We start from the raw sequence: 47438 nt of genomic DNA, 5'->3' as shown, positions 1-47438 counted from the left end.
GGTCCCCCGGCGGGCCGGGGCTGGGCTTTCTTGTGGGCGCGGCCCGCGGCGGGCCGGGGGGGGACCTTCCCGGCGCGCCCGGGCGGTGGCGGGGCCCGCGCGGGGCCCCGCCCTCCTCCGTGCGGTACGTCAGCCCTTCAGGCCCGCCATCCACGCCTCGACCTCGTCCGACCGCCGGGGCAGCCCTTCGGACAGGTTCCGGTTGCCGTCCGCGGTGACGAGGATGTCGTCCTCGATGCGGACGCCGATGCCCCGGTACTCCTCGGGCACGGTCAGGTCGTCGGCCTGGAAGTACAGACCAGGCTCGACGGTGAGCACCATGCCGGGCTCCAGCGTGCCGTCGACGTACGTCTCGGTCCGCGCGGCGGCGCAGTCGTGGACGTCCATGCCGAGCATGTGACCGGTGCCGTGCAGCGTCCAGCGGCGCTGCAGGCCCAGCTCCAGCACCCGCTCCACCGGGCCCTCGACCAGGCCCCACTCGACGAGCCGCTCGGCCAGCACGCGCTGGGCGGCGTCGTGGAAGTCCCGGTACTTGGCGCCGGGCTTCACCGCCGCGATACCGGCCTCCTGGGCGTCGTACACGGCGTCGTAGATCTTCTTCTGCAGCTCGCTGTACGTCCCGTTGACCGGCAGTGTGCGCGTGACGTCGGCCGTGTAGTACGTGTGCGTCTCCACGCCCGCGTCGAGCAGCAGCAGGTCGCCGGAGCGGACCGGGCCGTCGTTGCGCACCCAGTGCAGCGTGCAGGCGTGCGGCCCGGCGGCGCAGATGGAGCCGTAGCCGACGTCGTTGCCCTCCACGCGGGCGCGCAGGAAGAACGTTCCCTCGATGTAGCGTTCGGAGGTCGCCTCGGCCTTGTCGAGGACCTTCACGACGTCCTCGAAGCCGCGCACGGTGGAGTCGACGGCCTTCTGCAGCTCGCCGATCTCGAAGTCGTCCTTGACCAGCCGCATCTCGGAGAGGAAGACGCGCAGCTCCTCGTCGCGCTCGGCGGTGACCTTGTCGGTCAGTGCCGCCTCGATCCCGGCGTCGTACCCGCGCACCACCCGTACCGGGCCGGTGGCCTCGCGCAGCGCGCCGGCCAGCTCGCGGACGTCGGAGGCGGGGATGCCGTACAGCTTCTCGGCCTCGGTGAGGGAGTGCCGGCGGCCGACCCACAGCTCGCCCTGCCCGTCCAGCCAGAACTCGCCGTTCTCACGGTCGGAACGGGGCAGGAGGTAGATCGTCTCCTTGTGGCCGTCGGCCGTGGGCTCCAGGACGAGGACGCCGTCCTCCGTCTGGTTGCCGGTGAGGTACGCGTACTCGACCGACGCGCGGAAGGAGTACTCCGTGTCGTTCGACCGCGTCTTCAGGTTGCCCGCGGGGACGACCAGACGCTCACCCGGGAAACGGGCGGAGAGCGCCGCGCGGCGGGCCGCCGCCTCGGCGGCCTGGGGGATCGGCCGCAGATCGTGCAGCTCGGTGTCGGCCCAGCCGTTCTTCATGTTCTCGGCCAGCTCGTCGGACACACCCGGGTACAGGCCGTTCTTGCGCTGCTTGACGGGCTCTTCCTCGGCGGTCTCCGGGGTCTCCGGCAGCTCCTCGGCCACGGTCATCCTCCTTGATACGGCACTGGACCACCCCCCATCGTACGGTCGGGCGGAAACGGCCGAACGGGACGCGGACCTGTGACGGAGCGGGGCCGGGGGACTACTCGAACCGCACCGCCAGCAGCACCACGTCCTCCCCGGAGTCCGCCGCGTCCGCGCTCTCCGGCAGCACCGCGCGCAGGACGTGGTCGGCGACGGCGCCGGGGTCGTGGCGCAGGGCCCTCGGCACTCCCGCCGCCGCCGCGTGCAGCCGCGCGAAGGCACGGTCGGCCGGGTCGCGGGTGCGGTGCAGCAGCCCGTCGGTGTAGAGCAGCACCGTCTCCCCCGGCTCCGCCTGGACCTCCACGCTCGGCGCCTCCCAGCAGGCGAGCATGCCCAGGGGGGCGGAGACCGACGTCTCGACGAACTCCGTGCGGCGCTCGCCGAGCAGCAGCGGCGGACTGTGCCCGGCGCCGGCCAGCGTGATCCGGCGCAGCGCGGGTTCGCAGTAGCCGAACAGGGCGGTGGCCGACCGGGCCGGTTCGGTGAGCCGGAGCAGCAGCTCCAGGTCGGACAGGACGGCGACCGGATCCTCGCCCTCCATCACGGCGTACGCGCGCAGCGACGCCCGCAGCCGGCCCATCGCCGCGACCGCGCCGGCCCCCGACCCGGTGACGGACCCGACGGCGAGGCCGAGGGCCGCGTCCGGGAGCGGCAGCGCGTCGTACCAGTCGCCGCCCCCGCGCGGGGAGGTGCGGTGCCGCGCGGCGAGCCGGACGCCGGCGACCCGGGGGAGACGGGAGGGCAGCAGTTCCTCGGCGATCGTGGCCATGTACGCGCGTGTGCGCTCGACCTCGAGGAGCCGGGCCAGGTGCTCGGTGGCGTGGCGGGCGTACAGGCCGATGAGGTGGCGCTGCCGCTCCGACGGCTCGGCGGGCTCGTCGTAGAGCCACACCGCGGCGCCCAGGCGTCCGGCGGCCCCGGTGGCGAGAGGGAGGGCGAAGCTGGCGGCGTAGCCGAGGCGGGCGGCGACCTCGCGGTGCCGGGGGTCGAGTCCCTTCTCGGCGAACAGGTCGGGCTCGGCGATGCCGTCGTCGGCGTCGGACAGTCCGTCGAGGATCCTGCCGTACGGCAGTGAGCCACGCGGCACCGTCTCCATGTGGCCGAGATCCGCGCGGCCCAGTCCCAGGCCGACGGTGGTGGCCGTACCGGATCCGTCGGCGGGCTCCAGGGCGACGAGCCCGCGCCGCGCGCCCACCAGGGCGGCTCCCGCGCGCAGCAGCTCCTGGAGCGCTTCGTCGAGCGTGTTCGCGCGGACCAGTCGTTCGGTGAGTTCGTGCAGGGTCGTGAGGTCGGAGACCCAGCCGGCGAGGCGGTCCTGGAGCAGCGCGCCCGGCGCGTTCCGGGGGTTTGCCGGGGACGGCGGGGAGGTACCCGCGGTGACGGACGCGACAGTGTGTGCGGGTGGGGGAACCGGTGAATTGATTCCGGCCACTTTCGGAGGGTGCGGGGCGTTCATGGTGTCCGGCTTTCCGACCGGTACGTACTGCTCAAAAGCATCGCAAACCCCCATGTCATTCTGCGCCGCCGGCAGTGTCTCCACATGTACACGTACTCGTGAGGAGATGTCCAGCATTGTCCTGCTGGGATTGCTGGTGTCCGTGGGGCCGGTGAGAACTTTCCGCAGACCCCTTGCCGAAATGTGAAGTTGGCTTGAAACTGCCTTAGGGGGAGGCTTATTGCGGTCGACTGGCCTTGCTCGACGGAGCGTCACGACGGTCGTGATGGGTACGTACTCGGTGAAGGCCAGGAGCGGTGGGCAACCGCTCGGGAACCTGGCGACGGACCCGGGCGTCTTAACCACCGACGACCGTGCCCCATCCTCCCGTGGCGGAGGCGGAGAGAACCACGCGCGACGGTAAACGCCAGACTTCGCCACCCTCACGCCACGCCCGTACTTCTGGTAGACGCAGTGCGGGTGGAACGGCCGCGGAGGCAGCCCGTGCTCGGCCCATAGGGGTTCCCCCTGCCCGGCGCGGGGGTGTGATGCGCCCATAGGTACGCACAGTGAAGTGATCGACACATGACGTGATCTGGACCACGGTGTTGCCAGGCGTGCAACGGAAAGGAACGAGCGCTCATGCGCGAGATCCTCGGAAGGCGACGCAGGCTCCTGTCCCGGCGCGGCGACGGAGGGCCCGACCTGATCGGCGCGGCCCTGACCTTCGCCGCGGACTGGCAGTGGCCCGTACTCCCGGGCGTGGCGGCGGACCCGCAGAACGGGTCCCGCTGCGCATGCCCCGACCCCGAGTGCACGGTGCCGGGTGCCCACCCGTTCGACCCCGGCCTCCTCGCCGCCACCACGGACGCGCGCATGGTGCGCTGGTGGTGGGGGAACCGGCCGACGGCTCCGGTCATCCTCGCCACCGGGACGGGCAAGGCCCCCTGCGCGGTCTCCCTGCCCGCCCTGCCGGCCGCCCGCGCCCTCGCCGCGCTCGACCGCCGGGGCATGCGGCTCGGCCCGGTCGTCGCCTCACCGGCCCGCTGGTCGATCCTGGTGAAGCCGTACTCCATGGAGCAGCTGGGCGAGCTGCTGTACGCCAAGGACTTCATCCCCGGCTCCCTCCGCTTCCACGGCGGGGGCGGCTACATCGCGCTGCCCCCGTCCGGGACCGCGCAGGGCGAGATCCGCTGGGAGCGCGCGCCGCTGCCCGGCTCGGCCTCGCCGTGGGTGCCCGATGTCGAGGCGGTGGTGGACGCCGTGGTCGACGCCCTCACCCGTACGGGGGTGAACGCGCCCGAGATGTAGTCGGGTGCGCGCACGGCACCCCGGCCGGGGCGCGGTCCTTCCCGCCGAGCCGGGGTGTCCCCCTGTCCCGTGGGCTTGTTCGGTGGGCACGGACCCGCTGCCGTCGTGCCGCCGGTGAGACCTGGAGCCGTGCACGGCCGCATGCGTCCGGCTGCGGACGCGCCGCGCCGGGACCGGGCTGTCACCGGGACCGGGCTGTCACCGAGCGGGACTCCGGGCCGGCGCGGGCGCGACCGGCGCCGCAGGAGGACCGCGGCCGCTGAATTCCGAAAGCAACTCCCCCTCGACGACTTGCCGTTGACGGGTGACCGCGTTCCGTGAGCGGTGACCGACACGCAAAGACCCGGTTGCTGGCGACGGGGGATGCACCAGCAACCGGGCTATGGGAACGGTAACAAGAGATCGGCGGTTCGCAAATTCGATCTCGGCTTTCCAGTCACCGACTGGCTTGTCCGTGCCGGGAGTTGCGCACGCGGCCAAGGGGACGCGACCGGGCGGTTCCGCCGGCCGGACGGCCGACGGAACCGGGGTGCGGCCGCGTCTCAGCTCAGCGTGACCTGCCGGTTCGTCAGACCGCCGCGCGCGCGGCGCTCGTCGGCGGTCAGCGGCGCGTCCGTGGCCAGCGCGGCGGCGAGCCGTTCGGCGAACTCGGCCGCAGGCTTCTCCACGTCCTCGGCGCCGACCCCGCTGGGCAGGTCCCAGACCGGCACGGTGAGCCCGTGAGCGCGGAAGGAGCCCACGAGGCGGGTGCCCTCACCGAGGGAGGAGCCGCCCGCCGCGTGCAGCCGTGCGAGAGCGTCCAGAAGTCGCTCCTCGGGGTGCGGCATGACCCACCGCAGATGGTTCTTCTCGGGCGTCTCGCACCAGTACGCGGCGTCCACGCCCGACAGCTTGACCGTCGGGACGGCCGCGGCGTTGGCCCGCTCGAGGGAGGCGGTGACGTCCGGCGTGGCGTTCTCCGGGTCCGGGACCCAGAACTCGAATCCGCTGTGCACGACCGGCTCGAAGGCGCCCTCGGGGGCGAGCAGATCCTGCAGCCGGGGGCCGTCGGCGGGGGCGCGCCGGGCCTGCACCGGCGTGCCCGGGTCGGCGGTGAGCGCGCGCTGCAGGGTGTCGGCGAGGTCACGGCTGATGTCGCCAGAGGAGGTGTCGTTCTGCAGGCCGAGCAGGACCGAGCCGTCGTCGCGGCGCAGGGCGGGCCAGGCCATCGGCAGCACCGTGGCCAGGGTGACCGACGGGACGCCCTCGGGCAGGCCGTCCTTGAGCGTCAGTTCGACGGTGGCGGCCGGCACCAGCTCACGCAGCGCCACCCAGTCGCATTCGCCCGGCAGGCCCTCGAACGGGCGGTGCACCAGCTCGGTCACCGCGTGCGCGGCGGCACGGCCGTGGCAGGCCTTGTAACGGCGTCCGCTGCCGCACGGGCAGGGCTCGCGGGCGCCGACGACCGGGATCTGCCCGTCCGTGAGCTGCGGGCGCTTGGCCTTCGTCTGGGGTCGCTTCTTGGCCATCGTGGGTGTCTCCCGGTTACGACTCGTCTCGTACGGGCGCGAGCCTAGCCTTTCACGCCACGGCCGACGGGAACCTGTGGACAACGTGCCGCCCCGTGGACGCCGCGGGCGGACACGGGACAGGAGCGGTGCCGCTCCCGCCGTCCCCGTCCGGGACCGCCCCTCACCCGGAGCCGTCCCCCGGCAGGGACCGCCCCTCACCCGGCACCGTCATCCGTCCGGGACCGCTCTCAGTCCAGGTCGTCGAAGACGTCCGCGAAGTCCAGCCCGGGTATGCGGGAGACCGCGGGAGCCGCCACCCGCGCGGCGAAGTCCTCGCGCCGGTGCCTGGTTCCGGCGTCCGGGTCGTACACGTCGTCGTGGACGACGACCCACACCGTGACCTCGCCCGGCACCTCGTCGCGTACGCCCCAGTCGTCGGCCAGCGCGGTGATGATGTTCAGCCCCCGGCCGCCGTGCGCCGTGACCGACGGGGTGGCCGGAGCCGGACGGGTCGGGCCGCCGCCGTCCGTGACCTCCAGGACGAGCCGTCCGCACGGGTCCACCCGCCAGGCGGCGCGTACGTTCCCGTCCCCGGCCAGGGCGTCGCCGAGCGGCCGGCCGTGCTTGCACGCATTGCTCAGCAGTTCGGAAAGGATCAGTACGGCATCGTCGATGACCGGGTCCGCCACCCCGCCGTCGCGCAGCTGCGCGCGCATCCGGCGCCTCGCCTCCCCCACGCCCGCAGGGCCATGGGGCACGGCCATGCTCGACGACGTGGGCACCTCCTGTGCCACCACCAACGCCACCCCCGAGACCTCCTTCGCCCCACGCCACGGTGTGGATGCCCCATGGGCCCGAGCCGGAAACCGGCCGATCCGTGAGCGGTGACGCACTCCAAGCGTTCGGACACGCATCGAACGCGCCGGAGCACTCCCCGTAGCCGTGTGGCTGGATTTCGTCGCTGTGGCCGAGAAGTGAGGATGCGCCCGAGTCGGGCACGGGGTCAAGACTCGTGCGTGCTGCTTCCGGGGCGGGTGGGGCCGGTGGGACGGATGGTTCGCCGCGTGGTCAGCGACCGAGCTGACCGAGCACCGCGCGGGGACGGTTGGTGATGATGGCGTCCACACCGAGACGCACGCAGAGGTCCACGTCCTCGGGCTCGTTCACGGTCCAGACGTGCACCTGGTGTCCGGACTGCTTCAGGCGCTCGATGTACGCGGGGTGGCTGCGCACGATGCGGATCGAGGGCCCCGCGATCCGCACGCCGGCGGGCAGCCTCCCGTCGCGCAGCCGCGGCGAGACGAACTGCATCAGGTAGACCGTGGGCAGCGTCGGAGAGGCGGCGCGCACGCGGTGCAGCGACCGCGCGGAGAAACTCATCACGCGCACCGGGGAGTCCTCGGCGGTGGCGGGCGCGTCGAGGCCGAACCGCTTGAGCAGGAGCAGCAGCCGTTCCTCCACCTGTCCCGCCCACCGCGTGGGGTGCTTGGTCTCGATCGCCAGCTCGACCCGGCGCCCGGCGTCGGAGACCAGCTCCAGCAGCCGCTCCAGGGTGAGGACGGAGGTGGCCTCCCGGTCCTCCGGGCGGTGCTCCCAGTCGGGCTCCTCGGCGCGCGGTCCTCCGGAGGCGTCCCGGCTCTTCCAGGAGCCGAAGTCCAGGGCGGCCAGATCGGAGAGCTCGAGCGCCGACACCGCGCCGCGGCCGTTGGACGTACGGTTGACGCGACGGTCGTGAACGCATACAAGATGGCCGTCGGCGGTCAGGCGTACATCACATTCGAGCGCATCCGCACCGTCCTCGATCGCTTTGCGATACGCGGCCAGGGTGTGCTCAGGAGCGTCCTCGGAGGCCCCGCGGTGCGCGACGACGTGGGTCAGGTGCTGCCGTGCATGGGTCACCGCGTCATGGTGCCACCGTGTGCGGGCAGGCGGGTGCTCGGAGTGGTGTGAACGGTGTCGCCGTTCGGCCGGAGGCATCGAGTGGTGCGCCTTACGTGAGTAATGCCCTATATAAAGAATGGCTCCGGACCCACAGGAACGGCTTATCGTGCCCTGACGGCCCGTGGGAAAGGCTGACGTCATACAAAGAGACATGCACAGCTGCATCGCGCCGGACTCGTGGACGTGCGTGAACGAGCGTGACCGAGTGCGACCGACAACAACAGCCGTGGATCGAGGAGAGAAGCTGTGAGCACCGAGAACGAGGGCACCGCGGTACCCCCGGCCCCGTCCGCACCGCCGCCCGCGCCGGTGGATGCTCCCGCTGCTTCGGCGCACCAGGGGCGCCCGGCCCCGGGAGCGGCTCCGGATCCGGCCCCGTCCGCACCGCCGCAGGCACCCGCGCGGGACGCGGTCCAGGGATACGGCTCCGGCCCCCAGGGCCCGGTGGGCGAGACCGGCTGGGGCCCACACGGCGCCCACGGGGGCCAGGACCCCGCTGCCTCCCCCTCCGCCCCCGACGCCTCCTGGCCCCCGCCCCCTCCGCCGTCCACCCCGTCGTACGGCGACGGTGGTGCCGGGCACGGCTCGGGCGGCTGGGGCTCCTCGTATCAGCCGCAGCCGGCGCCGAAGAACGGCGGCGGTCGCGGCCGCATGCTCGCCGCGATCCTGGTGGCCGCGCTGGTCGCGGGCGGCGCGGGCGGCGGCCTCGGCTACACGCTGGCCAAGGAGAACGACGGCAACGGCTCGACGACCGTCTCGGCGTCCACCAGCGGCGGCAACGTGAAGCGCGACCCGGGCACGGTCGCCGCCGTGGCCTCCGAGGCGCTGCCGAGCACGGTCACCATCGAGGCCGAGAGCAGCAGCGGCGAGGGCGGCACCGGCACCGGTTTCGTCTTCGACAAGCAGGGCCACATCGTCACCAACAACCACGTCGTGGCGGAGGCCGTCGGCGGTGGCAAGGTGACGGCGACCTTCCCGAACGGCAAGAAGTACGGCGCCGAGGTGGTCGGCCACGCGCAGGGCTACGACGTCGCGGTCATCAAGCTGAACGACGCTCCCTCGGACCTGAACCCCCTCCCCCTGGGCAACTCCGACGAGGTGGCCGTCGGCGACTCGACCATCGCCATCGGCGCGCCCTTCGGCCTGTCCAACACGGTGACCACGGGCATCATCAGCGCGAAGAACCGTCCGGTGGCCTCCAGCGACGGCAACGGCAGCCAGGCCTCCTACATGAGCGCCCTGCAGACCGACGCGTCCATCAACCCGGGCAACTCCGGCGGCCCGCTGCTCGACGCGCAGGGCAACGTGATCGGCATCAACTCCGCGATCCAGTCCACCAGCAACGGCGGCTTCGGCACGGGACAGGCCGGCTCGATCGGCCTGGGCTTCGCCATCCCGATCAACCAGGCCAAGTACGTCGCCCAGGAGCTGATCGAGACGGGCAAGCCGGTGTACGCCAAGATCGGCGCGTCGGTCTCCCTGGAGGACACCACGGGCGGCGCGAAGATCACCGAGCAGGGCGCGGGCGGATCCGAGCCCGTCGACCCCGGCGGTCCCGCCGACAAGGCCGGCCTGCAGCCGGGCGACGTCATCACCAAGCTCGACGACCGGGTCATCGACTCCGGACCCACCCTGATCGGCGAGATCTGGACCCACAAGCCGGGCGACGAGGTCACGATCACCTATGAGCGCGACGGCAAGGAGCGCACCACGGAACTCACCCTGGGCTCCCGCGTGGGCGACAGCTGACCTCACTCCCGGACCCCGGACCCGTTACCCTTGTCCCCGCGCCGCCGCTCATCGGTGGCGCGGGGAGGCGTGCCCGAGCGGCCGAAGGGAACGGTCTTGAAAACCGTCGTGGCAGCGATGTCACCGTGGGTTCAAATCCCACCGCCTCCGCGCGATGAGCAGTGAGAACGGCCCCTGACCAGGTGAATCGGTCGGGGGCCGTTCTCGTGTGCATTGTCTGTCAGACATCGTGGTTCCCCGCCAGTGCCCGACCGAACGGGCACGGCAGGGGCACGGTCACCTATAGGCCGATCAGTCAGGGACGGTCATCGCTCGGTGTCGACCAGGGCGGAAGACTGAAAGGTGCCAGTTGCAGTACAGCCCTGCTGTGCTCCTGCAGAGCCCACCCACACGGTGATCATGGCGGCACATCCCATCAAGAGCGTTCCGATTCCCACCATGAGCGTCGTGGCCGTTTTGGCTCTGTTGCTAGTTCTTTCAGTAGGCTCTGCTGGTGCAGGGGTGGGTGGCTTGTCCATCTCATCCTTCCCGGGGTAACCCAGTTGGGTTGCACTGGTTGGCCCCATCCGTGACGTCTCGGCAGACCCGGATGGGGCCCTCTTTGAGCCACGAAGTTAGCAGTGCATGTGCTGGCTCCCGCGTCTTTCGGAAAGTGCTCTGGCGTCGTGCTTAGCAACCCGAAAGGGTGTCTACCCTGACAGCCTGTAGAGCCGTCTACAGACACCTGACCTGCGCTTATGTGCGTTTACGCTCATCGCAAAAAATTGCGATCACCGCAACGCCCCAGTTATCCCCGCAGTTCAGTGCGCTTAAGGTGCATAACGGGCGCTAAAGCATGGCTGAAACCTGGTGGGTCCACTTACCGCGCACGCAAATCCACTACCTACCCCAGCTCCCATCCCGTCTGCCGTCGACCCACACGTATGTGGAGCGGGCGTGGTTCAGGGCGTCAAGGTGGAGCGCGCCACTGTACGAACGACCTTGACGCCCTGGGCCGCGTCTGCTCGGCTCTGCCTGGGTCGACGGCAGGCGGGATGGGAGCTCCCCGCACACGCCACACTCGGCCGGCACTCGCGAACGGCGCCCCGTCCATCTCGGAGCCTGAGCGCCCCCGCCGGAGGCTGTCTTGACCGTGGCCCGCTATGCGGTGCTCGACTCATGCCGCCGGCCTACCCCCACCGGGGGCGCGCGTCGGCGCAGCGCGGGCGGAGCGGGCCGAAGGCAGGAGCGGCGCCCGGAGCGGAGCCGGGAAGCGCGCCCGGCGGAGCGGAGCGCAGCCGGGGCTTGATGAGGTAGAGAAACCTGTAACAGCTCTCGTTGTGCTGGTCAGGTCGAAGATGTCGCGGCGGTCGTGAGTCGGCTTGTGTACCCGGCTTGGCACAGGCGCTCGTACGCCTCGGCCACGTGGCCGGGTACTGGCTGGCGGATCATGAATCCCTGATCCGGGTAGATCATCAGCCGTTGCAGGGCGCCAACAAGCATGTCGATCACCAAGCGGGCGTCGCCGATGGAGTCGACGTACTCGGCGAAGGTCATGGGCGTGGAAGCGCTGACGACTTCGACCTCGGGCCAGAGCTTGCGTGCCGTGGCGTACGCGCGCCGCTCCTCGTACGGCTTGCTGATCAGCAGCACCGAGGAGACCTCCACCCCACTCTCCTCCAACAACTTCCGGGAGAAGCGGATGTTCTCCCCGGTGTTCCGCGCGTGCGGCTCCACGAGGATGGCCTCGCTGGGAACCCCCAGCTCCAATGCCCGCTCGCGGTAGTGGACGGCTTCGCCGCGGGGCATGCGCTCCCGCGTCGTCGGACTGGTAGCTCCGGTGAACACGAGCAGGGGGGCCAAGCCGCGCTTGTACAGGTCCACGGCGGTGTCAGCCACCCCCAGGTCGTGACTGCCCAGTCCGATGGCCACCGAGCACGGTTGGGGTGCATGGCCCATCTGGTGGTAGTCCCATACGCGCCGGGCGTCGGCCCAATCCTGCGTCGAGATCACTGCTGTCCTTCTCCGTCCCTCGCCGAGTCGGGCACCTTGAAGTCGTACTCCCACGCGAAGCGTGATGCCGCATGTACCCCGATGGCGAACTCCACGACGGTGCCGTCCGCCGTGTACGTCGTCCGGTGCAGCTCGACCACCGGTTCGCCCGGCGGCAACTGGAGCTGCTTCACCTCGTCCGGTGTGGCGGCGCGAGCGAACAGCTGCTCCTTCATGTGGTCGATCTCGTATCCCGCGTCGTACAGCACGCGGAATCCGCCGCCTCGGCCGGCGGGCCCCGGGGTGGGGTCGACCAGTCGCGTCCCTTCTACGTGCTCGGGGCGGTAGTAGCTGGTCAGCGTGTGCGTCGGTTGGTCGCCTTCCTTGACCAGTCGGGCGCGTGCGTAGACCTCCGCGCCTTCCGGCAGCCCGTGTGCGGCTGCGACCTCCGGCGGTGCCACGACGCGGCTCACCGTCTGGGTCTGCTCGTTCCGGCGGTAGGTGCGGCCCGATGCCACGCGGTCCGCGATGAACGCGACTTCGTCGCCGTCTCGCCACTTGGCCTTGTCGTAGCGGGCGATGCCCAAGCGCTTGAGGGGGACCTGCTGGCGCACGACAGTGCCGTGGCCGCGTGAAGAGGTGACCAGACCCTCGGCTTCCAGTGCTTTGTAGGCGGCGTGCACGGTTGCCTTGGAGCCTTCGCCGGCGTCGACGAGTTCTCGGATGTGAGGCAAACGCTGGCCAGGGGCGTAGTCACCCCTTCTGATCTGCTCGGCCAGCTTGTCTGCCAGCTCCCGCCACTTGGACGCCATCTCGAACCCCTCTCAACGAGGTCTAGTGAAACATAGTCCTAGGACTGTTGACAGTCCTAGGACTGCGGTCCACTATCTCTCTCAGTGGCTCGCAGTCCTAGGACAGCGAGCGCCATGCAGTCCGGTTTGGGCTGCCTCGTCTTCAACGCTGGGAGAACTGATGCCGTCCTTCAAGATCGACACTTCGACCGCTGTGGTGTTTGTGGCGACCGCGCCGGTGCCGAAGCTGGCCAACGCCAAGACCGGGGAGCGGGCGATGGACCGGGAGACCGGGGCTCCGCTGTCGACGGTGGGCCTTCTGGTCTCGGACGAGGGGGAGGGGAACCTCTACCAGGTGACTATTCCGGAGACGGGCCTGCCGGAAGGGCTCCAGCCGGGTATGCCGGTGCGGGTGGTCGGCCTCAAGGCGCGGGACTGGGAGAACGAGTTCAACGGCCAGAAGCGGCACGGGATCTCCTTCCGCGCGGTCGCGATCACCCCGGCGGCCTGACCATGAGCGACTGGACGTTGTGGCTGGAGGCCACGGGGGCGTTAGCGGGGGCCGGCGGTGTCGGCTACGCCAAGTCTCGGGCTCCGCGCCTGTACTGGTCGACGGTGGGTCTGCCGCTGACGTGGGGCCGGTTCGCCTGGTCCTACCGGTCCACGATGGACGTGTGCGGGCTGACGGTGCAGCCGACGGGGCTGCGGGCGTTCATGACCCGCAACCTGGCCCGCCGTGAGGTCCGGCCGGTCGCGCCGAGGGTCCGCCGCATCCGTCCGACCTCGACGGGCTTGCGGGTGACGTTGCGGCTGCCGGCCGGTCTGGAGCCGGTCGACGTGGCGGTGTCCTCGGAGCGGCTGCGGCACGCCTTCGGGGTGCAGTCGGTGAACGTGGCGGAGACCAAGCCCGGATACGTGGAACTTCGGATGACGGGCTATGACGTGCTGCGCCGGGTGCGTCTGCCGCGCAAGGCCCGGCCGCGTGACCTGGTGGTGCCGGTGGCGCTGCGGGAGGACGGCACGGTCTTCGAGCGGGACTACCGCAAGATGCCGCACGCCCTGACCCTGGGGGCGAACTCGTCGGGCAAGTCCATGTACCAGCGCAACCTGGTGATGGGCCTGGCGAAGCTTCCGGTTGGCCTGGTCGGGATCGACTGCAAGCGCGGTGTCGAGCACAGCCGGTACCTGCCCCGCCTGTCGGCGCTGGCCACCGACCCCGAGATGTCCGGCCGCCTGATAGACGCGCTGGTGCTGGAGATGAGCGAACGGTTCGATCTCCTCGCCCTGCATGGGGTCTCCGACCTGTGGGATCTGCCGGAGAAGCTGCGGCCGGTGCCGCTGGTCGTCCTGGTGGATGAGGTGGCGGAGCTGTTCTTCGTCACCTCCAAGAAGGAGGAAGCGGCGCGGGATCGGACCGTGATGCAGCTCGTGCGGCTGGGGCAGATGGCCCGCGCGGTCGGGATCTACCTGGAGGTGTGCGGGCAGCGCTTCGGCTCCGACCTCGGCCGCGGTGCGACCGCGCTGCGGGCTCAGCTCACCGGCCGTGTGGTGCACCGCGTCAACGACAAGCAGACGGCAGAGATGGGCCTGGGCGACATCGCCCCGGAGGCGGTCGTGTCCGCGACCTCGATCCGGGTGGACCGTCCCGGTGTCGCGGTGGCCGGTGACACATCCGGTGGCTGGTCGCGCATCCGCACCCCGGAGACCACGCCGGCGCAAGCAGCGGCGGTCTGCCGGGAGTACGCCCACCTGACCCCGGACCTGCCGTTCCTGGCCTCGTTCCGCCCGCCCGTGGCGATCCCGCCGATGCCCACCAAGCCCCCGTCCGTCCCGCAGTCCTGACCACTGAGGGGAGGTGAGGACGTGTTCCGCTCGATCCGCATCGATGCCGTGCTCATTCAGGCCGTGATCGCCGGTGCCCTGTCCTTCGCCCACCTGCACGACCTCGCCGAAGCGGCCGGACAGTCCGGCTGGAAGGCGTGGGCCTACCCGGTCTCCGTCGACCTGCTGTTGGTGGCGGCCTGGCGTCGACTGCGCGGCGCTCGCCGGGACCGCTCGGCCTGGACGTGGTTCGTCATCGCCCTGGTCGCCTCCCTCGGCGCGAACGTCGCGACCGCCGGACTCCTCGACCTGGCCAACGTTCCCGCCTGGCTGCGCATCCTCGTCGCGGGATGGCCCGCGTTGGCCTTCCTCGGCGGCACCCTCCTCGTCCACCAACCCGCCGAACCCGCACCGGCATCCGCGCCCGCGGCTGCTGCCGATCCCGCGCCGGTCGTCGACCGCCCCGACGTGGCGGACGAGGGACCGGAGATCGCCCCGGTCGAACCGGTCCCGGCTCTGCCGGAAGCCCCGGCCCCGGCCTCGGTGCCCGTGGTGCCCCCGGCTCTGGTCGACCACGCACGCAAGGTCGCCACCGAGCACCGCACCCGCACCGGGACCGACATCGACACCGCCACCCTGCGCGCTCGCCTCGGCATCCCGGAAGACCTCGCCGGCGCGATCGTCGCCCAACTCGCCTGAAAGGAGGTGACCAGGTGCGCCCCAACCGCTTCTACGACGTGATCCGTATCGGACCCGTGAGGGTCGGCACGTTCAACAACGGCCGTGGCCAGACCCGGCACACCGCCGCCTGCACCGCCCCCGAGTGCGGCTTCTCCACCGAGCACCGCGACCGCTCGGCGGCCGAACTCGCCGCCCGCACCCACCGCTGCACCTGAGAGGAGGACACCGCCATGCAGCTCCCCGAGGACCAGCTGCGCGCCGGTCACATCCCCGCCGACGTCTACCGGCAACTCCCGCCCGGCACCGACGTGCACAAGGTCGTGATCGTGCAGGAAGCGCCCCGCTCCTACACCGGGCCGATCGTGCTGACGCTCGTCGTCGTCACCGGGTCCATCGCGGTGCTGCTGGTCATCGCCTTCGTCGCCCAGGTCGTGGCCGGTGCCGCCGTCGCGGTCCTGTCGGCCACCAGCGGCCTCACCTACACGATCAACCGCGCGGCCAAGCACAAGGGCCGCAGCAAGTAACGCCCTCCGGGGCGGCCTCTCTCGCCAAAGATCCGCCGCCCCGGACGGCTCCACCACTTCCAGATCCAACGGACCCGAAAGGGAAGCCTCATCATGCCCCAGCACGCCCAGAACACGCGCGTCTGCCGCGACTGCGACGGCTTCGCCACCGCCGCGATCACCACCGGCACCCGCCACTCGGACGGCTCCCGCGTCACCCTCCGCGTCACCTGCCCGGCCTGCAAGGGCACCGGCCGCACCGCCCCCGTCGGCGTCGTCCGGGCCGGGAGGTGATCGGCGTGAGGACTCTCACCACTACCGCCCACCTGGAGGCGGACACCACCGCCCGTGTGAGCCTGTTCGGTCCTACGTCCGGCGACGAGGGCTTCGTCAGCCTCCGCGTCGGGGGCGAGTCCGTCGACCTCGCATTGATCGCCCGTCCGGGCACGTCCGACGCCCTGCGCGCCCTGGCTCGCGCCGCCGAGGAAGCCGCCGCGGCCCTCGACCGGATCGCCAAGGCCACCCCGGACGGTGATGCGTGACCGACACCACCACGATGGCGGGCCTGGACCCGGCCACCCTCGCCGACGTGCTGAGGCTGGCCGGGTCTCCCGGCTTCGACCGCATCCAAGAACAGATCCGCCGTACCGGCGGCTGCACCGACCCGATCCGTCTGACGGGGTCGACCGTCACCCGCGACGCGGCCACGGGGCAGGTGCTGCACTCCTACTCCACCGACACCGAGCCCGGCGGGGTCCTGCGCGTCGCCTGCGGCAACCGCCGCGCCTCCCGCTGCCCGTCCTGCGCCTGGACCTACGCGGGCGACACCTACCACCTGATCCGCGCCGGCCTCGTCGGCGACCCCGCCAAGGGCACCCCCGAGACCATCCGGGACCACCCGCGCGTGTTCGCCACGCTCACCGCCCCGTCGTTCGGCCCGGTCCACAACCGGCCCGGAAACCGGCCTTGCCGCTGCGGCACCCGCCACGCCGAGGACGCACCTGAGCTGGGCACCCCGCTCGATCCGGACGCCTACGACTACGCCGGCGCGGTGCTGTGGAACAACCACGCCTCCGAGCTGTGGCGCTACTTCACGATCTACCTGCGCCGGGAGATCGCCAAGCGTGCCGGACTCACGCAGAAGGCCGCCCGCGAGCAGTCGCGGGTGTCGTTCGGGAAGGTCGCCGAATACCAAAAGCGCGGGGCCGTGCACTTCCACGCCGTGATCCGCTTCGACGGCCCGGCCGGCCCCGACGACCCGCCCCCGGCGTGGGCCACCCTCGACCTGCTCACCGACGCCATCCATGCCGCTGCCGCCCGCGTGGAAGTCGACGTACCCCCGTCCGGAGACCAACCGGCCCGGACCCTGCGATGGGGCACCCAGCTCGACGTACGCCCGATCCGCGCCTTCGGCGACGGCGAGGACATCACCGAACAGGCGGTCGCCTCCTACGTCGCCAAGTACGCCACCAAAGCGGCCGAGACCACGGGCACCGTGGACCGCCGCATCGGCAACAAGGAAGCCCTGGTCCTCCTCGACGTCCCCGACCACCCGGCCCGGCTCATCGCCGCCTGCCTCGACCTCCACCCGCTCTACCCGGACCGCAAGCTCCGCGACTGGGCCCACATGCTCGGCTTCCGCGGCCACTTCTCCACCAAGTCCCGCCGCTACTCCACCACCCTCGGCGAACTCCGCCAGACCCGCGCCGACTACCGCGCCGCCCAACAACGCGCCGCCCTCGGCCTGCCCGACCCCGACGACGAGGAAGCCACCACCCTCACCCTCGCCCACTGGGCCTACGCCGGCCACGGCCACACCCCCGGCGAATCCTGGCTCGCCGCCAACATCCGCCGGGACCTGCAAGCAAGCCGCGAACTCGCACGCGAAGCGCTCACAGACCTGCGCTCGGAAGGGGAGGACTGGTGACCATGGACCGACTGCTCACCGTGCAGGAAGTCGCCGAACGTCTCGGCACGGGCGTGCGGTTTCCTCGACGGCTCATCGAGGAACGGCGGATCACCTTCGTGAAGGTCGGTCGACACGTGCGCATCCCTGAGAGTGCGGTGGACGCGTTCGTAGCTGCCCACACCGTGCAGCCGGTCGACCTGCGCCCGGTGGCTCTGCGGGGTGCTGCCTGATGGCGTCGAAGCGTAGATCCCGCCGGCCGTTCGGCCGTGTCCGTAAGCTCCCGTCCGGCCGCTTCCAGGCTCGCTATCCGGGACCGGACGGCGTGTTGCGGCCTGCGGACCGGACGTTCGCCACGTCGACGGACGCCGACCGGTGGCTCATGCGGAAGCGCATCGAGATCGAAGAGGGCCGCTGGCTCGACCCTGCCGAAGGGCGGACGACCGTGCGGGACTGGTCCGCTCGCTGGCTGGCCGCTGTGGCTCCGCAGTTGAAGCACAAGACGCAAGCAACGTACCGGTCACTGATCAACTCACGGATCAATCCGGCGCTCGGCGACCGGGAGTTGTCGAGCCTGCGGCCGATCACGATCACTGAGTGGGTGGCCGCTATGCGTACCGAGGGCCTGAGTGCTTCCCGCATCCGCCAGGCGTACCGGGTGCTGTCGCAGATCATGGCGTCGGCCGTGGACAACGACTTGATCCCGCAGACTCCGTGCCGTGGTGTCCGGCTTCCGCGTATGCCGCAGACCGAACCGCACATCGTCACGCCGCAGGAGGCTTCGGGCATCGTCCGCGCTGCCAAGAAGCCGCACGACTTGCTGATTGCGTTGCTCGCCTTCGCCGGTCTGCGGGTGGGAGAGGCGTTCGCGCTTCGGCGCTCGGACGTGGACGTCGCCGGCGGCTTCCTCCTGGTCGACGAGAACCTTGCCGAAGCGAACGGCACCCTCGTCTTCGACACCCCGAAGTCGCATCAGAAGCGGGTTCTACGGCTGGCGCCCTCCCTGGCTAAGCGGCTCGGGGCCTACCTCGAGGAGCTGCCGAGCGGGGAGGACGCGCTGTTGTTCACCACGCCCGCGGGTAAGCCGCTGCGCTACAACCAGTGGCGCAAGGCGTACTTCGACCCTGCCGTCTCGGCGGCCGGCCTCGCCGACGTAACGCCTCACGACCTCCGGGCCTCCCACGGCACATGGGTCGCCGACCGGTACGGCGTCATGACCGCCGCGCACCGCCTCGGCCACTCAAATGCGAGCGTGACCACCCGGCACTATGCCCGCCCGGTCGCCGGCCGCGACGACCAGGTGGCCGAAGCCTCCGACGCGTGGTTCAGCGGGCACGATGACGCCCATGGGGCACGTAGGGGGCACGATGACGAAGGCGACGGCTCTGCGGGCGTGTCTGCAAGCGTCTGACCTGCGGCGCAGCGGGCAACGGAGGTGATCGCCGAAAGGTCTTGAAAACCGTCGTGGCAGCGATGTCACCGTGGGTTCAAATCCCACCGCCTCCGCGCAGGTCGTAGACGTTGCAGGGTGGAAGGGGCGCTCCTCGAGGGGCGCCCCTTCCACCGTTCTCCGCGGGTGTGACGTGGGCTGTCGTACGGGCCGTCCGCGGGTCAGGGGCGTTCGCGTGCGGCCGGATTGTTCAGGCAGAGCGCGATGTTGCGGACCGCGGCGGTGAGTTCCTCGATCACCCGGGCCGCCTGTTCGGCGTTGTGGAAGGACGGGCCGCCGGCCAGCGCCAGGTCCAGTTCCTGTGCGGACCGGAGGGCCGGTTCGAGTCCCTCGGCGGAAGGGGAGGCGGGCGCGGACGCCTCGGCCGCGGCGGCGGGCACGCCCGTACCGGTCGCGGGGAGGGGCGCCGGCACCGTCGGGTCCGTCGCGGGTGTGCCGGAGCGCGCGTGTGCCGGTTCGGGCACGGTCGGTGGTGCCGACGGACCGGGCGGCGGCGTGCCGGTCCCCGGATCCTTCCGGCGTCCGTCGAACGGGGCGGGGAGGATGCCGAAGTCACCGGTCACGGAGGCGCATTCCTCCTGTCCCGGGCGCGGCGGCACGGCCGGTACGGGACGTGGGTCCTGGGAGGTCCGTCCGCCGTGCGGGGGGACGTCCGGCGCATGGCGCGTCCGGGGGAGCACGAAGTGCTCGAAGCCCGGGAACGAGGGGGTGGCGGAGGGCGTGGAGGGGCGCGGGCTGTACTCGGCCTGCCACTGCATGCGGTAGCGGTCGACCTGGTCGGCGCAGGCGGTGCGGGCGTGGAAGACGGCCGTGTCCTCCCCCAGGTCCGGGTACCAGAGGTTCGGGCCCGGGAAGCGCACGGTCCGCACCCGCGGCCTGATCGGCTCGGCGCACCCCATGCAGCAGCCCTCCGGCACCATGAGCGGGATGCCGCCGTCCTGTTCCGGCCAGCGGGGGCCGCCCTCCCAGCGGTACTCACCGTGGCGGCAGGGCGGCAGCTCGCCGCAGGCGCGGCAGACGGCGTAGTGCTCGGGGAGGACCCGCCAGTCGTGGCTGGCGGGGGCGCACCAGTGCTTCGGCGTGGAACGGGGCAGGTTCTCGTTGCGCAGCACCAGCACCACCGGGCGCTTGTAGAACTCGGCCCGCTCGGGTGCCGGTTTGACCGCCTGGTTGTTGGCCCGCCGCAGTTCGTTGGCGTGCCACCACAGTTCCACGTGGTCGCGCCACGCCTTCTCGTAGGAGTCCGGCCACCAGTCGTTCGGGTAGCCGTTGATCTCCAGGATTCGCCACCCCTGCCGGTCCAGTACCACGATGGAGCCGGCCCGCAGCCGCATGTGCGTTCCGTTGTCCCCCTCGTCCGGCCAGTCGTGACGGCCGATGCGAGTGGGCTGGTCTGGGAGCCACCTGCGAACCTGCATGTCATGCTCCTCGGCAATGAAACTTCATAGTTTCAACTGGGGCAGTGGGCAACATTCTGAACAATCAGGACGTTTGGAGCGTCGTAGACACGCGCACGCTGCTGACAGCAGATGATCGAAAGTGCCTTCCGCGGCGCTTTTTCTTTCGCGCGGTCCCCTGTCACCAGGCTTTTTCGCGTCTGGAGCCGCCACCGCGTCCGGTCCCCGCGGAGTCAGGGGCAGCGGCTTCGTACCCCGGGGACGGGATTCGACACTCACCTGTACGTGTGATGACGCTGAGGATGCCGCCACTCCGTACGTGTGCATCACCGCGCGAGGCCGTCACGTCGCGCGTCCGGGTGGTCCGGACGGCGGCCCTCAGAGCTCCTCGTCCTCCGCCGGCCGTTCCCAGGACAGGTCCCGCAGCGAGGGCTCGGCGTCGCGGCCGGACGGTACGCGCGGGGAGGGCTGGAACCGGACGACGGTGAGGCGGGAGCGGTACAGGGAGCGGTCGTGGGCCGGGTCGAGCGCCTCCGACCGGAAGCTGCCGACGCACGTCACCGTGGGCAGCACCTCCACGGGGCCGAAGGTGCCGGCGTACTGGTCGGGGTACTCGCGCGGGGGCGGGATCAGGTGGACCGGAGCGCCGGGGAAGGCGCGTTCGGCGGACCGGAGCAGCCGGTCGATCTTCCGGTCGTCGAGGGGCTTGCACGGATAGCCCTCGAGCATCCCGCCGTACGTCGACGACATCCGCAGCTCGGAGAGGTCGACCGAACGCCCGGAATCGAGGAGGACGCGGGTGAGCGACATGGTCGGCACTTCAGGGCGGTGGTGCATCGGGGTCTTTCGGTTTTCGTGGGGGAGCGGGGCGGCGGGCGGGGGTGGTCAGGGGCGGTGCCCCGTCATCCGTGCCGCCGACGCGATCGTCGCGCGGGCTTCGCGTTCGGACAGGCCGGTGGTGAGGGCCGCGCCGACCAGGGGGTCCACCAGGGCCGGGCCGATTCCGTCCTCGTAGGCGCGGCAGGCCGCCCAGAACAGGCGGGTGTTGCGCTGGCCCTCGTGCGCCGCGAGCACGAACTGGACGAGCCCCTGACCGTGCCCGCCGGCCGACGGGGGCGTCGGGTGGTGCGCGCGGGGCGGTGGGAGGAGCAGGCGCAGGAGGGCGGGTGGGCAGGGCGCCGGGGCCAGGCGCGCGGTGCCCGGGGCGGTGGTGTACGGGCCGCGGTCGGTGCGGGAACCGGGGCCGACCAGGTAGCCGCCGGCGCCCCGGATGTCGATGCCGGGGGCGAGGCGGCCCGCGGAGTTGGGGACGACAACGTCCGGTGGGCCGCTCAGCCACAGGTGGCGGCCGCCGCTCGGGGTCAGGACGATCACCGTGGCGGGGATCGTGAACAGGTGGCGCCGGGCCAGTTCGCGCAGGGCGGTGAACGGGTCCGTACCGGTCTTGGTGTCCAGGTCGACGCCGATGAGGTGGTGCGGGGGCAGTCCGCAGGCGATGCCGTAACCGGTGGCGCGGGGTGCGGCGGCGAACAGTGCGCGGATGCGGGCGGGGTCGGTGGAGGCGTCGTGTACGCCGTGGCCGAAGCGGCCGCACTCGCCGCGGCAGGGCGGTCCTGACGGTTCAGGGTCGTCGCGGTGCGGGGAGCGCAGGGCCGGGAGTTTCGTCCGGGACAGGGGGATGACGGCCAGTCCGCACTCGGCGGCTGACAGGGCGTGCGCGAGGGCCAGCGTCGTGGCCTGCCGGTCGGTGGTGGCCATGCCTCCATGTTCGTACACGTGTTCGAAGAAGGGAAGGGGGTGGGGTGCGGCGCGCCGGGGCGGGGGCGTCGGCGGGGGGAGTGGCGGAACGCTTCGTCCCTTACGGGGAGCGGGACGGGGTGCCCCTCCCGGAAGTGGGTGGGATTCGAGGGGCGCACGGGGGTTTATCGCCTTGTCGTCACGCTTGCGTGCGAATAGCGGTGTCCGGGGTGGTTCGCCGGGGATTCCCTGGGCAACTCTGATCTCGCGACGTCGTGCACGGAACCGGGGCGGGGGGCCAACTTCCCTGGTGACAGCCGTACTTCACACGCACGCGGTCTTGAGCCGGTGCGTCCTTGTTCTGGAGGGAACACAACATGGCAAGCATCCGTACCGCCCGCGTCATCGCCGCGGTCTCCGCCCTTCCGCTCGCGGCCGCCCTCTTCACCGGTGTCGCGGCGGCGGACAGCGGCGCCCTGGCGGACGACGGAGCGAACGCGACGGCCACGAGCTCCGAGGTCGACGCCCTCGGCACCGGTGTCGGCGGCGACAACTTCGGCAACTCGGCCACCTCGCAGCAGCAGGCCACCGGATCCGGTGCCACGAACCAGAACAACACCGCCCAGGTCAACGGTTCCGCCTTCACGGCCGTCAACCAGGGCAACGACAACGTGGCCATCAGCTTCAGCCCGCTGTGGTGAGACCGGTGCCCTGACCGCGCGGGCGTGCTTCGTGGGGGGAGCGAGGCGTCCGGGCGGCGGTACCGCGGCACCGCCGCCCGGACGTGCCCGGGACGTGTACGCCGGTGGTCCGGGTCCTCCGGGAGGTCCGGGTGGTCCGGGTGGTCCGGGTCCTTCTCGGGGGCCGACCCGTAGGACCCCTCATCCGCTCGTCCACCTTCAGGAGGTGCAGCCGGCCGCACCCCTACAACCTGAGGGGGACGCGTCTTCGGGACCTGCGGGCGATCCGCCGGACCGGACCCGCTCATAGCGTTGAGTCATGACCACACCCGTCTGCACCAGCGCTTCGAAAGCCGCCACTCCAGCGACAGCGGCGCAGACCCTCCCGTACCCGTCGTTCTCGTCGTACATGAGGGCTCGCCAGCCGGTGCTCCTGCGTACCGCCCGGTCGCTGACCGGGAACCCGAGCGACGCGGAGGACCTGCTGCAGACCGCGCTCACCAAGACGTACGTCGCCTGGGAGCGCATAGAGGACCACCGGGCGCTCGACGGCTACGTGCGCCGGGCGCTGCTGAACACGCGCACCTCGCAGTGGCGCAAGCGCAAGGTCGACGAGTTCGCCTGCGACGAGCTGCCCGAGCCCGACCCGGTGCCCGGCGGCGGTGACCCGGCCGAACAGCAGGCGCTGCGCGACGCGATGTGGCGGGCGGTCATGCGGCTGCCCGCGCGGCAGCGGGCGATGGTCGTGCTGCGGTACTACGAGGACCTCAGCGAGGTGCAGACGGCCGAGGTGCTCGGCGTCTCGGTGGGCACGGTGAAGTCGGCCGTGTCGAGGGCGCTCGGCAAGCTCCGCGAGGACGCCGAACTGGGGCTCGTCCGCGGCTGAGGCGCTCCGGCCCGGCGGCGCGGCGTGATCGATCATTCGCTCCCCTAGTGACATACCGCGCGGTATGTGCGCAGAATCAGCGCAACCCGTACCGCCCCGCAGGCAATGTCGCCCAGGAGGACGCCGTGCTGAGCACCATGCAGGACGTACCGCTGCTGATCTCGAGGATCCTGACCCACGGGTCGACGATCCACGGCACCTCGCAGGTGACCACTTGGACCGGCGAGGGCGCATCGCACCGCCGTTCCTACGCGGAGATCGGCGCTCGGGCGGCCCAGCTGGCCCACGCCCTGCGCGACGACCTCGGCGTCACCGGCGACGACCGGGTCGCCACCCTCATGTGGAACAACGCCGAGCACGTCGAGGCGTACTTCGCGATCCCCTCCATGGGCGCCGTCCTCCACACCCTGAACCTCCGCCTGCCGGCCGAGCAGCTCGCGTGGATCGTCAACCACGCCGCCGACCGGGTGATCATCGTCAACGGTTCGCTGATCCCGCTCCTCGCCCCGCTGCTGCCGCACTTGAAGACGGTCGAGCACGTGGTCGTCTCCGGGCCCGGGGACCGTTCCGCGCTGGCGGACGCCACCGCGCGGGTGCACGAGTACGAGGACCTGCTCGCCGGACAGCCCGTCGCCTACGACTGGCCGGAGCTGGACGAACGCGCCGCCGCCGCCATGTGCTACACCTCCGGCACCACCGGCGACCCCAAGGGCGTGATCTACAGCCACCGTTCCATCTACCTGCACTCCATGCAGGTCAACATGGCGCAGTCGATGGGCCTGACCGACCAGGACACCTCGCTGGTCGTGGTCCCGCAGTTCCACGTCAACGCCTGGGGCCTGCCGCACGCCACCTTCATGACCGGCGTCAACATGCTGATGCCGGACCGCTTCCTGCAGCCCGCCCCGCTCGCCGAGATGATCGAGGCCGAGCGACCGACCCACGCCGCCGCCGTCCCCACCATCTGGCAGGGCCTGCTCGCCGAGCTGACCGCCAAGCCGCGTGACGTGTCCTCCCTCACCCAGGTCACCATCGGCGGTTCCGCCTGCCCGCCCTCCCTGATGGAGGCGTTCGACGAGCTGGGCATGCGGGTCTGCCACGCCTGGGGCATGACGGAGACCTCCCCGCTCGGCACCATCGCCCGCTCGCCGGCCCACGCCGTGGGCACCGAGGAGGAGTTCGCCTACCGGCTGACCCAGGGCCGCTTCCCGGCCGGCGTCGAGGCCCGCCTCACCGGCCCCGGCGGCGAACGCCTCCCCTGGGACGGCGAGTCGGCCGGTGAGCTGGAGGTCCGTGGCGCGTGGATCGCCGGCGCCTACTACAACGGCCCCGATGCCGAACCCCTGCGCCCGGCCGACAAGTTCAGCGAGGACGGCTGGCTGAAGACCGGTGACGTGGGCACGATCTCCCCCGACGGCTTCCTCACCCTCACCGACCGCGCCAAGGACGTCATCAAGTCCGGCGGCGAGTGGATCTCCTCGGTCGAGCTGGAGAACGCGCTGATGGCCCACCCGGACGTCGCCGAGGCCGCCGTCGTCGCCGTCCCGGACGACAAGTGGGGCGAGCGCCCGCTGGCCACGGTCGTCCTCAAGGAGGGCTCCACCGCCGACTTCACCACCCTGCGGGCCTTCCTCCAGGAGGAGGGCGGGATCGCCAAGTGGCAGCTCCCGGAGCGCTGGGCGGTGATCGCGTCGGTGCCGAAGACCAGCGTCGGCAAGTTCGACAAGAAGGTGCTGCGCAGGCAGTACGCCGAGGGCGCGCTGGACATCACCCGGCTCTGACATCCGGCACCGGCGTACGCCGAGGGGGAGCCGGACGCCGTCCGGATCCGACCGGCGTACGCCGTACGTACCGGGCGGCGAAGGAGCAACCGAGGCGGTACCCGAGATGGCGTCCGGGGGCACCTCACCGCCCGGCGGCGCCGGTCACCGTCGTACCGCCGTGATCCCCCAGCCCAGTGCCAGCCAGACCGCCGCCACCGCCGACACCCCGCCCCAGCCGAAGTGGGTGAAGGCGGGGCCCGCGAGGGCCGAGGCGGTGGCGCCGCCGGCGAAGCCGGAGACGACGTAGGCCGTGTTGGCGACGGCCGGGCTGGAGGTGGTGGTCAGGGCGAGGGTCTGGTTGGCGACGTGGGAGGCGACCAAGGCCGCGTGGATCGCGACCGCGGCGACGAACAGCGCCCAGACGACCTGCCCGCCCAGCCAGAACAGCGGCACGGAGACGGCCGCGAGCAGATACGCCCCCCGTACGACCCGGGCGGCGCCGAAACGGTCGACGAGCCCGCCCGCCAGCGGCGCCACCGCGCTCGCCGCGAGCCCGAAGAGGCCGAACAGCCCGGCGGTGGCGGTGGACATGCCGTAGGCCGGGCCCGTCAGCAGCAGGGCGAGCGAGGTCCACAGCGCGCTCCACGCGCCGAACATCCCCGCCTGGCGCACCGACGCGCGCCACAGCTCGGGCGAGCGACGCAGCAGCCCGGGCAGCGCGGCGAGACCGCCGAACAGCGAGCCGTCGCGGTGGCGCCGTCCGGACGGCAGGACGAGGGCGGTGGCGGTGCCCAGGGCGAGCGTGAGGGCGGCCGCGCCCGCGAACACCCACCGCCAGCCGAAGGCCTGCCCGGCGAGTCCGCCGAGGACCCGGGCCGCGACGATGCCGGTGAACAGGCCGGCGATCACGGCCGCGACATGGCGGGCGCGGCGGGCGGCGGGTGCGCGTTCGGCGACCAGCGGGACGAGGAGCTGCGGTACGACGGTCCCGGCCGAGGCGACGAACACGGCGACCGCCAGTGCGCCGGTGCCGGGGGCGACGGCGGCGGCGAGCAGGGCCACGGTGGTGACCAGGGTGAGGACGGTGACCAGCCGGCGCCGGTCGGCGGTGTCGCCGAGCGGGGCGAAGAAGAGCAGGCCGACGGCGTACCCGAGCTGGGCGACCGAGGCGATCCAGGCCACGGCGGACGGGGTGGAGCCGAAGTCGCGGGCGATCAGGGAGAGCAGGGGCGCGGCGAGGTAGATGTTGGCGGCCGTGACCGCGGTGCAGACGGCGATGAGCGCGAGGAACGCGGCGGAGCCGCGGGACGGGCCCGGCCCCGTTCCTGGAGCCGGGAGCGGTGACCTGCGGGCCTGCCGGCCGGTGGTGGTGGCGCTGGGCACTGAGGACATGAGCGGGATACCCCTTCGAGCCTGCTCTAACAACTAACTGGTTGGTTGACTGATGGGGGAACAGTCTGTGTCCCCTCCGGATTCCCTGTCAACCAAACAGTTGGTTACCATGTCTCCATGGCAGTCAGGGACCCCGAGGCCACCAAGGCCCGGATCTTCGAGGCGGCGGTCGCCGAGTTCGCCCGTCACGGCATCGCCGGTGCCCGCATCGACCGCATCGCGGCCGAGGCGAAGGCCAACAAACAGCTCATCTACGCCTACTTCGGCAACAAGGCGGAGCTGTTCGCGATCGTCCTCGAGCGGAAGATGCTGGACCTCGCCGAGTCCGTCCCCGTCGACCCGGACGACATCGAAGGCTGGGTCGACCGGCTGATGGACTACCACGCCGCCCACCCCGAACTGCTGCGCCTGCTCTTCTGGGAGGGCCTGGAGTACGGCACCGACGAGCTGCCCCACGAGGACGAACGCCAGGAGCACTACGTCCGCAAGGTCGCCCTGCTCCGGGACGGCCAGGAGCGCGGAGTCGTCACCGACGCCATCCCGGCCGGCGACCTGCTGTTCCTGCTGACCGCGCTGGCCAACTGGACGGCGGTCGTTCCCCAGATGCGCCGCATCCTGGCCGGTGAGGGGGCCGACGACCGTGCCCGGCTGCGCGCGTCCGTGAAGGAGGCGGCCCGCCGCCTGATCGCCCGCTGACGGCGGCGCGGGCCGGCCGGTGCTGGTCAGGTGACGCCGGTCAGCCGGTGCCGGTCAGCCGGTGCCGGTCAGGTGGTGCCGGTCAGCCGGTGCCGGTCAGTTGGTCCCGATCCGCGACAGCAGATCGACGATCCTGTCCTGCACCTCTTCACTGGTGGACCGCTCCGCCAGGAACAGCACCGTCTCGCCGGAGGCCAGCCGCGGCAGGTCCGCCTGGCCGACGGCGGCCGTGTAGACGACGAGCGGGGTGCGGTTGAGCTGCCCGTTCGCCCGCAGCCAGTCGACGATCCCGGGGGACCCGGCCTGGGGCCGGTGCACCCGCATCAGGTCCATCACCACCAGGTTCGGCCGGAACTGCCCCGCCAGCGCCACCGCGTCGGCGTCACTCGCGGCCCGCGCGACCTGCATCCCGCGCCGCTCCAGCGTCCCGGTCAGCGCCAGCGCGATCTCCGCGTGCTCCTCGATCAGCAGCACGCGCGGGGGGTGCTGTTCGCTGTCGCGCGGTGCGAGCGCCTTCAGCAGTACGGCGGGATCGGCGCCGTACGCGGCATCGCGCGAGGCCTGTCCGAGCCCGGCCGTGACGAGCACCGGCACCTCGGCGGCCACCGCCGCCTGCCGCAGCGACTGCAGGGCCGTACGGGTGATCGGCCCGGTCAGCGGGTCCACGAACAGCGCGGCGGGGAACGCCGCGATCTGCGCGTCGACCTCCTCGCGCGAGTGCACGATCACCGGCCGGTAGCCGCGGTCGCTCAGCGCCTGCTGCGTGGTGACGTCCGGCGCGGGCCACACCAGCAGCCGACGCGGGTTGTCCAGCGGTTCCGGGGGCAGCTCGTCGTCCATCGGCTGCGGACGCGGCGGGTCCGCCACCTCGACGGCCCCGCCCGGACCGTCCAGCGGCTCGGGTCCCTCGGCGGCGTCCGCGTCGGGCGCCCCTATGGCGTACGACCGTCCGGTGCCCTCGGTCCCCGGCGCGCGCCGGGAGTGCGCCGGCGCGTGCGCGGGGGAGGGTACGGATACGGGCTCGGCCGACGGGTGCGGGCGCGCGTTCTGCTCGTTGTCCGGGGCCGGGTCGGGTCGCGTGCCGAGCTTGCGGCGGCGGCCGGAGCCGCCCGGCTGGTGCGGGGGAGGCGTGGCCGACGGCAGCGGCTGCTGCACCTGGGCGGCCTGCCGGTTGAACGGCACGCCCTGCCCCAGCGTCCGCACGCTGATCGACCGCCCCTGCGTGGAGTTCGGATCGACCGGCGCCGCGGCCTCCGCGGGCAACGGCTGAGCGGCCCGCTGCACCGGCGCGCCCTCGGGCGGCAACGGGGTGCCGGCGGCGGGGGTCGGCTGCGACGGGCCCGCGGCCACCGGTACGGCCGTACCGGCACCGGAGGTGTCACCGGCGGCGGGCCACTGCTGCGGGGCGGGTGCGGGGGCGGGGGCGCCTCCGGCCGCGGCAACGGGAGCGGCCTCGGCGGGAAGCGGCTGCGCGGGGGGCAGCGGCTGCGACGCCGCTGCCCGCGCCTGTCCCTGTGCGGGTACGGGAGCGCCGGGGACCGGGGGTGTGGTGGTGCCTTGCGGCGGCACCGCGGCACCGGGTGCCGGTGCGGGAGTCCCTTGCGGGGGAGCGGCCGCGCCCTGTGCGGGTACCGGAGCCCCGGGCGCCGGGGGCGTGGCACCCTGCGGCGGGACCGGAGCACCCTGGGGTGCGACGGGGGCGCCTTGCGGCGGGACGGTGGCGCCCTGTGCGGGTACGGGGGCGCCGTGCGGCGGTACCGGGGCGCCGGGTACGGGAGCGCCCGGAACTGCCGCGCCGGGTGCGGGTACGGGTGCGCCCTGTGAGGGAACGGCCACACCTTGTGCGGGTACGGGGGCTCCGTGCGGCGGGACCGCGGCACCTTGCGGCGGTACCGGAGCGCCCGGTACCGGGGCGCCGGGTGCGGGCACGGCCACACCCTGTGCGGGCACGGGTGCGCCCTGTGGCGCAACGGAAGTCCCCTGTGGCGGGACCGCGGCACCCGGAACCGGAACAGCCGCACCCTGTACGGGTACGGGAGCCCCCTGCGGCGGCACCGGAGCCCCCTGCGGTGCGACAGGTGCCCCCTGCGATGTGACAGGCGCCCCCTGTGGTGCGACGGGCGCCGCCCCCCATTGCGCCGAGGCCACCGGGGCCACCGGAGCCTGTGCGGTCACCGTCGGAGCGGTCGGAGCGGGAGCTTCGGCGGGGGTTCCGTCGGGCTCCGCCGGCGGAACGGCGGCCCGTCGACGGCGGCCCGTCGGGGCACTGGTGGGATGGGGCTGCGGCGGAGTGTGGTCGTCGGCCTGACCGTGCGGAACGGCGTCATGGCGGCCGTTGTCGACCCCGGCCTGCCCGGTCGCCGCTGTCCGCCCGATCGCCTCGGCCTGTGCCGCCTCCCCGGCCTGCTGCTCCTGGTCCGCCTCGGCCGGAGGCAGCGCGAACACCGTACGGGGCGCGGCCTCCTGCGCCGCCGCCCGCTCGTTGGCGGCGGCCAGGGCCCGCCGACGCCGCCCCGTCGGCTCCGACTGCCCCGAAGCCTGAGCCGGAACATGCACCGCGACCCCGGCCTGGGGCGCGTCGCCCGCTCCGTCCACGCCGGACGGCGCGGGCAGCGCCGGCGGCAACGCGTGCTGTTCGCCGGACTCGGGCCGGGCACGCCGCCCGGACGGCACCGGCACCCCCTGCGGCGGTACGGTCCCGCCCAGCCCCGTGTTCGACGCGGCGGCCCCCGCCGCGTGCTCGGCGGCGGTGACGACGGCACCCTCGGACACCCCGGCCGCCCCGGCGAGCTCGACCTCGGCCCCCGCCGCGGCCGGCGCGTCCTCGGCCGGCCGGCCACGCCGACGCCCGGTGCCGCCGGACGCCTGCACGGGCTCGTCGTCGACGGCGGCGACCGCCCGGCGCCTGCGCCGGCCGGTGGGCGTGGAGTCCGTACCGGAACCGTCGTCCGGACCCGGCACCTCGCTCTCCAGGAAGGCGTCCACGGACGCGCGCCGCGCCCGGCGCCGCCCTCCGCCACCGGGGGCCGGATCGATGGGAACGGCGGGAGCGGCCGGAACGTCCTCCTCGGCCGGAACCGCCGTGTCCGGGGTGGCCGCCACGGACCCCGCCCCGCCCCCGATCGGCACCTCGAGGACGAACGCGCTGCCGCTCATCCCGGGCACCTCGTGCGTCTGCAGCACACCGCCGTGCGCCCGGACGATGCCGCGCACGATCGGCTCGTGCACCGGGTCGCCGCCGCCGTACGGTCCGCGCACCTCGACGCGTACGACCTCGCCGCGCTGCGCCGCCGCGACCACGACCGTGTTGTCCAGGTAGCCGCCCGCCGACACGGGCGTGTTGCCGGTCGCGTCGACACCCGCGACGTCCGCGACGAGGTGCGCGAGGGCGGTCGCGAGCAGCCGCGGGTCGACCTCGGCCTCGATGGGCGGCGCGTGCACCGCGAACTGCACCCGTCCGGGCCCGATGAGCTCCACGGCCCCGTCGACCCCGGCGGCGACGACGGCGTCGAGCATCACCTTCGTACGGGCGACCTGCTCACCGCCGGCGTCGAGCCGCTGGTAGCCGAGGACGTTGTCGATGAGGGTGGTGATCCGGGCGTAGCCGGCCGACAGGTGGTGGAGCACCTGGTTGGCCTCGGGCCACAGCTGCCCGGCGTCGTCGGCGGCCAGCGCGGACAGCTCCCGGCGCAGCTCGTCCAGCGGGCCCCGCAGGGACCGCCCGAGCAGGGTGAGCAGCTGGTCGTGGCGCGCGGCGAGGGCCTCGTAGCGGTCCTTCTCCCGCTCGCCGAGCGCGGCGTACCGCTCCTCGTTCGCGGCGAGTTCCTCCGCGTGCTGCTCGCGCAGCTCCTCCAGCTCGGTGACGTGGCCCTGGCGCAGGGCGGTGAGTTCGGAGGCGTGTTCCTCGGCGAGCCGCTCCAGCTCCTCGGCGTGCTCCCGCTCGGCCTTCTCCTTCTCCTCGACGAGCGCGTCGTGGGGGCGGCGGTCGAGGAACGTCATGACGGCGCCGACGAGCTGGTCGCCGTCGCGCACCGGCGCGGTCGTCAGGTCGACCGGCAGCTTGTCGCCGTTCTTGGCGTACAGCACCTGACCGCGCACCCGGTGCTTGCGCCCGGAGCGCAGGGTGTCGGCGAGCGGGGACTCGTCGTAGGGGAAGGGGGAGCCGTCGGCGCGCGAGTGCAGGACGAGCGTGTGCAGTTCGCGCCCGCCGAGTTCACCGGCCCGGTAACCCAGTATCTGGGCGGCGGCCGGGTTGACGAGGACGATCCGTCCGTCGGTGTCGGTCCCGACGACGCCCTCGGAGGCGGCACGCAGGATCATCTCGGTCTGCCGCTGCGAACGCGCCAGCTCGGCCTCGGTGTCGACGGTGCCGGAGAGGTCGCGGACGACGAGCATCAGCAGCTCGTCGCCGGTGTAGCCGTACGTGTCGTACGCCTGCTGGCCGGTCTCCAGATTCGCACTGGTGACCTCGACCGGGAACTCGGTCCCGTCGGTCCGCCGGGCGATCATCCGCGTCGGCTTGGTGCGCGCCCGGGGATCGATGTGGTCGGGCCGCCGCATGGACCCGGGGATGAGCTTGGAGTCGAACTGCGGCAGCAGATCCAGCAGCCCCCGCCCCACCAGCGCCGTGCCCGGGGTCTCGAACGCCTCCAGGGCGATGGCGTTGGCGTTGACGACCGTCCCGTTGGCGTTGACCAGGACCAGGGCGTCCGGAAGGGCGTCCAGTATGGCTGCGAGGCGAGCAGTGCCCCGGGATGGCCTGCTGCTCACGAGACGCTTCCTCCCTGTTACCGCGACGTGCCGACCGCTCGGGCCATCTTGCCAACCTGCCCGCAGCGTGTCACGGAGGGAGTCTAAGGGCTGGGATTGCTCTCGCGACGCCGGATGGGACGGACGTCGCACGGGGAAGTGACGGCGATGTGACGTCCGGTACGTCCGGAACCCGTGACTGCCTGCGCCGACGTGCCACGAACCTTCGCGGGACCTTTACGCCCCCTGTGCCCCGACTCGCCACCACGCGCCCCCGCCACTCACGCCGCCCCACGCGCCTCCGCCACTCCCGCCACTCCCGCGGCTCCCGGAGATCTCCCTCACCCGCGTCCCGCGGCGCCCGCTTCGGGCAGCAGCGGCACCAGCCGGTCCCAGCGGGCGATCTCGCATCCGTTCGTACGGTCGTAGACCGCGTCGACGGGACGGCCGGCCCAGGTGCCGGTGACGCGGGCGGTGGCGGGCCCGCCGTACTGCAGGGTGCAGACGGTGTCCCGCGGCACCGGGGCGAAGGCGTCCCGCCCCCACCGCGTGTTCCGCTCGACGGCCGCGCAGGCCCCGGCGGGGTCGGGATGGTCGCCGCCGCTGGGCCGGCACCGCACCTCGTACGTCCCGTCCGCCCCGCCGCCCGCGTCGCGCACGGTGACGGTGAGGCGGTCACCGCGCGGAGGCGCGTCCTGCGCGTGCGCCGCCGGGGGCGCGGTGGACAGCGAGGTGAGGGCCGCGACGGAGACGGCGGCACCGACGACGAGCCGCCGCAGTCCGGGACGGGCGGCGACGGGGTTCCGTGGGATGAGGTGAGACATGACCTGACCAACGCGCCACCGCGCGGGACGTTGCGCCACACCGGGGCGACGGCCGGAAGTGCTTTGCCCTGCGGGCTCTCCGCCTAGTACCGTGGGTGGCGATTGGTGACACCCCACACGGATGTGTCATCATCGGCACGCACCGAATCCGCTCGCGCTCACGCGCGGAAGGTTCTGTGCATGGAGGCGTCGCCTAGTCCGGTCTATGGCGCCGCACTGCTAATGCGGTTTGGGCCTTAAAGCCCATCGAGGGTTCAAATCCCTCCGCCTCCGCCACCTCACGAAGCCCCGGTCCTACGGCCGGGGCTTCGTCGTTCCCTCCTCCCCGCCGATCCCGCGTTTGCGCAGGTCACAAGGGGTGAGCCAAACGGATTTCACATGACGGCGGCAGTCATGTAATGTTCTTCCTGTCGCCGCGAGCGGGCCGAAAGGACCGGGGAGCGGCGAGAAAACTGAAGAGACAAGCACTCGTAGCTTAACGGATAGAGCATCTGACTACGGATCAGAAGGTTGCAGGTTCGAATCCTGCCGAGTGCACATAGGTCGAAGCCCCCTCCAGGATCCTCCTGGAGGGGGCTTTGTCGTGCCGACCGTGCCGGCCCGCCGCCGTACCCGGACCGGCTCCGCCTCCGGCCGGGGCGGTGGACGGGACGGAAGCCGGGAAGAGCGGCGGGTGGGGAAGCGGGCGGCTGATCAGTCGCGTTCGGGCCAGACCGGGCCCTGGTCGGTCCAGATGACTCCCTTGTTGCGGCACAGGCAGAAGGGGTGGCCGATCGGGTCGGTGTAGATCCGCCAGCCGTAGCCTTCGGGGCCGACGAAGTCCTGCCTCAGCGTCGCGCCGAAGTCGAGGACGCGGCGCTGCTCGGACTCGATGTCATCCACTTCGAAGTCGAGGTGGAACTGCTTGGGGTGCTCGCTGTCGGGCCACTGCGGAGCGCGGTAGTCGTCCACCCGGATGAAGGCCAGCTCGATCTCGCCGAACTTGATGCCGGCCCAGTCCTCGGAGCTGCCTTCCTTGATCGGACGGCCCGTGACCTCGGAGTAGAAAGCCGCCAGTTTCATCGTGTCCGGGCAGTCGATGATGAAATCGGTGAGTCGCAGCATCCCGCGATCCTGGCACAGGCCCACACCCGGTTTTGAGACCCGGCAGGCCGCGTCAGGTCTGTCCCGTAGCGTCCTTGCCGGCCCGAAGCGCGGCCTGTACGACCGTCGCCGGCCGGTCTGTCCAGAGCCTCGGATCAGGCCGCGGACGGCGGGATGTTCTGGTTGGCGTGGAAGAAGTTGTCCGGGTCGTAGGCGCGTTTGACCGCGGTCAGGCGGTCGTAGTTGTCGCGGTAGGTGGAGCGGACGCGCTCGGGGCCCTCTGATTCGCCGAGGAAGTTGACGTACGAGCCGCCCATGGAGTGCGGGTGCAGGTCGGTCCAGTAGTCGACGCACCACTGCCGGAGCAGGTCGGCGTTGGCCGGGTCGGGGTCGACGCCCGCGATGACGCCGGACCACACGGCGTCCCGGTAGGCCCAGGCCGTGTCGCCGGGGGAGACCCGGTGGGCCGCTCCGTCCACGGGGTACAGGTGCATCGTCGACAGGTCGGTGGGCAGGGCGTGGCCGTACCGCTCGTGCACCGCGACGGCCTCGTCCGGGATGGAGTCGAAGAAGTCGCCCCGCCAGTACCACTGCAGGCCCTTGGGGATCAGCGGGTCGAACATGCTCTGCAGGGCGGGGTACGGCATCGGCGTGGTGAAGTGGAAGGCCGGCGGGGCCGGGTCGTTGACCACGGACAGGACGTCCTCCAGCCGGCCGGACTCCAGGTCACCGGTGTAGCACCAGATCACGGCGCACATCTTCTGCCCGTGGATCGGCTCCGGGAAGGGCGGGCCGGGCGGGACGGACAGCACCGCGAAGAATCCGTAGAGGTCCTCGGGCGCGGCGGGCAGGAACTCCCGGTACCAGCGCAGCACCTCCGCCGTGCGGTCGATGGGCCAGACGGTCACGGCGACCCCGACCGTGTGCACCGGCCGCAGCCGGAAGGTGAACGACGTGACCACGCCGAAGTTGCCGCCGCCGCCGCGCAGCGCCCACAGCAGGTCCGGGTGTTCCTTCTCGGTGGCGGTGACGAAGGAGCCGTCGGCGAGGACGACGTCGGCGGCGATCAGGCTGTCGACCGTCAGTCCGTACGCGCGGGTCAGGTACCCGTGCCCGCCGCCCAGCGTGAGACCGCCGACGCCCGTCGTCGACATGATCCCGGCCGGCACGCCGAGGCCGAAGGCGTGCGTCTCGTGGTCCAGGTCGCCCAGTTGACCGCCCCCGCCCACCTGCGCGGTCTCGGTCTCCGGGTCGACCCGCACCCAGCGCATCGGGGACAGGTCCAGGGTGAGCCCGCCGTCGACCAGGCACAGCCCCGGCCCGCTGTGGCCGCCCCCGCGGACGGCGAGGTCGATCCCGGTCTCCCGGGCGAAGGCGACGGTGGCCCGGACGTCCGCCGCGCCCGCGCACCGGGCGATGGCGGCCGGGCGCCGGTCGATCATGGCGTTGTAGATGCCGCGGGTCTCGTCGTACTCCGTGTCCTGCGGTGTGACGACCCGTCCCCGCAGGGTCTCGCGCAGGCCGTCGAACGTGGTTGCCGTTATGCCGCTCATGAGCGGACACCCCTCGGGAAGGTGCGGTACGCGGTACAGGGTGCGCCCCCGCCCCTTCCAGTGTGGCGCCGGTCACTCCGGCTCGCGACACGGGGTCACTTCGGACGGTGAGGGCTCTCGTGCCGCCGGAGTGCGGCGCGGAGGTGGTTGGTCAGGGCGGTGGCCGCCGCCGTGAGGAAGACGAAGGTGTAGAGGATCTGCAGGATGGTCACCAGCCGGGCCGCCTGGCCGTGCGGGGTGATGTCGCCGTAGCCGACGGTGGCGAGGGTGACCACCGTGAAGTAGAGGGCGTCGAGGCGGGTGGCGATGCCGTCGAGCTCGCCGGGACGCTGGGCCAGGGCCTGGTAGGTGGTCGCGAAGACCAGGAGGGACAGGCACATCAGCAGGGGGATGACCAGCCCCGGGCGGACGTCCGGGCGGCCGAGCAGGACGTGCACGACCTGCCGCAGCAGCAGGAGCGCGATCAGCGTCAGCGCCAGGCCGAAGAGGAGCCAGCTCAGGGCCGGGCGGCGCGGACCCAGACGGTCCAGGGGCAGGAGGAAGTACGCGGTGACCATCGCCGCCACGCCCGCCGCCTGGACCAGCCAGGGCCACAGGGCGTTCCGGTCCGCGGACGCGCGCTCTAGGTCCGGGACTCGCGGCGTGGTGCGCACAGGGCCCAGATGATGAAGCCGTCGATGACGAGGAGGGCGACCGCCCAGACCGGTGCGTACGGCAGCCACACGAAGTTGGCGACCATGCTGAGCCCGGCCAGTGCGACGCCCACCATGCGGGCCCAGGTGGCCCCGGTGAACAGGGCGAGACCGGCGACGGTCACCAGGGCGCCGAGGATCAGGTGGACCCAGCCCCAGCCGGTCAGGCTGAACTCGTAGGTGAAGTTCCGGGTGGCGACGAAGACGTCGTCCTGGGCGATGGCGGCGATGCCCTGGAAGACCGCCATGATGCCGCCGAACGTCATCAGGACCGCCGCTGCCGCCGTCCAGCTCGTCGCCCAAGGACTCCTGGCCTCCCACCCGGCCTGGTGGTGGCGCGTGCCGCTGACATTGCTCGCCATGTGTCCGACCTTTCGGCTGTCCCCGAGCGTTGCGGCCCCTCCACCAGGTTTGCACTCCGGTTCCCGCTCGGCACCTCGGCGTGTGTTCCCTGCCGGGAGGCGGTGCGCGGGCGTTGTCAGTGGTGCCCCCTAGTCTCGTCGGAGATGGCACAGGCGTGGAGATGCTCGGGGCTGCGGTGGTCGGCGGACGGTCCGGTGCTGGCGTGGGAGGGTGGCCGGCGCTCCGCGCTGCCCCGGGGGAAACGGGTGGCCTTCGGGGTCGGGGAAGGGGGAGTACGGACCTGCGTGGGGGCACGGGGGCACGCGTGTCCGCTCGGGGCGGCCGTCCCGGGGCGGAGCACGGGGGCGCGCTGCGAGGAGTGCGCCCGGCTGGACCGGGCGCACTCGGTGGCCGCCGACACCCTCGTGGACGATCGGCGGCCCTACCGCGTGTACCTGGCGTGGTTCGGGCCGGGGATGACCAAGGTCGGGATCACCGCCGTACAGCGGGGGCCGGCGCGGCTGCTGGAACAGGGGGCGGTCTGCTTCAGCTGGCTGGGGACCGGGCCGCTGATGGCGGCGCGGCGCACCGAGGAGCTGCTGCGTGCCGCGCTCCGGGTGCCCGACCGGATCCCGTACGCCGGCAAGCGGGCGGTGCGGGCGGTCCTCCCGGACGGGGAGGAGGAGCGGGCGGCCGAGATCGCCGGGCTGCACGCGCGGGCGGTCGCCCTGGACGGATGGCCGGAGTCGCTCGCCCGTGAGCCGTTCCGGCCGGTCGATCACGTCGGGGTGTTCGGGCTGGCGGGGGTGCCGGCCGCCGTGGGGGAGGTGAGCGAGCTGGTCGCCGGGGGCGCGGTGAGCGGGGAGCTGGTGGCCGCCGCCGGTCCCGATCTGCATCTGGCGACGGGGAAGGGGGTCGTGGTGCTGGACACCCGGCTGCTGACCGGGTGGGACCTGCTCCCGGCCCCGGGACGGGAGTTCGCGGTGCCGGTCAGGGCGGTCAGGGACCGGGCGGCGCAGGACGGGCTGTTCTGATCCGGGGCCCGGCACGCACTGGACGCCGTCGGCGCATCCGTCGTACAGCCGCCGGGTGTCCGCTCCGGCATCATGACGGGAGTTCCCTGCCCGGGCCGGCCGCCCTCGGCGACCGGATCCTGCTCGGCTCGGACTTCCCCGACATTCCTTACCTCTGCCTCCACCAGCTCCGCGTGCTGGAGCGGCTGGACCTCGAGGAGGCCTGGCTGCGGGCGGGCTGCCACGACAACGCGGCCCGGCTCTTCGGTCTGCCGCCCGGCTGAGCGGGGGCCGCCCCGCCTGAGAACAGCCTGTGAGTTTCTCAGGTAAAACACAGGTTGCCGAAAGGGTGTTCTCAGAGGGCGCGGACATCGTGTGCGGTATGACCACGATCTCGCCCCAGGGGCGCACCGAACTGCTGAGGCCGGACGGGAGCCCCGTCCGCGTGCTTGTGGTGGACGACGAGCAGTCGATCACCGAGCTGCTGTCCATGGCCCTGCGGTACGAAGGCTGGCAGATCCGCAGCGCCGGGGACGGCCAGGGGGCCCTCCGCACTGCACGCGAGTTCCGGCCCGACGCCGTCGTCCTGGACATGATGCTGCCGGACATGGACGGCCTGGCCATCCTCGGCCGGCTGCGCCGTGAACTCCCCGACGTGCCCGTGCTGTTCCTCACCGCCAAGGACGCCGTCGAGGACCGCATCGCCGGACTGACCGCCGGCGGCGACGACTACGTCACCAAGCCGTTCAGCCTGGAGGAGGTCGTCGCCCGGCTGCGCGGACTGATTCGCCGCTCCGGCGCGGCCGACCGCCGCTCCGAGTCGATGCTGGTCGTCGGCGACCTCACCCTCGACGAGGACAGCCACGAGGTCACCCGCGGCGGCGACAACATCCACCTCACCGCCACCGAGTTCGAGCTGCTGCGCTTCCTCATGCGCAATCCGCGGCGCGTGCTCAGCAAGGCCCAGATCCTCGACCGGGTCTGGTCGTACGACTTCGGCGGGCAGGCGAACGTCGTCGAGCTGTACATCTCGTACCTGCGCCGGAAGATCGACGCGGGCCGGGAGCCGATGATCCACACCCGGCGCGGCGCCGGCTACATGATCAAGCCCGCGGTCGCATGAGCGGACGACGGCGGCCGCGTCCGCGGCGGCGGGCGCGCACCCCGCGCACCCTGCGGACGCGGCTCGTCGTCGCGTCCGTGGTGCTGATCGCGGTGGTGTGCGCGGTGATCGGGTCCGTGACCACGCTGGCGCTGCGGTCCCATCTGTACGAGCAGCTCGACGGACAGGTGAGCGAGGTCGCCAAGCGCGCCGCGGGCGGTCCGGAGAAGAACGGGCCGCCCCCTCAGCTCCTGAGGGGCGAGGACCCCCTCGACTTCGTCACCATGGGACCGCAGGGCATCGGCACCATCGGCGTCACCATCGAGGACGGCCGGGTCACCGACGGGATCGTCAGCAAGCTCAAGACGCAGGACGGCGTCCCGACGTCCGAGGCGACCCGGCTCACCGCGGCCCAGCTCGCGGCCGTCACCACCGTCCCGCGCGACCTCCACCAGCACACCGTGCGCATCCCGGGCCTGGGCGACTACCGGGTGCAGTACGAGAGCGGCCGGAACGGCGAGTTCTACGTCGCCCTCCCCACCGCGGACGTCGACAACACCGTCAACACCCTGATCCTCGTCGAGATCAGCGTCACCGCCGCCGGACTGATCGCCGCCTCCCTCGCCGGAGCCGTCATCGTCGGCGTCGCCACCCGCCCCCTGCGCAAGGTCGCCGCCACCGCCACCCGCGTCTCCGAACTGCCCCTGCACACCGGCGAGGTGAACCTCGAGGAGCGCGTCCCCGAGTCCGAGTGCGACCCGCACAGCGAGGTCGGCCGGGTCGGCGCCGCGCTCAACCGGATGCTCGACCACGTCCACGGGGCGCTGCACGCCCGCCAGGAGAGCGAGACGCGGGTACGGCAGTTCGTCGCGGACGCCAGCCACGAGCTGCGCACGCCCCTGGCCTCCATCCGGGGGTACGCCGAACTCACCCGGCGCGGCCGGGAGCAGGTCGGCCCCGACACCCGGCACGCGCTCGGGCGGATCGAGTCCGAGGCGAGCCGGATGACCCTGCTCGTCGAGGACCTGCTGCTGCTCGCCCGCCTGGACGCGGGCCGGCCGCTGCGGTTCGAGGAGACCGACCTCGTACCGCTCGTCGTGGACACCATCAGCGACGCCCGCGCCGCGGGGCAGGAGCACGTGTGGCGGCTCGAGCTGCCCGACGAGCCCGCGCCGGTGTGCGCCGACGCCGCCCGGCTCCAGCAGGTCCTCGTCAACCTGCTGGGCAACGCCCGCAACCACACCCCGCCGGGCACCACCGTCACCGCCCGGGTGCGCCGCGAGGGGCCCTGGCTCCGCGTGGACGTGGTCGACGACGGGCCGGGCATCCCGCCCGCGCTGCTCCCGCGCATCTTCGAACGGTTCGCGCGCGGCGACTCCGCGCGCACCCGTGCCACCGGTTCGACCGGTCTGGGCCTGGCCATCGTGCAGGCCGTGGCGACCGCCCACGGCGGTGCCGTGACCGTCGACAGCGTGCCCGGACACACCGCGTTCACGCTCCATCTCCCCGCTGTGGAAACGAAGTTGGCGCCCGAGCCGTACTCACAGCCACGGCACAGCGTCACCACATGGGCAGGACAGGGCGCCTGAGCAGAGTCGGTCCCATGCGAACCGATTCTTCTCCCGGCACCCTGCCGGCGCGGGAGCACCTCCCGGCCGCCGGAGCGGGCACGCCGGTCCTGGACGTCGTGATCCCCGTCTACAACGAGGAGAAGGACCTCAAGCCGTGCGTCCGCAGACTGCACGAGCACCTGACCCGCACCTTCCCCTACGCCTTCCGCATCACGATCGCCGACAACGCCTCCACGGACAGCACCCCGCACGTGGCCGCCCGGCTGGCGGAACGGTTTCCCCAGGTGCGGTCGGTGCGCCTGGAGCAGAAGGGCCGCGGCCGGGCGCTGCGGACCGTCTGGTCCGCCTCGGACGCCCCCGTCCTCGCCTACATGGACGTGGACCTGTCCACCGACCTCAACGCGCTGCTGCCGCTGGTCGCCCCGCTGATCTCCGGCCACTCCGACCTCGCCATCGGCTCCCGGCTGAGCCGCAGCTCCCGCGTGGTGCGCGGCGCCAAGCGGGAGTTCATCAGCCGCTCGTACAACCTGATCCTGCGCGGCTCGCTCCAGGCCCGCTTCTCCGACGCGCAGTGCGGGTTCAAGGCGATCCGCCGTGACGTGGCCCAGGTGCTGCTGCCGCTGGTGGAGGACAGCGGCTGGTTCTTCGACACCGAGCTGCTGGTCCTCTCCGAGCGCGCCGGGCTGCGCATCCACGAGGTGCCGGTCGACTGGGTCGACGACCCCGACTCCACCGTGCACATCGTGCGGACGGCGACCGAGGACCTCAAGGGCGTCTGGCGGGTCGGCAGGGCCCTGGCCACCGGCTCGCTGCCGCTGGACCGGCTCGCCCGCCCCTTCGGCGACGACCCGCGCGACCGCACCCTCCAGGACGTACCGCAGGGACTGGCCCGCCAGTTGGTCGGCTTCTGCGTCGTCGGCGTCCTGTCCACCCTCTTCTACCTGCTGCTCTACAGCGGCTTCCGGACCTTCACCGGCTCCCAGGTCGCCAACGGGCTGGCCCTGCTGGTCTCGGCGGTCGCCAACACCGCCGCCAACCGGCGGCTCACCTTCGGGGTGCGGGGACGTGGCGGGGCCGTACGGCACCAGGCGCAGGGCTTGGTCGTCTTCGGCATCGGTCTCGCCCTGACCAGCGGTTCGCTCGCCGCGCTCAACACCGCGACCAGCGACCCCGCCCACTCCACCGAGCTGGCGGTGCTCATCGCGGCGAACCTCGCGGCGACCGTGCTGCGGTTCCTGCTCTTCCGCGCGTGGGTCTTCCCGGACCGCGACCGGTCCCACGAGACCCCCGCCGAGCCCTCCTGGCAGGACGCCCCCGCCGCCCCCGCCTGGCAGGACGCGACCCTGCCGCTCCAGCCGGTCCGTTCGACGCTCCCCACCCGTCCGTCCCGGCCTTCCGACTCCGAACCGAGGGACTTCCGATGACCACGCAGTACGACCAGCCGAGCCCTCCGGCGGACCCCGCCGCCTGGGGACCCCCGGCCCCGGCCCGTCACACCGCGCCCGGTGAACCCCGGGGGCCGCTGGCCCGCAGAGCGTGGCGCGGCCGGCCCGAGGACCCCCGCTGGGTACGCCCCGCCTTCCTCGGCCTGCTGCTGGCGACCGGACTGCTCTACCTCTACGGCCTGAGCGCCTCCGGATACGCCAACTCCTTCTACTCGGCGGCCGTCCAGGCGGGCAGCGAGTCCTGGAAGGCGTTCTTCTTCGGCTCGCTGGACGCGGCGAACGCCATCACCGTGGACAAGCCCCCGGCCTCGCTGTGGCCGATGGAGCTGTCGGTGCGGATCTTCGGCCTGAACTCCTGGGCGATCCTGGTGCCCGAGGTGCTCATGGGCGTCGGCACGGTCGCCGTCGTGTACGCGGCCGTGCGCCGCCGCTTCAGCCCGGCTGCCGGTCTGATCGCGGGCGCGGTCCTCGCGCTCACCCCGGTCGCGGCGCTGATGTTCCGGTTCAACAATCCGGACGCGATGCTGGCGCTGCTGATGTCCGTCGCCTGCTACCTCGTCGTCCGCGCCCTGGAGGACGGCCGTACGAAGTGGCTGGTGTGGGCCGGGGCCGCGATCGGTCTCGCGTTCCTCGCCAAGACCCTCCAGGCCTTCCTGATCCTCCCGGCCCTCGCGCTGGTCTACGGCGTCTGCGCGCCCGTGCGGCTGCGGAAGCGGCTGGGGCAACTGGCCCTGGCGACCGTCGCGCTGGTCGTCTCCGGCGGCTGGTGGGTGGCGGTCGTCGAACTGTGGCCGGCGTCGTCGCGGCCGTACGTCGGCGGTTCGCAGAACAACAGCTTCCTGGAGCTGACCTTCGGCTACAACGGCCTCGGCCGGCTCAACGGCGAGGAGACCGGAAGCGTCGGGGGCGGCGGTGGCGGTGGCATGGGCGGCGGCGGACAGTGGGGGGAGACCGGCTGGGACCGGATGTTCAACTCCGAGATCGGCGGCCAGATCTCCTGGCTGCTGCCCGCCGCGCTGATCCTGCTCGTCGCCGGCCTGGTCCTCACCCGCAAGGCCGCGCGGACCGACCTGGCCCGCGCCTCGTTCCTGGTGTGGGGCGGCTCGCTGCTGATGACCATGGTCGTCTTCAGCTTCATGGCGGGCATCTTCCACCAGTACTACACGGTGGCCCTCGCTCCCTACCTCGCGGCCGTGGCCGGCATGGGCGCGGTGGCCCTGTGGGAGAAGCGGCGGGCACCGTGGGCGTCGCTCGCCCTGGCGGCGGCCGTCACGGCCACGGCCGCCTGGGGGTACGTGCTGCTCGACCGCACGCCCGACTATCTGCCGTGGCTGAAGTGGCTGGTCCTGGTCGGCGGGCTGGTCGCGGCCCTCGGGCTGGTCTTCGCGGGCAGGGTGGGGCGCCGGGTGGCGTTCGCGGCGGCGGGGCTGGGCCTGGTGGCCGCGCTGGCCGGTCCGACGGCGTACACGCTGAGCACCGTGCGGGAGGGACACACCGGTTCGATCGTCACCGCAGGTCCGGCCGGGGCGAGCATGGGTGGCGGTCCCGGCGGGGGCGGCGCTCGCGGCGGCTTTCCCGGCGGGGGCGGACCCGGCGGCCAGGGGCAGCAGGGCGGTCAGGGCCAGGGGCAGACCCCGCCCGGCACGGGCGGCAACGGCACCGGCGGCTTCCCCGGCGGCGGGCCCATGGGCCAGAACGGCCAGAACAACCAGGGAGGCCAGAACGGCCAGGGCGCCCCGGGGAACGGCACCGGCGGCAGCGCCGAGGGCCGTATGGACGGGGGCGGCGGAGGCATGGGCGGTCTGCTCGGCGGCGCGGACGTCGACTCCGAGGCGAAGGAGCTGCTGGAGGCCGACGCCGGCGACTACACCTGGGCCGCCGCGGCCATCGGCGCCCAGAACGCCGCGAGCTACCAGCTCGCCACCGGTGAACCCGTGATGGCGATCGGCGGCTTCAACGGCACCGACCCGTCCCCGACACTCGCCCAGTTCAAGGAGTACGTGGCGGACGGGAAGATCCACTACTTCGTCGCCGGAGGCGGCATGGGAGGCGGCATGGGCGGCGACTCCGGAAGCTCCTCGCAGATCTCCACCTGGGTGCAGGAGAACTTCGAGGAGGTGACGGCCGGCTCGGCCACCTTCTACGACCTCACGCGGAAGACGACCGACGACTGACGCCCCCCGACGGGGGACGAGGGCGGTGACATCCCCTGTCACCGCCCTCACCCGTCTGCTCCCCCTCGACCAGCCGCGCCGGGAAACCGCCGGTCGCCACCGGGCCCCAGCGCTCCGGGGTGATCCGGATGATCGACTTGCCCTGCTTGACCATGGCGGCGCGGTACTCGTCCCAGTCCGGGTGCTCGCCGGCGATGTTCCGGTAGTACTCCACCAGCGGCTCCACGGACTCGGGCGAGTCCACCACCTCGGCGGTGCCGTCGATCTGGACCCACGGCCCGTTCCACTCGTCACTGAGGACGATCAGGCTCACCCGGCTGTCCCGCTTGGCGTTGCGGGTCTTGGCGCGCTCGGGGTACGTGGAGACCACGATCCGGCCCGAGTCGTCGACCCCGCAGGTCAGCGGTGATCCCTGGGGGCCGCCGTCGGCCCGCCGGGTCAGCAGGATCGCCCGGTGCCGGGGCCGTACGAAGTCCAGCAGTTCGTCGAGGGAGACGCGGGTGTTCGTCGCGATGTTCGGTGCCATGGCGTCAGACTAGGCCGCCCCGGCCGCCGGGAGGCCGACGTACACGGGGGCGTCGCGGCGCGGGTCCGCCGGTTCCGGCACGCGGCTCGCCACGCCGTCCGGGCGGACCACCCCGTACACGAGGGTGCCGGGCGCGGCAGGTGGCGTACGCCCCGGGGGGCGCCTTCGGCGGCCCGGTGCGCGCCCCGCGGCGGGAGAACGTCCCACCGCGCGACCTCGCCCTCCCCATCGTCCGGCCCACCCGGCGGCTCCTGACGGGACCTCACGCGGCCGGGAGCGACTCCCCCTGCACGGCCTGGACGTCCAGCTCCACCCGGAGGGTCGTGCCGATGGCCGCGATGCCGGCCTGGACGACCTGGTTGTAGTTCATCGCGAAGTCCTCGCGCCGCAGCTCGGCCGTGGCGCGGAAGGCCGCCCGGGTGCCGCCCCACGGGTCCGCCCCGGTGCCGAGGTAGGCCAGGTCGAGGTCGACGGGACGGACGACACCCCGCATGGCCAGCTCGCCGTGGACCGTCCAGCGGTCCGAGCCCGCCTCGGTCAGACCCGTGGACCGGTAGGTGATCTCGGGGTACCGCTCGACGTCCAGGAAGTCCGCGGACCGCAGATGGGTGTCGCGCATCCCGTTGCCGGTGTCGATGGACGCCGCCCGGATCACCGCCTCCACACGGGACTTGGCGACGTCGTCCGGCGCGATCTCCACCGTGGCCGCGAACTCGGTGAACCGGCCCCGCACGCTGGAGATGCCCAGGTGCTGGGCGACGGCCGCCACGCTCGAGTGCGCCGGGTCCACGGTCCACGGCCCCGGCGGCGGCAGCTCGGTACCGCCCTGCCGGGCCAGCGTCACCGTCCCGACCTCGGCCCGCCCGCTCGCGGTGACGATGGCGCTGGCGGCGGCGGGCGCGTACCCGACCGCGGTGACGACGACGGTGTACGCCCCCGGCGCCAGCGCGGTGGTGTCCCGGACGGCGCCCTCGGCGTCCGCCCCGGCGCGCAGCACCTGCGTACCGGTCCCGTCGGTCACCGTGACGACCGCGTGCGACACGGCCCATCCGTCCCGGGTGCGGATCCTCGCGGTCAGTGGCATCCCGTTTTCTCCCTGCACATGCTCATACGCGTACAAAATGGTCGTGAACGGACCGGCCCGCGGCGGGGGCGCGTCTCCGCTACAGGACGCGCCCGCCCGCCACGGGCCGGGATCTCGCTACTCGCCCGGGTGGGCGAGCTCGATGTCGTGGTCGTCGACACCGGTGCCGGAGACGGTCAGCGCCGTCGCCACCGGCGGGTAGCCCGTCGCGATGACGGTGTACTCGCCGCCGTCCAGATCGGCGAAGGCGTACGCCCCGTCCGCACCGGTCGTCGCCGTGCCGGCCACGTTGCCGGCCGCGTCGACCAGGGTGACCCGGGCGTCGGCCAGCGGCCCGTGCGGGGCGCGGACCACGCCCCGCACCTGGGCGCCGGTCTCCAGGTCGACCTCGACCCGGGTGACCCCGGTGCCGCCCACCTCGACGGGCAGGGCGCGCGGCCGGTACCCGGCGGCGTTCACCGCCACGGTCACCGCGCCCGGAACCAGCTCGGCGAACGAGAACTCGCCCTGCTCACCGGTGCTCCCGGTGGCCAGCAGATCGCCGCGCACATCGGTGACGATCACCATCGCGTCCTTCACCGGCAGCCCGCCGTCCGCCGTGCGGACCACTCCGGTCAGCCCGCTGGTGCCGCTGAGCAGGATGTCGTAGGCGAGGGGTTCGCCGTTCACGACGATCGTGGACGCCTGCGGCTGGTGGCCGTCGGCGGCGGCGATCAGGACGTACGACCCGGCGCCGGGCGCGTCCACCGCGTACGCGCCGTCGGCCTGTGCCACCGACCGGCCGAGCTGACGCCCGCCGAGCGAGATCAGCGTGACGGCGGCCTGCGGCACGGGCACGCTGTCGGCGCCGCGCACGACACCGCGTACCGGGACGCCGGCGGAGACGGGTGCCTCCGGCTCACCGGGGCCGGCCGCCGTGGCGACGGCGGTGAGGCGCTGCGTGGCCGCGGCGCCCTGGGGCTCCGGTGCCACGGCGGCCACCGCACCGGCCGGAACCGGCTCGGCGGCGACGCGGGCGGCCTCCGCCGGTGCCGGAGCCGGGGCGGTCCCGTCCGCGGCCTCAGCGGCCTGGGCCAGCGCGCCGGAGGTCCGCAGCGGGACCTCCTTGATGAACAGCGTCACCAGGAAGGCGAGCAGGGCGATCGGCGCGACGTACAGGAAGATGTCGGCGATGCCGTGCCCGTAGGCGCTCTCCAGCCAGGTGCGGATGGCCGGGGGCAGCAGGTCCATGTCGGGGATCGTGCCGCTGCCGGAGGCCTGGGCGGCCGCCGCCTGCTCCTGCGGGCTGAGCTGCCCGATGGTGTCCTGGGCGTAGCCGCTGATCCGGCTGGACATGACCGAGCCGAGCACGGAGACGCCCACCGCGCCGCCGAGGGACCGGAAGAAGGTCACGACGGAGGAGGCCGCGCCCAGGTCGCTCGGGGCCACCTGGTTCTGCGTGCACAGGACCAGGTTCTGCATCATCATGCCGACGCCGAGACCCATGAGCGCCATGAAGACGCCGATGCGCCAGTACGGGGTGTCGTAGCGCATGGTACCCAGCAGGCCCAGGCCCGCCGTGAGCAGCACGCCGCCGACCAGCAGCCAGCTCTTCCACTTGCCGGTCTTGGTGATGACGATGCCGGAGACCGTCGACGATATGAACAGGCCGCCGATCATCGGGATGGTCATGACGCCCGACATCGTCGGGGACTTGTCCCGGGCCAGCTGGAAGTACTGGCTGAAGTAGACGGTGCCCGCGAACATCGCGATGCCGACGAACAGCGAGGCCAGCGAGGCCAGCGCGATGGTGCGGTTCCTGAACAGGCGCAGCGGGATGATCGGCTCGTCGGCCTTCGACTCGACGAAGAGGAAGATCAGCGTCAGGACGATCGCGCCGCCGACCATGACGCCGGTCTGCCAGGACATCCAGTCGTACTTGTCGTCGGCGAAGGTGACCCAGACGAGCAGCAGGCAGACGGCCGCGGTGACGAAGAAGGCGCCGGCCCAGTCGACCTTGACCTTCCGCTTGACCACGGGGAGGTGCAGCGTCTTCTGCAGCACGACCAGCG

40 protein-coding genes, 4 tRNA genes and 2 pseudogenes (1 of these 46 running past the window's edge) are annotated in these 47438 nt (G+C 72.5%); 26 read left to right on the top strand and 20 right to left on the bottom strand.

Going from position 1 to position 47438, the window contains the following annotated elements; all coding sequences use genetic code 11:
* Window positions 1-129: 129 nt before the first annotated feature.
* Both ACH5AO_RS23080 and ACH5AO_RS23075 read right to left on the bottom strand, forming a co-directional pair.
* Complete coding sequence (locus ACH5AO_RS23080) at window positions 130-1587, bottom strand: aminopeptidase P family protein (protein WP_398927493.1); 1458 nt, start codon at window positions 1585-1587, stop codon at window positions 130-132.
* A 100-nt stretch (window positions 1588-1687) separates the two neighbouring features.
* Window positions 1688-3202, bottom strand: coding sequence for a PP2C family protein-serine/threonine phosphatase (locus ACH5AO_RS23075; RefSeq protein ID WP_398927491.1), 1515 nt, complete (start codon window positions 3200-3202; stop codon window positions 1688-1690).
* Between the two features lie 504 nt (window positions 3203-3706).
* On the opposite strand from ACH5AO_RS23075, the gene ACH5AO_RS23070 reads away from it, so the two are divergent.
* The gene (locus tag ACH5AO_RS23070; RefSeq protein ID WP_398927489.1) at window positions 3707-4375 is read left to right on the top strand and encodes a bifunctional DNA primase/polymerase; all 669 of its coding nucleotides are present in this window, start codon (window positions 3707-3709) and stop codon (window positions 4373-4375) included.
* Window positions 4376-4917: 542 nt separating this feature from the next.
* On the opposite strand, the gene ACH5AO_RS23065 is transcribed toward ACH5AO_RS23070, so the two are convergent.
* The 3 genes from ACH5AO_RS23065 to ACH5AO_RS23055 form a co-directional block, all read right to left on the bottom strand.
* Window positions 4918-5883: a DUF5926 family protein gene (locus ACH5AO_RS23065; protein ID WP_398927487.1), complete on the bottom strand. Its 966-nt coding sequence runs from the start codon at window positions 5881-5883 to the stop codon at window positions 4918-4920.
* Window positions 5884-6113: 230 nt separating this feature from the next.
* Window positions 6114-6758, bottom strand: a complete 645-nt coding sequence (locus ACH5AO_RS23060) for an ATP-binding protein (protein ID WP_398927485.1) — start codon at window positions 6756-6758, stop codon at window positions 6114-6116.
* A 175-nt stretch (window positions 6759-6933) separates the two neighbouring features.
* Entirely contained in the window at window positions 6934-7764 is an 831-nt protein-coding gene (locus ACH5AO_RS23055; RefSeq protein ID WP_398927483.1) for a glycerophosphodiester phosphodiesterase, read from the bottom strand.
* Window positions 7765-8052: 288 nt separating this feature from the next.
* On the opposite strand from ACH5AO_RS23055, the gene ACH5AO_RS23050 reads away from it, so the two are divergent.
* Both ACH5AO_RS23050 and ACH5AO_RS23045 read left to right on the top strand, forming a co-directional pair.
* Window positions 8053-9555 (top strand): S1C family serine protease, encoded by a 1503-nt coding sequence (locus tag ACH5AO_RS23050; protein ID WP_398927481.1) that lies wholly within the window; start codon window positions 8053-8055, stop codon window positions 9553-9555.
* A 63-nt stretch (window positions 9556-9618) separates the two neighbouring features.
* A tRNA-Ser gene (locus ACH5AO_RS23045) sits at window positions 9619-9705 on the top strand.
* Window positions 9706-10881: 1176 nt separating this feature from the next.
* Here the strand turns inward: ACH5AO_RS23045 and ACH5AO_RS23040 are convergent.
* A complete protein-coding gene (locus ACH5AO_RS23040; RefSeq protein WP_398927480.1) occupies window positions 10882-11547 on the bottom strand; it encodes a YdcF family protein in 666 nt (221 codons plus the stop codon).
* Window positions 11544-12338 (bottom strand): GntR family transcriptional regulator, encoded by a 795-nt coding sequence (locus tag ACH5AO_RS23035; protein ID WP_031018266.1) that lies wholly within the window; start codon window positions 12336-12338, stop codon window positions 11544-11546. The genes ACH5AO_RS23040 and ACH5AO_RS23035 overlap by 4 nt, the downstream gene beginning before the upstream one ends.
* Before the next feature lie 160 nt (window positions 12339-12498).
* On the opposite strand from ACH5AO_RS23035, the gene ACH5AO_RS23030 reads away from it, so the two are divergent.
* From ACH5AO_RS23030 to ACH5AO_RS22980, 11 genes are all read left to right on the top strand, one after another.
* Window positions 12499-12828, top strand: coding sequence for a hypothetical protein (locus ACH5AO_RS23030; RefSeq protein ID WP_031018264.1), 330 nt, complete (start codon window positions 12499-12501; stop codon window positions 12826-12828).
* Between the two features lie 2 nt (window positions 12829-12830).
* A complete protein-coding gene (locus tag ACH5AO_RS23025; protein ID WP_398927477.1) occupies window positions 12831-14159 on the top strand; it encodes an FtsK/SpoIIIE domain-containing protein in 1329 nt (442 codons plus the stop codon).
* Window positions 14160-14180: 21 nt separating this feature from the next.
* Window positions 14181-14837 (top strand): DUF2637 domain-containing protein, encoded by a 657-nt coding sequence (locus tag ACH5AO_RS23020; protein ID WP_398927475.1) that lies wholly within the window; start codon window positions 14181-14183, stop codon window positions 14835-14837.
* Window positions 14838-14851: 14 nt separating this feature from the next.
* Window positions 14852-15034, top strand: coding sequence for a mobile element transfer protein (locus tag ACH5AO_RS23015; RefSeq protein ID WP_093764424.1), 183 nt, complete (start codon window positions 14852-14854; stop codon window positions 15032-15034).
* Between the two features lie 15 nt (window positions 15035-15049).
* Complete coding sequence (locus ACH5AO_RS23010) at window positions 15050-15343, top strand: hypothetical protein (protein ID WP_398927473.1); 294 nt, start codon at window positions 15050-15052, stop codon at window positions 15341-15343.
* Between the two features lie 93 nt (window positions 15344-15436).
* A complete protein-coding gene (locus ACH5AO_RS23005; RefSeq protein ID WP_398927471.1) occupies window positions 15437-15616 on the top strand; it encodes a hypothetical protein in 180 nt (59 codons plus the stop codon).
* 5 nt (window positions 15617-15621) lie between these two features.
* Window positions 15622-15864 (top strand): hypothetical protein, encoded by a 243-nt coding sequence (locus tag ACH5AO_RS23000; RefSeq protein WP_398927468.1) that lies wholly within the window; start codon window positions 15622-15624, stop codon window positions 15862-15864.
* On the top strand, window positions 15861-17249 hold the full coding sequence (repSA, locus tag ACH5AO_RS22995; RefSeq protein ID WP_398927466.1) for a replication initiator protein RepSA: 1389 nt from the start codon (window positions 15861-15863) through the stop codon (window positions 17247-17249). The genes ACH5AO_RS23000 and repSA overlap by 4 nt, the downstream gene beginning before the upstream one ends.
* Window positions 17250-17251: 2 nt before the next feature.
* A complete protein-coding gene (locus ACH5AO_RS22990) occupies window positions 17252-17461 on the top strand; it encodes a helix-turn-helix domain-containing protein (RefSeq protein ID WP_398927464.1) in 210 nt (69 codons plus the stop codon).
* On the top strand, window positions 17461-18639 hold the full coding sequence (locus tag ACH5AO_RS22985) for a tyrosine-type recombinase/integrase (RefSeq protein WP_398927462.1): 1179 nt from the start codon (window positions 17461-17463) through the stop codon (window positions 18637-18639). The genes ACH5AO_RS22990 and ACH5AO_RS22985 overlap by 1 nt, the downstream gene beginning before the upstream one ends.
* Before the next feature lie 20 nt (window positions 18640-18659).
* Window positions 18660-18734: transfer RNA gene (locus ACH5AO_RS22980), tRNA-OTHER, on the top strand.
* 105 nt (window positions 18735-18839) lie between these two features.
* Here the strand turns inward: ACH5AO_RS22980 and ACH5AO_RS22975 are convergent.
* The 3 genes from ACH5AO_RS22975 to ACH5AO_RS22965 form a co-directional block, all read right to left on the bottom strand.
* Window positions 18840-20096 carry a hypothetical protein gene (locus ACH5AO_RS22975; RefSeq protein ID WP_398927460.1) on the bottom strand — a complete coding sequence of 419 codons (1257 nt, stop codon included), beginning with the start codon at window positions 20094-20096 and terminating at the stop codon, window positions 18840-18842.
* Window positions 20097-20453: 357 nt separating this feature from the next.
* The gene (locus ACH5AO_RS22970; protein WP_398927458.1) at window positions 20454-20885 is read right to left on the bottom strand and encodes a hypothetical protein; all 432 of its coding nucleotides are present in this window, start codon (window positions 20883-20885) and stop codon (window positions 20454-20456) included.
* Window positions 20886-20960: 75 nt separating this feature from the next.
* The gene (locus ACH5AO_RS22965; RefSeq protein WP_398927456.1) at window positions 20961-21833 is read right to left on the bottom strand and encodes a bifunctional DNA primase/polymerase; all 873 of its coding nucleotides are present in this window, start codon (window positions 21831-21833) and stop codon (window positions 20961-20963) included.
* A gap of 356 nt (window positions 21834-22189) precedes the next feature.
* Between ACH5AO_RS22965 and ACH5AO_RS22960 the strand changes: the two genes are divergently transcribed.
* The 3 genes from ACH5AO_RS22960 to ACH5AO_RS22950 all read left to right on the top strand — a co-directional run bounded on the left by ACH5AO_RS22960 (window position 22190) and on the right by ACH5AO_RS22950 (window position 25159).
* Window positions 22190-22513 (top strand): hypothetical protein, encoded by a 324-nt coding sequence (locus tag ACH5AO_RS22960; RefSeq protein WP_398927454.1) that lies wholly within the window; start codon window positions 22190-22192, stop codon window positions 22511-22513.
* A gap of 298 nt (window positions 22514-22811) precedes the next feature.
* Window positions 22812-23378 (top strand): SigE family RNA polymerase sigma factor, encoded by a 567-nt coding sequence (locus ACH5AO_RS22955; RefSeq protein WP_398927451.1) that lies wholly within the window; start codon window positions 22812-22814, stop codon window positions 23376-23378.
* A gap of 137 nt (window positions 23379-23515) precedes the next feature.
* Complete coding sequence (locus tag ACH5AO_RS22950) at window positions 23516-25159, top strand: long-chain fatty acid--CoA ligase (RefSeq protein WP_398927644.1); 1644 nt, start codon at window positions 23516-23518, stop codon at window positions 25157-25159.
* A gap of 144 nt (window positions 25160-25303) precedes the next feature.
* Here the strand turns inward: ACH5AO_RS22950 and ACH5AO_RS22945 are convergent, their stop codons facing one another.
* On the bottom strand, window positions 25304-26533 hold the full coding sequence (locus ACH5AO_RS22945; protein ID WP_398927449.1) for an MFS transporter: 1230 nt from the start codon (window positions 26531-26533) through the stop codon (window positions 25304-25306).
* Window positions 26534-26650: 117 nt separating this feature from the next.
* On the opposite strand from ACH5AO_RS22945, the gene ACH5AO_RS22940 reads away from it, so the two are divergent.
* Window positions 26651-27229 carry a TetR family transcriptional regulator gene (locus ACH5AO_RS22940; RefSeq protein WP_398927447.1) on the top strand — a complete coding sequence of 193 codons (579 nt, stop codon included), beginning with the start codon at window positions 26651-26653 and terminating at the stop codon, window positions 27227-27229.
* A gap of 96 nt (window positions 27230-27325) precedes the next feature.
* On the opposite strand, the gene ACH5AO_RS22935 is transcribed toward ACH5AO_RS22940, so the two are convergent.
* Together ACH5AO_RS22935 and ACH5AO_RS22930 are read right to left on the bottom strand one after the other, a co-directional pair.
* Window positions 27326-31999, bottom strand: coding sequence for a PAS domain-containing protein (locus tag ACH5AO_RS22935; RefSeq protein WP_398927445.1), 4674 nt, complete (start codon window positions 31997-31999; stop codon window positions 27326-27328).
* 320 nt (window positions 32000-32319) lie between these two features.
* Entirely contained in the window at window positions 32320-32802 is a 483-nt protein-coding gene (locus ACH5AO_RS22930; protein ID WP_398927443.1) for an SSI family serine proteinase inhibitor, read from the bottom strand.
* A gap of 182 nt (window positions 32803-32984) precedes the next feature.
* Between ACH5AO_RS22930 and ACH5AO_RS22925 the strand changes: the two genes are divergently transcribed.
* Together ACH5AO_RS22925 and ACH5AO_RS22920 are read left to right on the top strand one after the other, a co-directional pair.
* Window positions 32985-33078, top strand: a tRNA-Ser gene (locus tag ACH5AO_RS22925).
* Window positions 33079-33266: 188 nt separating this feature from the next.
* Window positions 33267-33339 (top strand) — tRNA-Arg (locus tag ACH5AO_RS22920).
* Between the two features lie 156 nt (window positions 33340-33495).
* Here the strand turns inward: ACH5AO_RS22920 and ACH5AO_RS22915 are convergent.
* The 4 genes from ACH5AO_RS22915 to ACH5AO_RS22900 all read right to left on the bottom strand — a co-directional run bounded on the left by ACH5AO_RS22915 (window position 33496) and on the right by ACH5AO_RS22900 (window position 36492).
* Window positions 33496-33906 (bottom strand): VOC family protein, encoded by a 411-nt coding sequence (locus ACH5AO_RS22915; RefSeq protein ID WP_398927441.1) that lies wholly within the window; start codon window positions 33904-33906, stop codon window positions 33496-33498.
* 134 nt (window positions 33907-34040) lie between these two features.
* Window positions 34041-35438, bottom strand: a complete 1398-nt coding sequence (locus ACH5AO_RS22910) for an FAD-binding oxidoreductase (RefSeq protein WP_398927439.1) — start codon at window positions 35436-35438, stop codon at window positions 34041-34043.
* A 95-nt stretch (window positions 35439-35533) separates the two neighbouring features.
* Window positions 35534-35995: a potassium channel family protein gene (locus ACH5AO_RS22905; protein WP_398927643.1), complete on the bottom strand. Its 462-nt coding sequence runs from the start codon at window positions 35993-35995 to the stop codon at window positions 35534-35536.
* Between the two features lie 65 nt (window positions 35996-36060).
* Complete coding sequence (locus ACH5AO_RS22900) at window positions 36061-36492, bottom strand: hypothetical protein (RefSeq protein ID WP_398927437.1); 432 nt, start codon at window positions 36490-36492, stop codon at window positions 36061-36063.
* 144 nt (window positions 36493-36636) lie between these two features.
* On the opposite strand from ACH5AO_RS22900, the gene ACH5AO_RS22895 reads away from it, so the two are divergent.
* From ACH5AO_RS22895 to ACH5AO_RS22870, 6 genes and pseudogenes are all read left to right on the top strand, one after another.
* Window positions 36637-37506: a DUF2797 domain-containing protein gene (locus tag ACH5AO_RS22895; RefSeq protein WP_398927435.1), complete on the top strand. Its 870-nt coding sequence runs from the start codon at window positions 36637-36639 to the stop codon at window positions 37504-37506.
* 83 nt (window positions 37507-37589) lie between these two features.
* Window positions 37590-37769: pseudogene (locus tag ACH5AO_RS22890) on the top strand (amidohydrolase family protein); the annotation flags it as partial.
* Between the two features lie 98 nt (window positions 37770-37867).
* The gene (locus tag ACH5AO_RS22885; RefSeq protein ID WP_398927433.1) at window positions 37868-38608 is read left to right on the top strand and encodes a response regulator transcription factor; all 741 of its coding nucleotides are present in this window, start codon (window positions 37868-37870) and stop codon (window positions 38606-38608) included.
* Window positions 38605-40176 (top strand): sensor histidine kinase, encoded by a 1572-nt coding sequence (locus ACH5AO_RS22880; protein ID WP_398927431.1) that lies wholly within the window; start codon window positions 38605-38607, stop codon window positions 40174-40176. Before ACH5AO_RS22885 ends, ACH5AO_RS22880 begins: the two co-directional genes overlap by 4 nt.
* Before the next feature lie 14 nt (window positions 40177-40190).
* A complete protein-coding gene (locus ACH5AO_RS22875) occupies window positions 40191-41582 on the top strand; it encodes a glycosyltransferase (RefSeq protein ID WP_398927429.1) in 1392 nt (463 codons plus the stop codon).
* Window positions 41579-43777 carry an ArnT family glycosyltransferase gene (locus ACH5AO_RS22870; RefSeq protein ID WP_398927427.1) on the top strand — a complete coding sequence of 733 codons (2199 nt, stop codon included), beginning with the start codon at window positions 41579-41581 and terminating at the stop codon, window positions 43775-43777. The genes ACH5AO_RS22875 and ACH5AO_RS22870 overlap by 4 nt, the downstream gene beginning before the upstream one ends.
* A gap of 58 nt (window positions 43778-43835) precedes the next feature.
* Here ACH5AO_RS22870 and ACH5AO_RS22865 read toward each other — a convergent pair.
* The 3 genes and pseudogenes from ACH5AO_RS22865 to ACH5AO_RS22855 all read right to left on the bottom strand — a co-directional run.
* Window positions 43836-44303 (bottom strand): annotated as a pseudogene (locus ACH5AO_RS22865) (PPOX class F420-dependent oxidoreductase); the annotation flags it as partial.
* A 262-nt stretch (window positions 44304-44565) separates the two neighbouring features.
* Window positions 44566-45387 carry a YceI family protein gene (locus ACH5AO_RS22860; protein WP_398927425.1) on the bottom strand — a complete coding sequence of 274 codons (822 nt, stop codon included), beginning with the start codon at window positions 45385-45387 and terminating at the stop codon, window positions 44566-44568.
* Window positions 45388-45504: 117 nt separating this feature from the next.
* Window positions 45505-47438, bottom strand: partial view of an MFS transporter gene (locus ACH5AO_RS22855; protein ID WP_398927423.1) — the 3' portion only. The gene runs 601 nt beyond the window's last position; only the last 1934 of its 2535 coding nucleotides appear in the window; its start codon lies beyond the right edge, outside the window; it ends in the stop codon at window positions 45505-45507.

Source organism: Streptomyces sp. NPDC018964 (assembly GCF_044390325.1).
GTDB lineage: Bacteria > Actinomycetota > Actinomycetes > Streptomycetales > Streptomycetaceae > Streptomyces.
This window is presented reverse-complemented; position numbering and strand designations above follow the sequence as displayed.

What these genes read in the sequence shown, in the direction of transcription:
- ACH5AO_RS22915 (WP_398927441.1), bottom strand. Translation starts at nt 33,906, where the DNA reads ATGCTGCGACTCACCGATTTCATCATCGACTGCCCGGACACGATGAAA.
- ACH5AO_RS22870 (WP_398927427.1), top strand. Translation starts at nt 41,579, where the DNA reads ATGACCACGCAGTACGACCAGCCGAGCCCTCCGGCGGACCCCGCCGCC.
- ACH5AO_RS22900 (WP_398927437.1), bottom strand. Translation starts at nt 36,492, where the DNA reads ATGGCGAGCAATGTCAGCGGCACGCGCCACCACCAGGCCGGGTGGGAG.
- ACH5AO_RS22950 (WP_398927644.1), top strand. Translation starts at nt 23,516, where the DNA reads ATGCAGGACGTACCGCTGCTGATCTCGAGGATCCTGACCCACGGGTCG.
- ACH5AO_RS23065 (WP_398927487.1), bottom strand. Translation starts at nt 5,883, where the DNA reads ATGGCCAAGAAGCGACCCCAGACGAAGGCCAAGCGCCCGCAGCTCACG.
- ACH5AO_RS22930 (WP_398927443.1), bottom strand. Translation starts at nt 32,802, where the DNA reads ATGTCTCACCTCATCCCACGGAACCCCGTCGCCGCCCGTCCCGGACTG.
- ACH5AO_RS22955 (WP_398927451.1), top strand. Translation starts at nt 22,812, where the DNA reads ATGACCACACCCGTCTGCACCAGCGCTTCGAAAGCCGCCACTCCAGCG.
- ACH5AO_RS23035 (WP_031018266.1), bottom strand. Translation starts at nt 12,338, where the DNA reads ATGGCGTCCAAGTGGCGGGAGCTGGCAGACAAGCTGGCCGAGCAGATC.
- ACH5AO_RS22960 (WP_398927454.1), top strand. Translation starts at nt 22,190, where the DNA reads ATGGCAAGCATCCGTACCGCCCGCGTCATCGCCGCGGTCTCCGCCCTT.
- ACH5AO_RS23070 (WP_398927489.1), top strand. Translation starts at nt 3,707, where the DNA reads ATGCGCGAGATCCTCGGAAGGCGACGCAGGCTCCTGTCCCGGCGCGGC.
- ACH5AO_RS22940 (WP_398927447.1), top strand. Translation starts at nt 26,651, where the DNA reads ATGGCAGTCAGGGACCCCGAGGCCACCAAGGCCCGGATCTTCGAGGCG.
- ACH5AO_RS22970 (WP_398927458.1), bottom strand. Translation starts at nt 20,885, where the DNA reads ATGTCGCTCACCCGCGTCCTCCTCGATTCCGGGCGTTCGGTCGACCTC.
- ACH5AO_RS22990 (WP_398927464.1), top strand. Translation starts at nt 17,252, where the DNA reads ATGGACCGACTGCTCACCGTGCAGGAAGTCGCCGAACGTCTCGGCACG.
- ACH5AO_RS22885 (WP_398927433.1), top strand. Translation starts at nt 37,868, where the DNA reads ATGACCACGATCTCGCCCCAGGGGCGCACCGAACTGCTGAGGCCGGAC.
- ACH5AO_RS22895 (WP_398927435.1), top strand. Translation starts at nt 36,637, where the DNA reads ATGGCACAGGCGTGGAGATGCTCGGGGCTGCGGTGGTCGGCGGACGGT.
- ACH5AO_RS23025 (WP_398927477.1), top strand. Translation starts at nt 12,831, where the DNA reads ATGAGCGACTGGACGTTGTGGCTGGAGGCCACGGGGGCGTTAGCGGGG.
- ACH5AO_RS22860 (WP_398927425.1), bottom strand. Translation starts at nt 45,387, where the DNA reads ATGCCACTGACCGCGAGGATCCGCACCCGGGACGGATGGGCCGTGTCG.
- ACH5AO_RS22975 (WP_398927460.1), bottom strand. Translation starts at nt 20,096, where the DNA reads ATGCAGGTTCGCAGGTGGCTCCCAGACCAGCCCACTCGCATCGGCCGT.
- ACH5AO_RS22985 (WP_398927462.1), top strand. Translation starts at nt 17,461, where the DNA reads ATGGCGTCGAAGCGTAGATCCCGCCGGCCGTTCGGCCGTGTCCGTAAG.
- ACH5AO_RS23075 (WP_398927491.1), bottom strand. Translation starts at nt 3,202, where the DNA reads ATGCTGGACATCTCCTCACGAGTACGTGTACATGTGGAGACACTGCCG.
- ACH5AO_RS22965 (WP_398927456.1), bottom strand. Translation starts at nt 21,833, where the DNA reads ATGGCCACCACCGACCGGCAGGCCACGACGCTGGCCCTCGCGCACGCC.
- ACH5AO_RS22875 (WP_398927429.1), top strand. Translation starts at nt 40,191, where the DNA reads ATGCGAACCGATTCTTCTCCCGGCACCCTGCCGGCGCGGGAGCACCTC.
- ACH5AO_RS23005 (WP_398927471.1), top strand. Translation starts at nt 15,437, where the DNA reads ATGCCCCAGCACGCCCAGAACACGCGCGTCTGCCGCGACTGCGACGGC.
- ACH5AO_RS23030 (WP_031018264.1), top strand. Translation starts at nt 12,499, where the DNA reads ATGCCGTCCTTCAAGATCGACACTTCGACCGCTGTGGTGTTTGTGGCG.
- ACH5AO_RS22910 (WP_398927439.1), bottom strand. Translation starts at nt 35,438, where the DNA reads ATGAGCGGCATAACGGCAACCACGTTCGACGGCCTGCGCGAGACCCTG.
- ACH5AO_RS22880 (WP_398927431.1), top strand. Translation starts at nt 38,605, where the DNA reads ATGAGCGGACGACGGCGGCCGCGTCCGCGGCGGCGGGCGCGCACCCCG.
- ACH5AO_RS23010 (WP_398927473.1), top strand. Translation starts at nt 15,050, where the DNA reads ATGCAGCTCCCCGAGGACCAGCTGCGCGCCGGTCACATCCCCGCCGAC.
- ACH5AO_RS22905 (WP_398927643.1), bottom strand. Translation starts at nt 35,995, where the DNA reads ATGGTCACCGCGTACTTCCTCCTGCCCCTGGACCGTCTGGGTCCGCGC.
- ACH5AO_RS22945 (WP_398927449.1), bottom strand. Translation starts at nt 26,533, where the DNA reads ATGTCCTCAGTGCCCAGCGCCACCACCACCGGCCGGCAGGCCCGCAGG.